The sequence below is a fragment of the Mesorhizobium sp. Root695 genome (genome assembly GCF_001428185.1).
Lineage (GTDB): Bacteria > Pseudomonadota > Alphaproteobacteria > Rhizobiales > Rhizobiaceae > Mesorhizobium.
This window is the reverse complement of sequence record NZ_LMHO01000003.1, coordinates 281,553-338,479: the sequence shown is the minus strand read 5'-3', so window position 1 is coordinate 338,479 and position 56,927 is coordinate 281,553. Positions and strand designations below refer to the sequence as shown.

Sequence of the window (56,927 nt, the reverse complement as noted above, 5' to 3'; positions counted from 1 at the left end):
GGGCTGGCATGGATGTTGGTGAAATTGCACCGGCCGCCGCCGGAGATGCGGATCTTTTCGCCAGGCATTGCCGCATGATCGAGGATCAGCACCGAACGGCCGCGCTTGGCCGTCTCCACGGCGCACATCATTCCGGCGGCACCCGCGCCGATGATTACCACATCAAAGGATTGCATCAGGCTATTCGTTCCCGCTCGACCCGCTCATCCGGGGTCGCGCCATTTGTGCTGCCTGATAGCGCGAACGGGCCAGACAGCCAACAGCTGAACGAAGGGCTCAGATCAGTGTTTCGGCGAACAGCGTCGTCAATCGCTTCCAGTGGCGTTCGGCACCCGCGGCATTGAAAACGCTATGATCGGGTACGCACCAGCCATGTGCCACGCCGACATAGTTCTCGATGACATGGTCGACTTCCGCGACCCTGAGCGCTTCGGCCAGGCGCGCCGACTGTTCCGGCGGGAAACTCCTGTCGACGCCGGATGTGCCGACATACACTCGCGCCTTAATGGAGGCCGCCATGCGATGCGGGCTGTCGGCGGCGTCGCTGGCCAGATTTCCACCATGGAAGCTCGCGGCCGCCTTTATCCTCTCGGGATAGATTGCAGCCGCATTCAATGCCCGGCCGCCACCCATGCAGTAACCAACGGTGCCGACCGGTCCGGTGACACCTTCAGCCGAGAGCGCGTCGAGGAACGCACCGCTGTCGCTGATGGTCATCTCCTGCGGGGTGCCTGTGACCAACGCCATCAGCGCCGCCTTGGTCTTTTCCTCTACGAAGGCGGTCTTGGCGTCGAAGGGCCCGTAAGGCGCATTACGGTAGAACAGATCGGGCACCAGCACCGCATAACCATCATTCGCCAGCCGCTCGGCCATGCTGTCGAGCGCCGGCCGCGGACCGAAAGCGTCCTGATAAAGAATGACACCAGCCTTGGCCGAAGATGCGTTTGCCGAGCGGAAAAGCCCTGCATTGGCGACGCCATCCCTGGTCTTGATCTGGAGGTCCTGCTTCGTCATCGCCCGCTCCGTTCCGTTGTCGTGCGATACATATCCGGCCAAACCAATACGGCAAGGCGTTCCCTGAACGCGGCGGTCAACATTTCGTGCAGGATTGCGTGACGGGTTACAGAACCGCGAATGCTGCCATATGAAAAGCCTGGACCTCCGGTGGGTAGCGATAATCGGTACCATAGGGACAGGCATTTCGATCAAGGCAACCGCCGGTCCGGCAGGGTTCGCCATTCGCTCCCCGCACATGCGCCAGGCAGGACGGGTAGACGAATTCCTGCGGAGAATAAGCGTCTACCGGACAGGATTTCAGGCACGGTTTTTCGACACAGGTATCGCAAAGGTGGGGCGCTGGCTCGGCGGCTTGAACCGGAAGCTCGTACCCGAACAGCAGCGCGCCGCGATAGGCGTGCCAGAGCCCGTATTGCGGGTGCATGAGGATGCCGAGCGGTGAAGGCTTCAGCCCCTCCGCCCGCATCGCCCATTGCTGGAACGGCAGATAAGGTCTGTCAGATGGCGAAACGGCCCTCGCCCCGAATGTGTCCGCCACGGCGCCGATCACTTCGCGCGACCACGTGTCGAGCGGATTGGCGATGCTCCGTGGTTGCTTTTCCCGCCAACGCAGGAAATGCGGCCAGGGTGCAGCGCCCGCCTGCCCCACCAGCAGGACGGCCGCTGCCGGTGCACCTGATGATCCTGTTGGCGGCGCATCGCCTGGGGCAAAATTGAAGCCGCCGCGAAGGACAAGGCCGTTGGCGTGAAGCGCCGCAGCAATGCGGTCAACGCTGCCGGCGGGCACAATCATTCCTTCTTGATCGGATCGGAGAACGCGCTCCGCCAGACTTCCTTGTGGATGATGTTGGCGACTTTAGCCCCGCCTGACTCGGGCTCCTTTCAAGTGAAGGCGTCGGGCATCGACCCCTTCTTCTTGGCGATGAAGTCCTTCAAGGCTTCGTCGATGCTCGGATCGAGATGCGGCGCCTCGTAGCTTTCCAGCCAGCGGCGGGCAAGTTCGTTGGCGCGCTGCGGCGCGGTCTTCTCGCCCTCGGCCAGCCACTGCTCGTAGGAATTGTTGTCGGCGATGTTGGAGCGGTAGAAGGCGGTCTGGAAATTGGCCTGGGTGTGGTCGCAGCCGAGATAGTGGCTGCCTGGCCCGACCTGGCGGATGGCGTCCATCGCCTGGCCGTTTTCCGACAGATCGACGCCCTCGGAGAATTTCTGCGTCATGCCGAGCTGGTCGATGTCCATCATGAATTTTTCGTAACAGGAGGCGAGCCCGCCCTCGAGCCAGCCGGCCGAATGCAGCACGAAATTGGTGCCGGCCAGGATGGTCGAGTTCAGCGTGTTGGCACTTTCATAGGCTGCCTGCGCATCTGGAACCTTGGACGCGCAGAGTGAACCGCCGGTGCGGAACGGCAGGCCGAGGCGGCGGGCCAGCTGTGCGGCGCCGTAGGAAACCAGCGACGGCTCCGGCGTGCCGAAGGTCGGTGCGCCCGACTGCATCGAGATCGACGAGGCGAAGGTGCCGAACAGCACCGGTGCGCCGGGGCGGATCAGCTGCGTGAACGACGCGCCGGCCAGCACTTCGGCCAGAACCTGCGTCAGCGTGCCGGCGACCGTCACCGGGCTCATCGCACCGGCAAGGATGAACGGCGTGACGATGCAGGCCTGGTTGTGGCGCGCGTAGACCTTCAGCGCGCCGAGCATGGTCTCGTCGAACACCATCGGCGAGTTGGCGTTAATCAGGCTGGTCAGCACCGTGTTGTTCTCGACGAAATCGTCGCCGAACACGATCTTGGCCATGGCGACGGTGTCTTCGGCGCGTTCCGGCGCGGTCACCGAGCCCATGAACGGCTTGTCGGAATATTTGATGTGGCTGTAGATCATGTCGAGATGGCGCTTGTTGACCGGCACGTCGACCGGCTCGCACACTGTGCCGCCCGAATGATGGATCGACGGCGCCATATAGGCGAGCTTCACGAAATTCTGGAAATCCTCGATCGTCGCGTAACGCCTGACACCGTCGAGGTCACGCACGAAGGGCGGGCCGTAGACCGGCGCGAAAACGGTGGCATTGCCGCCGATCTGCACCGAACGCTCGGAATTGCGGGCGTGCTGGGTGTAGATGGAGGGCGCGGTCTTCAGCAGTGAGCGGCACAGACCCTTCGGAAAGTGCACGCGCTCGCCCTTGACGTCGGCGCCGGCTTCTTTCCACAATTGCAGCGCCTCCGCATCGTCGCGGAAGATAATTCCGATCTCCTCGAGCACTGTATCGGTGTTCTTCTCGATCAGCGCCAAGCCTTCTTCGTCCAGCACCTCATAAACGTTGATCTTGCGCTTGATGTAGGTGAGCTGGGTACCCGGACCGCCGCCCGAACGTGCTGCCCGCCGGGCAGCAGCCCCGCCGCTGGCGCCGCGCCCACGTCGCGCGTTTGACGCTTCCTGATCGACTGCCGCGTGTTCGCTCATGGTGGTTCTTCCCTGAATCTGTTCTTGTCTGGAATCCATAGCGGCTGCCTCTCGCCGCTTCTTGCCAGATCGTAGCCATGCACCCTATTCGAAACGGCCCGCCAGCGCCAACGCCTGTCGCAAAATCGACAAGAATTCCAAGAGAGTTACGGTCGCTTTCCTTTTGCGGGAAGTCGCAAATCAGCTATGGATACATGCCCCCAGCGGGTTAGGTATGAACGCGAATATTTTGTGCCTTGCGACATGGTCGCGATGCCGGCAGGAGCTCGATACAAATGTCCGACGACGAGATCATTCTTTCCGAACTTTCCGACGACGAGTTGGTGCAGCAGATGCACGATGATCTCTATGACGGGCTGAAGGAAGAGATCGAAGAAGGCACCAACATCCTGCTCGAGCGCGGCTGGGTGCCCTACAAGGTGCTCACCGAGGCGCTGGTCGAGGGCATGCGCATCGTCGGCGAGGATTTTCGCGACGGCATCCTGTTCGTGCCCGAAGTGCTGTTGTCCGCCAATGCGATGAAGGCCGGCATGTTCATCCTGCGCCCGCTGCTCGCCGCCACCGGCGCGCCCAAGCAGGGCAAGATGGTCATCGGCACCGTCAAGGGCGACATCCACGACATCGGCAAGAACCTCGTCGGCATGATGATGGAAGGTGCCGGCTTCGATGTCATCGATCTCGGCATCAACAATGCGGTCGAGAAATATCTCGATGCGATCGAGCAGCACCAGCCCGACATCATCGGCATGTCGGCGCTTTTGACCACGACCATGCCCTACATGAAGGTCGTCATCGATACGATGAAGGAAAAGGGCATTCGCGACGACTATGTCGTGCTGGTCGGCGGCGCGCCGTTGAACGAGGAATTCGGCAAGGCCGTCGGTGCCGATGCCTATTGCCGCGACGCGGCGGTGGCGGTCGAGACCGCCAAGGACTTCATGAAGCGCAAGCACAACGTCCGCGCTTCCGCCTGACCCAAGGCATCAGGATGGACCGACAAGAAAAGCCGCGCCTTGCAGCGCGGCTTTTTTGTTCCCAGATGATGGACGAGGCTGCCAATCAGTTGGCGACAGTGTCCTTGACCGCCCTGGCCGTCGATTTGACGTCCTTGCCGACGCCGCGAACGGTGTTCGCGCAAGCCGTAAGGGCAAGGACACAAGCAAGAATGGCAATCGGTGCGATGCGAAGCAGTTTCATGGACGGTGTCTCCCTCAACAGATAAATTAGCGCGACAGCAACGAAGGCCGGCTCGACGGGTTCCATGGCCAAGACGCAAAAAACGAAACCGAATCAAGACGACAGGCTGCTCGTTATCGCCTGCGGGATGATTGCGCGCGAAGTTCTGGCCGTCAAGGAACAGCTCGGACTGGATCACCTCGACCTGACTTGCCTGCCGGCGGAATTCCATTTCTATCCCGACCGCATCGCTCCGGCCATGGACAAGGCAATCGAAAAGGCCAAGGCCGAAGGCTACATCAACATCTTCGTCGGCTATGCCGATTGCGGCACCGGCGGCCTGCTCGACCGCATCTGCGAAAAGCACGGCGTCGAGCGCATGGCCGGCCCGCACTGTTTCGCCTTCTATCAAGGCATGGAGGCCTACGCGAAAATCGCCGACGACGACATGATGTCGTTCTACATGACCGACTTCCTCTGCCGGCAGTTCGACGCTTTCTTCATGAAGCCGCTCGGCCTCGACAAGCACCCGGAGCTGATCAAGGACTATTTCGGCAACTACGAGAAGCTGATCTACCTTGCCCAGACCAACGATCCGGAACTCGACAAGGTCGCCGAAAAGGCCGCCAAAATGCTCGGTCTCGTCTATGAACGCCGCGCCACGGGCTATGGCGACCTCACGGCCGGAATGGCACACGCCGCTGCTGTCACGGGCTAGGCAACCCCTCTTCCACCCGCAGCGCCGCAAGCACATCGGCAAAGCTCGTCTTGCAGACAAAACCCAGCCTGTCCCTCGCACGCGACGCGTCGTAGACGCGGTCGATGGAAGAAAACATCGTCCAGCCCTTTCGCGCGTAAACCGTCGGAAAGTCCGGGAAATAGCGCGCGACGACCGATGGAGCGTCGGCGATCAGCGCCGCGCTATCATCGGGCCGGAAAGGTGTCAGCGCCGAGACGATGAAAATGTCAAATCCCAGTTGCGGCGCCTTCTCCAAGGCTGCGACATGAGCCTCCGCCGCATCTTCCACCGTCAAGCGCCGAAATAGCAATTCGTTCGCCTTGGTATTGGCATCCGACTGTTCGATCGCATGCGCCATGTCGTCGGCTTCGGGAAAGAAGCGGGCCGTGCGCAGCACCATCACCGGCAACCCGTGCTGGATATGATAGAGGCGGCACAGATGCTCAGCCGAAAGCTTGGTGACGCCATAGATGTTGCGCGGCTCGGGCGACATCGCCTCCGTCAGCCATGCCGCTTTCCGAGCACCACCGCTGAACCCGTCGCGTATCGCTTGCGAAATCATCAGCGAGGTCGTCGAGGTGAAGACGAAGCGCTGCACGCAGGCCGCCACCGCCGCGTCGAGCAGGTTCAGCGTGCCTTGCACGTTGGTGGCAACGAAATCGCTGTTGGCGCGGTTCTCGATGTTGGGCTTGTGCAGCGCGCCGCTATGGATGATCGCCTCGATCCGGTTGTCGCGGACGGTGCGCATGACAAGGTCGCGGTCGGCAATCGAGCCGATCATCTGCGTTTGCGCCGATGGAACGGGATCGATCCCGGTGACATCGTGCCCAAGTGCGCGCAGACGCGGCGCCAGCGCGCTGCCCAGCCAACCCGACGATCCCGTGAGCAAGATTCGCATTCGTCACACCATGATTTTTGACCGTGACGCTGTTAAGCACGGATGACAGGCGCCAGCGACCCGATAAACTATGCACCAGATGGCAGCGGCGCTGCGCCAGACATCAACCGGGAGGCCTCCGATGACACTTCGCCCTCTGCTCGCCCTTGTCGGCCTGCTCTGCTGCACTCTCCCCGCACTCGCCGATGGCGAGGTGCAGACACTGATCACCGCCGCCGACAAGGCGCGGCTCGACAAATATGGCGAGACCCGCAAGGCAGCGCTGGCCGAAGCGAAAGCCGGCGACCCCGCCGAGGTCAGGCAACTCGATGCCTTGCTGACAAAGCCGCTGGTGGCCTTTTCCGACGAGGACCTGACCGGCAACTGGCGGTGCCGCACCATCAAGGCCGGGGGACCTTTGCCGCTCGTCATCTATGGCTGGTTCAAGTGCAAGGTGACCGATGACGGTTCTGGCTGGCGGCTGGAAAAGATCAGCGGCTCGCAGCGCACCAAGGGCCGTTTCTTCGACGATGGCGAGAAACGCTCGATCTATCTCGGCTCCTTCTATGTCAACAGCGATCCGGCAAAGCCCTATGGCAGCGGCCCGCAGACCGACCAGGTCGGCTATGCCTTCCGCAACAGCGCCAAGGAATGGCGCATTGAATTCCCGGCACCCTATTACGAATCGAAGCTCGATATCATCGAATTCAAGCGCTGACCGTGTATCGAAGAGCTGATCACCAAGGATTAACCCGGACGTTCTAGCATCCCGCCCATTGTCGAGCACGGGTCGCTTGGAGGGGGAGAGATCCATGGCAGCGTCGCAATCCAGTCCGCGACCGATCGTGATCGTCACCGGAGGCGGCCCGCATGTCTGGGCTATCGTCAACGCGATCGCCGACCGCGTCGGCCCTGTCAGCGTCGTCCTCGAAACGCCTGAATCCAAAAAGCAATTGCTGCGTGGCCGCGCTCGCCGCCAGGGCTGGATCTCCGCCATCGGCCAGCTCGGCACCATGGTGCTGAGCAGACTGGGCAAGCGGCTCCTCGCCGGCCATGCCGCTCGGCTGATAGCCGAGGAGAAGCTCGAGATCGAGCCGCGGCGAGGCCAGGAGATCATCCATGTTGCTTCCGCCAACGGGCCGGAGTGCCTCGCGGCGATCGAGAAGCTCCAGCCTGGCGTTGTCCTGCTTAACGGCTGCAGGCTGTTGTCGAAGGACATGTTGGCCAGGATGCCTTGCCCGGTGCTCAACTATCACGCCGGCATCACGCCGAAATACCGCGGTATGAATGGCGGCTACTGGGCGCTGACATCAGGCGATCCGCAGAATTTCGGCACCACCGTTCATCTGGTCGATGCCGGCGTCGATACGGGCGCCGTGCTGAAACAGGTACGGGGTCAGCCAAAACGCGGCGACACCATTTCCAGCTATGCACTTCGCCAGGCCGCGTTCTCGCGCGACATTTGCGTCGAGGCGGTCGGCGACGTGCTGGCCGGAAAACTCACTACCGTCGACCCGGGCCTGCCATCGCAACAATGGTACCACCCGACGATCTGGTTCTACCTCTGGACAGGCCTGAAAACCGGCATCTGGTAGCGCGTCCTTCGTCCGGAACAACATGCCGCGCGCCGGCTTTTCGGATGCGTCGACTGGGCCATCGACACACGCCGCAAACGAATAAACCCACCTTTCATTTTACGACATCCAAATGCGTCGCTTTTGAATGCGCGCGCGTCGTCCCATAACAAGCGGCCCACCTGCGCTTCCGGCAATGCTCCGATATCGAGGAGTGAGAATTCATGGCCGATCTGATCGTCGTCTACTGGCGCGACATCCCTGCCCAAATCATCGTCAAGAAGGGCCGGCAGAACGCCAAGCGCGAACTGCCGCTGCGCTTCACCGAGGCGATCGACATGTGCGCCATGCGCACCGGCGCCGGCGGCACCGACGACTATTTGGCCGAATGGCGCAAGGCTGATCCCATACCGGTCGGCGATGACCTCGAAGCCGAAGTCGAGAAGGCATTCAGCGACATCGACACCAAATACGACCGCGAGCGGCTGGTCGCTCTGGTCAAGGCGGGCGGCAAAGAAAATGTCTGAAACCACCCCGGCGGTTACCCAGGCCACTCTGGTCAAGAAGGCAGCGCCGAAATCCGACTACAAGCCGGCCGACGTATCGCCGCAGCGGCGCGTGCAGCGTTCTTTCGCGGTCCGGCTTTGGTCGGTCAGGCATTCGCGCCTGCTCGAATGGTTCTATGCCAAATTCGCCGACATGTTTCTGCTCCTTCATCCCCTGTGGAAGGGCATAGGTTACGGCCGCATCGAAGGGCCGATCAAATTTGTCGAGAAGCGCGTCAAGGGCTTCATGTTCGACTGCCGCATGTGCGGCCAGTGCATATTGTCGTCGACCGGCATGTCGTGCCCGATGAACTGCCCCAAGCAATTGCGCAACGGCCCCTGCGGCGGCGTCCGCGCCAACGGCAATTGCGAGGTCGAACCCGATATGCCCTGCGTCTGGGTCAAGGCCTGGGAAGGCTCGCAGAACATGGTCCACGGCGACAGTATCCTGACGGTGCAGAAGCCGGTCGACCAGTCGCTTCGCGAAACCTCGGCCTGGCTGCGGGTGACCGCGCAGGCGGCCGCCGCGCGCGAAGCCGCCGCTGCCGCCAAGAATGGGGCGGCAAACACCGGGGCACCGGCATGATCGGACGCCAGCGCGACGAGAACCCGGACGGCATCCACCTGCCGCTCGCCCCCCTGCCCGGCCACACCTCGCGCGGCCGGCTGGAGCGCGTCCTTCGGCGCGGCGAGTTCGCGGTGACGACGGAGCTCAATCCACCCGACAGCGCCGATCCGGAAGACGTCTATAACAGGGCGAAAATCTTCGACGGCTGGGTCGACGCCATCAACGCCGTCGATGCGTCGGGCGCCAACTGCCACATGTCGTCGGTCGGCATCTGCGCGCTTTTGACCCGCATGGGCTATGCGCCGATCATGCAGATCGCCTGCCGCGACAAGAACCGCATCGCCATCCAGGGCGACGTGCTTGGCGGGGCTGCGATGGGTGTCGCCAACATGCTGTGCCTCACGGGCGACGGCGTGCAGGCTGGCGACCAGCCAGGCGCCAAGCCGGTGTTCGACCTCGACTGCATGTCGTTGCTGGAGACCTGCCGCATCATGCGCGACAACGGCAAGTTCCTGTCCGGCCGCAAGCTGACGACGCCGCCGCAGCTGTTCCTGGGTGCTGCGATCAATCCGTTCGCGCCGCCGATCGACTTCCGTCCGCATCGGCTGGGCAAGAAGATCGCCTCCGGCGCGCAATTCGTGCAGAGCCAGTATTGCTTCGACGTGCCGATGTTCCGCACCTACATGCAAAAGGTCCGCGACCTCGGCTACACCGAAAAATGCTTCATCCTGGTTGGCGTCGGGCCGCTCGCCTCGGCCAAGACGGCCAAGTGGATCCGCTCGAACGTGCCGGGCATCCATATTCCCGATTCGATCATCAAGCGACTGGAAGGCGCCCAGGACCAGAAGAAGGAAGGCAAGCAGCTCTGCATCGACATCATCAACGAGGTGAAGGAAATATCCGGCGTTTCCGGCGTCCATGTGATGGCCTATCGGCAGGAGGAATATGTCGCGGAGATCGTCGATGAATCGGGCGTGCTGAAGGGCCGCCAGCCATGGAAACGCGAGATCCGTCGCGACGACCAGATGGTCGCCGACCGGCTCGAAAGCATCTTGCACGACGACATTACCGAAACGCAGGTGGACATGGTGAAGACCGCGCACTGACGGCGCGGACGGCCACCCATTCGCTTGAACGAAAACAGACAACGATATAAAGAGATCTTTATATCACGGCGGAGAGACTTCATGACCCGTACCATCGTCGCCTCGGCGACACGAGAAATCATCATCGGCTTCGACCAGCCGTTCTGCGTGATCGGTGAACGCATCAACCCGACCGGCCGCAAGAAGCTGGCCGCCGAGATGATCGCGGGCAATTTCGAGACCGTCATCCGGGACGCGCTCGAGCAGGCAGCCTGTGGCGCCACCATGCTCGACGTCAATGCCGGTGTCACTTCGGTCAACCCGAACGAGACCGAACCTGGCCTTTTGGTGCAGACGCTGGAGATCGTGCAGGGCCTGGTCGACCTGCCGCTGTCGATCGACAGTTCCGTGACCGCCGCGATCGAAGCAGCTCTCAAGGTCGCCAAGGGCCGCCCGCTGGTCAACTCCGTCACCGGCGAGGAAGAAAAGCTCGAGGCCATCCTGCCGCTGGTCAAGAAATACAACGTGCCCGTCGTCGCCATCTCCAACGACGAGACCGGCATTTCGATGGATCCGGACGTGCGCTTCGCCGTCGCCAAGAAGATCGTGCAGCGCTGCGCCGATTTCGGCATTCCCGCGCATGACGTCGTTGTCGATCCCTTGGTGATGCCGATCGGCGCGCTGGGCGACGCCGGCCGCCAAGTGTTCGCGCTGTTGCGCCGCCTGCGTGAAGAGCTCAAGGTCAACACCACCTGCGGCCTGTCCAACATCTCGTTCGGCCTGCCGCATCGCCACGGCATCAACGCCGCCTTCATCCCGATGGTGATCGGCGCCGGCATGACATCAGCCATCATGAACCCGGTGCGCCCGCAGGAGATGGAAGCCGTGCGCGGCGCCAATGTGCTGAACGGCACCGACGAGAACTGCACCAACTGGATCCGCACCTACAAGGACTACAAGCCGGCCGAAGGCGGCCAGGCCGTTGCCGCCCCGACGCAGGTCAATGCGCCGGGCGACGGCGCCAGCAATGGCGGCCGCCGCCGTGGCGGCCGTGAAGCCCGCATGGGCCGAGGATAAGCGCGCAATCGTGAATTCACCTGCCAACATCACCGACCCGCTCGTGCTGTTCATGCCGTCGGGCAAGCGCGGGCGGTTTCCTGTCGGCACCCCGGTGCTCGATGCCGCGCGCCAGCTTGGCGTCTATGTCGAAAGTGTGTGCGGCGGACGCGCCACCTGTGGGCGCTGCCAGATCGAAGTGCAGGAAGGCAATTTCGCCAAGCACAAGATCGTTTCCTCCAACGACCACATCACGCCCAAGGGCGCCAAGGAAGAGCGCTATGAGCGCGTCCGTGGCCTGCCCGAACGGCGCCGTCTCTCCTGCTCGGCGCAGATCCTTGGCGACCTCGTCATCGACGTGCCGCAGGACACCGTCATCAACGCGCAGACCATCCGCAAGGACGCCGACACCAGGGTCATCGCCCGCGATGCGGCGATCCGCATGTGTTATGTCGAGATCGAAGAACCCGACATGCACAAGCCGCTCGGCGATCTCGACCGCCTGAAGATCGCGCTGATGCACGACTGGGGCCTGAAAAGCCTCGATTTCGATTTCTATCTGCTGCCGCAAGTGCAAGGCATCCTGCGCAAGGGCAACTGGACCGCGACCGCCGCCATCTACAAGGATGCCGACAGCGAGACCGCGCGCGTCGTGGCGTTGTGGCCTGGCCTCAAGAACGAAGCCTATGGGCTCGCCTGCGATATCGGCTCGACCACCATCGCCATGCATCTGGTGTCGCTGCTGTCGGGCCGCGTGGCCGCCTCGTCGGGCACGTCGAACCCGCAGATACGCTTTGGCGAGGATCTGATGAGCCGCGTCTCCTATGTGATGATGAATCCGGACGGCCGCGAAGGCATGACAGTCGCCGTGCGTGAGGCGATCTCGGGTCTGGTCGACAAGGTCTGCGCTGAAGGCAATGTGCAGCGCAACGACATCCTGGACTCCGTCTTCGTCGGCAATCCGATCATGCACCATCTGTTCCTCGGCATCGATCCGACCGAGCTTGGCGGCGCCCCCTTCGCGCTCGCCGTTTCGGGCGCGGTGCACATCAAGGCATCCGATATCGGCCTGAAGCTCAACCAGGGCGCACGGCTCTATATGCTGCCTTGCATCGCCGGCCATGTCGGTGCGGACGCGGCGGCGGTGACGCTGTCTGAAGGCCCGCACCGCCAAGACGAGATGATGCTTATCGTCGATGTCGGCACCAATGCCGAGATCGTGCTTGGCCACCGTGCGCGGGTCGTGGCTGCTTCATCTCCGACTGGCCCGGCCTTCGAGGGTGCCGAAATCTCTGGCGGCCAGCGCGCCGCCCCAGGCGCCATCGAGCGCGTGCGCATCGATCCCGACACGCTGGAGCCAAAATACCGCGTCATCGGCTCGGAGCTGTGGTCCGACGAGCCGGGCTTCCTCGACAGCGTCCAGGCGACTGGCGTCACCGGTATCTGCGGCTCCGGCATCATCGAAGTGGTGGCCGAGATGTATCTCGCCGGCATCATCTCCGAGGACGGCGTCATCGACGGCGCACTTTCGGCCCGCTCTCCGCGCGTCACCGCCAACGGCCGCACCTTCTCCTACGTGCTGAAGGAAGGGTCCGCCGCATTGAACGAAGATGGGCCGAAGATCACCATCACCCAGACCGACGTGCGCGCCATTCAGCTCGCCAAGGCGGCGCTCTATGCCGGCACCAAGCTGTTGATGGAAAAGCAGAACACCGACCATGTCGATCGCATCCACTTCGCCGGCGCCTTCGGCTCCTTCATCGATCCGAAATACGCCATGGTGCTCGGCCTGATCCCGGATTGCGACCTCGACAAGGTTTCGGCGGTCGGCAATGCCGCCGGTGCCGGTGCGCGCATGGCGCTGCTCAATCGCGGCTATCGCCGCGAGATCGAGGACACGGTCAGCAAGATCGAGAAGATCGAGACGGCGCTGGAACCGAAATTCCAGGAGCATTTCGTCTACGCCATGGCGTTGCCCAACAAGGTCGATCCGTTCCCGAAACTGTCAGCGGCGGTGAAACTGCCGCCGCGCAAGACGGTCAGCGAGGATGGCGTCGCCGGCGATGCCACCCCGCGCCGGCGTTCGCGCGAAGGCCACGCCGCCCGGCGCGGGCGGGAATAAGCGGCCGCGCTCGGGCCGCCGTCTTCCCAAACTCATTTGCATGCAAATGTTTCCGGATCAACCGATCCGGAAACCAAAACACTGTTTTCGTGAAATCCGCCAGATACATGGACGGCGCATTTAACCGGCATCGAACGGCAGGCAGAATCAGCCGCAGCACGGTCCAAGGGGAGACAAAAAATGTCGATGCTCGAAAGCCTGGGCCGCTATGGTGCGGCCATCAAGAATGCCCATGACCGCAGCAAGGCACGGCGCCTGCTGAACAGCCTGCCGCCTGAGATCCAGAAGGATATCGGCTGGCCGGTGTCGCCGCGGTCCAGCGAAAAGGCGTCCCTCACCAGCGCTATCTGGAGCGCTGCGCGCTGATGACCTTCGCCGACAAATGCGAACTGCTCGGCAGGCGCCGGGGATCTCGCATGTCCCCGGCGACCACCAGCAAGCGGCTGCGTGCCGCACTCTCGCCGCGTCGCTGATTACTGCGGCGCGGATCACACCAGCGTGTAGACACAGCGTAAATCTTGACATTTTCGGCCACGGCACGATCTTCCGGGATAGTGGGGGTTCTCTTAGTCGGCTTTGGCCGAAGTCCGTGTATCCGCATGCCAAGTTTGAAAAGCCATGTCGTGTCCTTCGTCCTGCGGCACAGCCGCAAGCAGGCGTTCGCCAGCCCGGAAAACCTGCAGCGCTGGATCGCGGCCGCGCGCAAGACCGAGAACCACCGGCCCCCTGCCTCACTGCACCAACGTTTCGACATCGGGACACACACCGTGGACGGCTTTCCGGTCTACGAAATCGCCCCCAGAGACGGCGAGCGAAAGCGGATTCTCTACTTGCACGGCGGCGCCTATGTCTTTGAAATCACGCCCTATCATTGGCATCTGATCGCCGACATGGCGGATCGGCTCGGCTACGGCATCACGGTGCCGATCTATCCCATCGCCCCCGAACACGATTTCCACGCCATGTTCGGCATGGTCGGCGGCGTCTACCGCCAGATGCTCGACGAGACGGAGGCCGAAGACATCGTGTTCATGGGCGATTCCGCCGGCGGCAACATGGCCGTCGTGCTGACCATGATGGCTGCGGAACAGGCCTTGCCGCTGCCGTCACGCCATGTGCTGATTTCACCCGGCCTCGATATGTCGCTTTCGAACCCAAAACTCTTCGAGGCCGAACGCAACGACCCGTGGCTCGGCATTCCCGGCGGCCTGGAAGCGATCCGGATGTACAGTGCCGGCATCGACCGCAGCGACTGGCACATCAGCCCGCTCTACGGCGATCTGTCGGTGCTGCCGAAAACGCTGCTGTTGACCGGCTCGCGCGATCTTCTGACCCCCGACAATCTGATCTTCGCCGAAAAGGCGCGTGCCGCCGGCGTCGAGGTCGATGTCGTCCACGAGGAAGGCATGTTCCACGTCTGGCCCTTGATCGACATGCCGGAAGCACGCCGCGCGCGGCAGCACATCGTCGCTTTTCTCAGCGAGAGCCCCTCGCCGATCAGGCAAGACACGAGGACAAGGCTCGAAGCGCCCTCCGCCGAAGCGGCGGAGTAGCGCTCTCTTCTGGATCGGCCCCTACTGGCGGATCAGAACTTGCCGGTTTCCCGGAACACTTCGAAGGTCGCGCGGATGTGGTCGGCGACTGCCTTGACCGGCGCGCTGGCGTCCGGCGCCACCACCATCGCCAGATTGTAGGTGCCGATGTCGGGCATGCCGTCCTTCGGGCAGAGTTCGACCATGTCGTTGCCAAGGAACGACTTCGGCAGCGGCGCCACTGCGAGATCGGACATGATCGCGGCACGCTGGCCGGCCGTGTGCGCGCTCATATAGGCGATGCGGTAATTGCGGCCTTCGCGGCCAAGCGCATCGAGCGCTCCGGCGCGCCAGGCGCAGCCCTCTTCCCACAGCGACACCGGCAAGGGCTCGCGCAGATGCGCGCAACCGCCCTTGGCGCCGGCCCAGACGATCGGCTCGGTCAGCAGCACCTCGGCGCCGAGCGCGCTGGTCTTGTAGGAATTGGTCAAGAGCGTGATGTCGAGCGCCCGGTCGTCCATGCGCCGGCGCAGATTGCTGCTCTGGTCGATGGTGACGTCGACGGCGATCGACGGATGCGACTGCGCAAAACGCTTCAGCACATGCGGCAGCACGCGCTCGCCGTAATCGTCCGGCGAACCAAGCCGCACCACACCGACAATCTCGGGAATGATGAACTTCGACACCACCTCGCGGTTGATCGACAGCAGCCGGCGGGCATAGCCGAGCAGCATTTCGCCGTCCGTGGTCAGCGACACTGAGCGGGCGTCACGCGCGAACACCGAGCGGCCGAGAATGTCCTCCAGCTTCTTGATCTGCATGGAGACGGCCGACGGCGTGCGAAACACGGCGTTCGCGGCGGTGGTGAAGCTGCCGGTCTCGGCAATCGCCACGAAAGTGCGCAAGACGTCGAGATCAAGCAGTGGCAGTGGATGATTGAGCGGGGCGTTCATGGGAATCGACCTTCAATTTTTCTGATACAAAGCATCATTCCATTTCGTTTGATTGAACATTAGATTGGGAGGATAGTCAACTCCATCGAAGCAGGTTGCTGCCACAAGCAGCCATGAAACGACCACGACACAAACCTGCAATCGACACGAAATGAAGCTGAAACAAACCCGAGGTAACCAACACGCTGCCTGGCATCCCTGCCCGGCACCAAAGGAGAATGAAATGTCTATCCTGTCGTCCCTTGGTCGCATCGCGACCGAATTCAGCGCGGCCCGCGCCCGCTACCAGACCGAACGCGCCATCCGCTCCCTGCCGATCGAACTGCAGAAGGATATCGGCTGGCCTGAGGTTTCCGACACCAAGACCAGTTCACGCAATGGCGTCGGATCCTGGGCTGGAGCAAAGTAGATCGTGTGTACCAAGTGCTGAAGGCCTGCCGCGCGAACAAGCCCGGCAGGCCTTCTCTGTTTTATTTGTATTCAAATGATTTTCGGAGCCATGCCGCCAACACATGACGCATATGAGAAAGCCGCATAGCAGCTCCTGCTTCCAATTAATGCCTTGTAAATAATCGCAAATTTCGTGCGCCTTGCCCAAATTTGTCGCAATCGATGTCGCATTTCATATCAAGCGCTTCGCTTTTGCGATTTAGTTTCTGCTTACACAAGCCTATATCAGCTGCAGCAAACGAGCTGCCCCACTCCATCAAGCGAAGGCGACCCGTCTGAGCAACAAATGGAGATGATCATGAAGCTTTTTGCACGCCTCTTCGTCCGCCGCGAAATGAACCTGACCACCGCTCTTGAGCGTCAGCGCCTCGCCAACACCATGCCCGGCCAGACCGGTGCCATGAATGCGGCGCGCCTCGGCTTCGTCGCCTGAAGATTTTCCCGGCAGCGCATCCCTGCCGCTGCTTTAAAACTGTAACGCCGCCTGGCTCCAGCCAAGGCGGCGTTTTTGTTCTGCCCGCAGGCCGTACGCTGCCTCTCGCTTGAACAGTTGGTGCCACTTCCAGGGCTCGCGGCATGCCGTTTGCCCATTTGCGACCCATGTCGCAAATTTAATCTTGTCGTAGCGGCATAGCCGATTGACAAGAATGGTTTTTCCTGATGTCGCTATGCTATTCGCGACATCCTGTTCGCGCCATGGCTGCGTGAGGTTCCCTTGAACGCCGTAAAGCATCCGATCAAGCGATCGTTTGTATTCTTCCTTGTTCCCGATTTCACCATGATCGCTTTTGCGACCGCGCTCGACCCGCTGCGCTCGGCCAATCGCATGCTTGGCTACGAGGCCTATTGCTGGCGCCTTGCCAGTATCGACGGCAAGCCGGTGCGTGCCTCGAACGGGGTCGAATGCGCGGTCAACACCTCGCTTGAGGATGAACGCAAGAAGATGGCAGGCCCCGACCGGCCGAACATGGCCATAGTCTGCAGCGGCATCAATGTCGAGCGTTACCAGAACAAGTCCGCCTTCGCCTGGCTGCGCGAGGAATACAATCGCGGCGTCGCCGTCGGCGGCCTGTGCACCGGCGCGCATATCCTCGCCGCCGCCGGCCTGTTGTCCAACAAGCGCTGCGCCATCCACTGGGAGAACCTGCCGGGCTTTTCCGAGGCGTTCCCGAAGGCCAATGTCTTTGCTGACCTCTTCGAGATCGACCAGAACATCTACACCTGCGCCGGCGGCACCGCCGCGCTCGACATGATGCTGAAGCTGATCGGCGACGACTTCGACGAAAATCTCGTCAACCGCGTCTGCGAGCAGGTGCTGACCGACCGCGTGCGCAGCCCGACCGACCGCCAGCGCCTGCCGCTGCGCGCCCGCCTTGGCGTCCAGAACTCGAAAGTGCTGACCATCATCGAACTGATGGAGGCAAACTTGTCCGAGCCGCTGTCGCTGATCGAGATCGCCGACCATGTCGACCTGTCGCGGCGTCAGATCGAACGGCTGTTCCGCACCGAGATGGGCCGCTCCCCTGCCCGCTACTATCTGGAAATCCGGCTCGACCGCGCCCGGCACCTGCTGATCCAGTCGTCGATGCCGGTGGTCGAGGTGGCGGTCGCCTGCGGCTTCGTCTCGGCCTCGCATTTCTCGAAATGCTACCGCGAGCTCTACGCCCGCTCGCCGCAGCAGGAGCGCGTCGACCGCAAGCAGCTGCTGGCGGCCTGATCCGATAGATTTAGGAAGCTTACGCCGGCTGCGCCTGCACCGTGCGCATTGCTTCGACGCGGATGTCCTCGGTCAGCCGCGCCTTCAGCGCCGAGAATTCCGGGCTGGTCTTCAGCGTGTAGTGGCGTGGATGCGGCAGGTCGATGGCGACATCCGACTTGATGCGGCCGGGCCGCGCCGTCATCACGATCACGCGCGAGGCCATGAAGATGGCTTCCTCGATGTCGTGGGTGACGAACAGCACCGTCTTCTTGCGCCGTTCCCAGATGCCGAGGAGCAGCTCCTGCATCAGACCGCGGGTCTGGTTGTCGAGCGCGCCGAACGGCTCGTCGAGCAAAAGGATCTCCGGATCGTTCGCCAGCGCCCGGGCAATCGCCGTACGCTGCTGCATGCCACCCGAGAGCTGCTTCGGCCAGTGGTTCTCGAACCCCTTCAGCCCGACAAGGTCGACATAGGAAGCGACTATCTCGTCCCGCTCTTTTTCGGGCAAGCCGCGTTCGCGCAGGCCGAAGGCGATGTTTTCGGCGACCGTCAGCCAGGGAAACAGCGTGTAGGACTGGAAGACCATGCCGCGGTCCGGACCTGGCCGGGTCACCGCCTTGCCGTCGAGCAGCACACGGCCTTCGCTTGGCGCTTCCAGGCCGGCGACGATCCTGAGCAATGTCGACTTCCCGCAGCCGGATGGTCCGAGGATGGTGATGAAGTCGTTGGCGGCGACCGCCAGGTCGATCGGCATCAAGGCCTTGACCGGCTCTCCGCCGCGCACGCCGGCGAAAGTGCGCGAGACGCCTTCGATGAGGAGCTTGCTCACGCCAGGCTCCATGGAAAGAGCCAGCGATTGAAGGCCTTGAAGGCAAAATCGGACAACAGCCCGATCAGCCCGATGACGATGATGCCGAAGATGATCTGTCCCGTCGCCAGCCGCGACTGGCTGTTGATGATCATGTAGCCGATGCCGGATGACGAGCCGATCAGCTCGGCGACGATGACATAGGTCCAGGCCCAGCCGAGCACCAGCCGCAACGTCTCGGCGATCTCGGGCGCGTTGGCCGGCATGATCACCCGTCTGACGATGCCGTTGTTGGTGGAGCCCAGCGTATAGGCAGCCTCAACCAGGTCGCGTCTTGTACTGCCGACCTTGACCGCGATGATCAGGATGATCTGGAACACCGAGCCGACGAAGATGACGAGCAGCTTTTCCAGTTCGCCGATGCCCGCCCACAAAATGAGCAGCGGGATGAAGGCCGAGGCCGGCAGGTAGCGGGCGAAGGAGACGAATGGCTCCAGAAACGCTTCCACCGGCTTCCAGGCGCCCATAGCGATGCCGAGCGGCACCGCGACGACCGACGCCAGCAGGAAGCCGCCGAAAACGCGCCAGATGGTGATCAATATATCGAGCCAGAAACGGTCCTCGACCAGCAGCCGCCAGCCATCCCGCAGCATCGACAGCGGATCGGCGAGGAAGATGCGGTTGACGTGGCCACCGAGCGTGATCCACGCCCAGAAGGCGACGAACAGCACGAAGAAGGAAATGCCGAGCACGGTTCGGATGCCCGGCGAGACTGGATGCAAGGGGCGCATTGTCAAATCGTCCCCATCTTCAAATCGTCACTGTGTCCAGGAGAAGGCGACGGCGCGAGGCGCCGCCGCATGATGGTCAAAGGCCGGACTGTCAGTTCGACACCGCGCTGGTATCGGCCAGCGTGGTGACGTCGGGCGCTTCTTTGATCAGCCCCATCTGCAGCAGCAGTTCGCCGGCGGTCTTGGAAAAGTCCTGGAATTCCTTGGTGAAGAACTGCTTGTTCTCCGCCCGGTCGGCCCATTTCAGGTACTTCGCCGAATCCTCGAACTCCTTGGCCGACTGCTTCACGTCGGCACCCATGATCTCATAGGATTTCTGCGGATCGTTCTTAATCAGGTCGAGCGCGTCGAAATAGCTGTCGGCCAGCGCCTTGGCGGCATCCGGATTGGCCTTGAGGAATTCGGGCGTGCAGCCGACCGTGTCGAGCACCATCGGATAGTCGAGCGTCGTCGCCAGGATATGGCCCTGGTCGGACTTGTCGCGCACCGCCGAGATGAACGGCTCATAGGTGACGGCGGCATCATTCTGCCCGGCGAGGAAGGCCTGCGCCGCCGCGTCCGGTTCCAGATTGACGACGGTGACGTCCTTGGTCGACATGCCAGCCTTGTTCAGCACCCAGGCGAGCATGAAATAGGGCGACGTGCCCGGCGCCGAGGACGCGACGCTCTTGCCCTTGAGGTCAGCGACCGTCTTGATGTCGTTGCGCGCGACGATGCCGTCGGCGCCGTAGGATTTGTCGAGCTGGAAGATCTGCTTGGTGGTGACGCCACTGGCGTTCCACACCAGCCAGGTCTCGACCGTGGTGGCCGCGCATTGCAGGTCGCCGCTGGCGATGGCGAGCGGCCGGCTCGCTTGCGGCACCTTCTTCAAGGTCACGTCGAGGCCGTGCTTCTCGAAGATGCCCGCCTGCTTGGCAAGCGTCAGCGGCGCGAAGCCGGTCCAGCCGCTGATGCCGATGGTGACTGAAGTGGCGGCCGTCGCCGGTGCGGACAAGCCGACGGCAAGTGTCAGAGTTGCGGTAAGAACGGCGATCCTGGTCATGTCAGTTCCCCTTTTGTTTTCGCTGAGGAATTGTCTCACAGACGCCAATCGGCTTGTCAATGGACAGCTTGGTGAGGCACCCGGCAGGCCCGGTGACGAAGGCAGCTCGATCGGCGGCCCGTCCCCGAAACGGGTGCGGGCTGCCAGAAACCTAACATGGCCTTCAGTAGTCGTTGCAATAGCACTCCGCCGAGGAGATGCGGTCGTTCCAGTCGCTGCCACCAAAGTCGCGGATCCTGCGCCTGATCTCGATGGAACGGCCGCCCATCCGGGAATCCTCATAGGCAACGAGCGTGCAACCCCGGCGCACGATCACCGACGACACACGGTCGTTCCAGAACTGGCCGCCACGAAAGTTTACGGAATCGTCGGGCCCCATACCGATGGATCGCCCGCGAAAATTCGCGTGCTCGAACATCATGCAGGCGGGCTCGTCATTGTATTGGGCGCTGGCGACGTCGGCAAAAAGCACGGACGCGACAGCAGTCAGGATGGCTAGACGTTTCATCTGATGTTTCCTCGGTTTTGACCGCGAACCCCTCTGGCTGGATAGCGCGGTCCGGCCCTTTTGCCAATGCTTCGGCCGCTTAGCGGCTGTCGAACATCCAGCTGCGGTTGCGCCACATTTTCTCGCCGACCAGGCAGTCGGTGGCAGACCTGTCCTGCGCCAATATCACTGGCGGATGCGCGGCTTCTTCCGCCGCCCATTGCGGCGAGGCCGGACCGGCGAGTTCCAGCACCAGCTTGCGGCGGATGGCTTGGGGAAACTGCGTCCAGTCGTTGACCGGGATCATGAAGGCTCCGGGACCACCGATGACGCAGTCGCTGTAGTAGCGATCGAGATTTTTGACGTCGTAGGCGCCGGAAAAACCGCCTCGCGTCATCAGCGGCAGACCGTTGATGATGATGCCTTGCTTGATCAGTTCGTCGCGGGTGAGGTTGACCGGCGCGCCCTGGTTGTTGGGGCCGTCGCCGGAAATGTCGATGACCCGCTTCGTCCCCTGGTAGCCGCTTTCAGCGAACAGGTCGTTGCCGAACTCGAGTGCGCCGGAGATCGAAGTGCGCCGCGCGCTGTTGGGGGGCTGGGCGGACAATTGCGCAACCACGCGCTCCGCATCCGTGCGGCTGGCGATCACCGTCCACGGCACGATGACGCGCTGCGAGGTGGTGCCGGCCCATTCGACATAGGTGACGGCGATCTTGCCATGGGCACCATCGGCGATGGCCTGCAGCACATTGTCGTGCGTCAAGGCGGCTGCGTAGCCGTGACGCTGGATCTCGAGCTCTTCCGGAGACATCGACAGCGAAACATCGACGGCCAGCACCAGCTCGACATCGACAGGCTCATCCGCGAGGGACACTGGCGCCAGCCAGAGCGTCAGCGCGAACGCGGCGCAGCCTGAAAGGAAATGTCTTGCGCGGGCAAAAGCAGACATGCCGCAAGGGTAAGCGAAAACAGCCTGTTTAAAAAGAGAAAAGCCCGGCCGGCGGCCAGGCTTTTGTCTTCATGCCCTTTGCGCCCTGCCCAGCGCTCAACTGCGCGGCTTGAGGTTCTCCGGATCATAGAGCGGCTTGTAGCCGACAGCCGCCACTTCGACCGGGTATGTCTCGCCGAAATACTCAATATGGAGCTTGCGGCCTTCCTGGGCATACGCCCACGGCAGATAGGCAAGACCGATATTCTTGCCGATAGTCGGGCCGTAGGCCATCGAGGTCGTGAAGGATCGCCGGCCGAGGTCGTCGACCAGCGTCTCGCCGGTCTTCGGGTCCATCACCGGCATCGTGCCGACGGGATAGCGGGCAACGCCTTTCGCATCGATATTGTCGGTCATGACCAGCGTGCACAGCATGGCCGGCTGGTGCTCGCGGGCACGGAACTCGACATGCCTGGCCTTGCCGCAAAAGTCGTTCTCCTTGACCTTCGGACGAGCGAGATCCGCTTCGAGCAGATTGTACTCGGTCAAAAGGTCGGCGTTTTGCAGGCGCAGGCTCTTTTCCATGCGGCGGGTGTTGGCATAGGTCTCGACGCCGAACGGCATGACGCCGGTCGAGCGCAGCGCGTCCCAGACGGCCAGGCCGTCCTCGTAGCGCATATGCAGTTCCCAGCCCTGCTCACCGACATAGGAGATGCGGAAAGCAGTGACGTCCTTGCCCCCGATCCTGACCGGCTTGATCGCCGCGAACGGGAAGTTCTCCAGCGACAACCCATCAGGATTTTCGACCACTTTCTGCAAGGTCGCCCGGGCGTTCGGACCCCAGATGCCGATGGTGACATACTTCTCGGTCACGTCGGTGATGGTGACATCAAAGCCTTTGTCCTGCGCCGTGCGGCGCATGTACTGGAAGTCGCGCGGGCCGGCGTCCGCCCCGTCGATCAAACGACAGCGGTCGGCCATGCGGATGACGGTAAAGTCGGCCCGCACCATGCCTTCCTCGTCGAGGAAGTGGGTGTAGATGCCCTTGCCGATGTTGTTGTCGCCGCCAATCTTGGCCGCGCACAGCCATTCCAGCAGCGCGACATGGTCGGGACCTTCGATGTCGTACATGGCAAAATGCGACAGGTTGACGATGCCGCAATCCTCGCTCATGGCGAGATGTTCGGCGTTGGAGACGCGCCAGAAATGGCGGTTGTCCCACTCGTTCTCACGCACCGGAACCCGGTTGCCGTATTTCTCCAGCAGATGCTCGTTGGCGGCATAGCCGTGAGCGCGCTCCCAGCCGCCCAGCTCCATGAAATAGCCGCCGAGCTCCTTCTCGCGTTCCCAGAACGGCGAGCGCCGGATGTTGCGGCCCTTGGAGAAGGGTTCGCGCGGATGCACCGCCGGATTGTAGACCTTCATCGCCGTCTCGGTGCAGCGATCCCAGATGAACTGCTCCTTCGTCTGGTGCGGATAGAAGCGCGCATAGTCGATGGCGTGATGGTCGATCGCGGTGCGGCCGTCCGTCATCCAGTCCGCGATGAGCTTGCCCATGCCGGGACCATCCTTGACCCAGATGGCGACGGCATACCAAAGGCCCCGCACCTTCTGGCTTTCGCCCATCGACGGGCCGCCATCCGCCGTCACCTGCAGCAGGCCATTGAAGGAATGGCTCTCGTTATAGCCGAGTTCGCCGAGGATCGGCGTCAGTTCCATGGCGCGTTCGAGCGGCGCCAGGATCTGCTCCATGTCGAGGTCGCGCTGCGAAGGCGACAGACGCGCCTGGTCCTTCTCCAACAGGTCGCGCGGATGGCAAAGGCGCGGATTGGTCTCTTCGTAATAACCCCATTCGATCTGCCCGCCCTCGGCGGTCTTGGGATCGCCGGTGTCACGCATGTAGGCGGAGTTGCCCTGGTCGCGCAGCAGCGGCCAGCCGATCTCCTTGCCGGTGCCGGCGAACTCGTTGTACGGGCCGAAGAAGGTCAGCGGATGGTCGATCGGCATGACCGGCAGGTCCTCGCCGACCATTTCCGCGATCAGCCGGCCCCAAATGCCGGCGCAGACCACGACATAATCGGCCTCGATGGTGCCGCGATCGGTCACCACCCCGGTGATGCGGCCGTCCTTGACGACAAGCGACCGGGCCGGCGTGTTGGCGAAGGATTTCAGCTTGCCGGAGACTTCCGCCTGGTCGACCAGCTTGCCGGCGACGGTCTGCGAGCGCGGGATGACGAGACCGGCATCGGGATCCCACAGGCCGCCCTGCACCATCACTTCCTCGATGAGCGGAAATTTTTCCTTGATCTCGGCCGGTTCGATCAGCCGGGCGCGCGTGCCAAACGCCTTTGCCGAGGCGATCTTGCGCTTGATCTCCTCCATGCGGCCGTCATCGCCGACGCGGGCCACCTCGAGACCGCCGATGCGCGCGTAGTGGCCCATCTTCTCGTAGAAGTCGATGGAATAGAGCGTCGTCCAGCACGACAGGAAATCGTGGCTGGTCGTGTAGCAGAAGTCGGAGGCGTGCGCGGTCGAGCCGATGTCGGTCGGGATGCCTGATTTGTCTATGCCGACAATATCGTCCCAGCCGCGTTCGATCAGGTGATGGGCGATCGATGCGCCGACAATACCGCCCAGGCCGACGATGACGACCTTCGCCTTTTTCGGAAACTCTGCCATTGCCCGCGACTCCAAAGTGATAAAGCGGGCGGACTATAGGGCGGAGCGGCAGGGCGATTGAAGCCTGTTTGCGACATTGGCAAAAAGCCGAGCGACCAGACGGCAGAATGCTTCCTATCGAGCGCCTTGGGCGGTTCGCTTTCCGGGGCGGAGGCTAACTCAGGCGAAGGCCCAGATGTCCTCGGCCTGGAAGCCGACCTGATAGCCGGAGGTCTTCAGCTTGACCACGACCTGGCCGATCTCGGCGGCCGGCAGCGCGCCGACCTCGACCTTGATCATGCCGGGGCGGTAGCGCTTGAGGTCGAGCTGTTCGAAGACGATCCAGTCGGCACCCTCGCAATCGACCAGGAAGGCGTCGATATGGGTGATGCCGTTGCGATCGAGCAGCGTCTGCAAGGTCTCGGATGGCACCTCAATGTCTTTCAGGTGCGGCGCGAACTTGTTGAAGTTGGCGTCGGCCTCGCCCCAGGCATTCTTGCCCGACATCAGATTGGTGTCGGTGACCGACGAGCAGCCGATGAACTCGATGGGCAGCGTGCCGGCCTCGAGCGCAGCGGCATCGAACGTATGGACGGTGATCGTGCCCTTGGCCTTTGTCACCGCCACCGGCTCGATGATGAACCGGCTGGTGTCGGGGTAGTTGGCGCGCAGTCGTTTCTGATTGTACGGGATCGGCTCGACCAGCATGGCGCGTGCGCCAGCTATGCGGTGCAGCCACGGCGTGACGTCGTCGAACAGCGCCCCGTCGCAGGCGCCGACATTGACCATCTGGAACGGTCGCCCTGCCCCACCAAAGCGCGCCTTCAGCGCCGCCTTGGCCAGGAACTTCGTGCCGCGCAGCGACGGCCCGCGATCGAGAACGCCCTTGGGAAGACCAAGCGACAGGGCAATGCGCGCCAGGCTGGATAGCGAACTCATGACTTGTCTCCGGGAGTGATTTGCAAGGCGGCGCGATGCTGGCCGCGAGCCACGGCTGCCCGGAGCGCCATGAACGGCGTTGCCAGCAGCAGGAATGGCGGGATCAGATGGGGAAAATAGATCCGCGTATCGTGGATCGGGAAGACGGTGAACTTGGCCAGCGCACCGAGTACCAGTGCCGCAAACAGGATGCCGGCGCGGCGATCGAGGCGGAAGCCGGCGCGGGCGGCCGCGTACCAGCCTGCCAGTGCCAGCACCGACACCCCGACCCAGCTGTTCAGGCTGACGGCGCGCAGCAGTGAGCTGGCAAAAGCCCTGAGATAGGCCGCTATCGAGAATGGCGGCTCGAACCCGTCCATATTGTAGTGCTGCTCGACGCTGGAGAACCACAGATGCGGCCACCAGCCGGGATGATGGGCCCAGTGCGAAATGGCGAAGTAAGCGACGAAGGACGCGGCAAAGCCGGCCAGCGCGCCCCATGCCCTCTGCCGGAACGCGACCAGCAGCACAGCGAAAATCGCCAGGAAAACAATGTTGTCCGGCCGCACCATGAAGGCGAGGAAGAGCAGGATGGCCGTCGCCACCTCGCGGCCGCGGACATAGGCGTAAAGCCCGCCGAGCAACAGCGCCGAACACAACAAATCCGGCGTCGAGGCCCGCGCCGCATCGCCGAAATCGGCCATGATCAGCACCGCGCCGACGATAGGCGCCAACGCCAATGCCCCTGCGGAGCGTAGCCACATCAGGGCGATCGCGCCAAACAGCAGCACGGAGAACACCTGTAACACGCGCATCGCCTCGACCGGCGACATCACCACGCTCATCGTCGACAGGATCTCGGCATACAGAAACTTGATCCGGTACATGCCGAGCAGAGAATGGAAGTCGGCGGCATCCTCCGTCATGTGGCTGCGGAAGCCGCCGCCATCGTCGGTCAGCGCCTTGTAGTCGCCAGCTGAGACGCCTGATTTGACGGTGTTGTAGGCATAGTCGTGCAGTGCCTGGGCATCGGGATAGGTGCCTTCCTCCGACATGGCGAGATAGGGCAGCATGTCCCAGTTGGCGTCTGGCATCACCCAGGCGGTGAACGCTGTAAAAAGGATGTAGAGAGCGAAGGCCGCCGCGCCGATCGGTGCCGCCAACCGCGCATAAGTCCCCTCGCCCCACGCCAGACCGACCTCGGTGAGCCGGTCGAGCAGGTTGTTCGGTGCGGGCGACCTGGTCAGCATTGTCGAACTCAGCGAGCTTCGTTTCTAACGGACTTGGCTTTTGACGAAATCCTTGACGATCGACACGATGCCGCGCGACAGCAGGCTGTCGAAGGCATCGACAAAGCGGTCGACATGCTCACGCTGGCAGATCAGCGGCGGCTCGAGCCGGATGACGTTGCGGTTGTATTCGGTGAAGGCGACGAGCACGTCATAGTCGCGCAACAGCAGCGCCCCGACGAAGCCCGACAGCGAGCCCTTCAGCTTGTCGTCGAGCACGCTGACGATCGGCCGCAGCACCATCGGCAAGGTCTGCGAGAAGTCGTGGAACTCCAGGCCGATCATAAAACCCTTGCCGCGCACATCCTTGATGATCTTCGGGTACTTTTCCCTGAGCGCCTGCAGCCGCTGCAGCAGGTAGTCGCCGGTGACGGCGGCATTGTCGATCAGCCCCTCGTCATAGAGCACGTTGAGCCCCTCGATCGAGGTGACGCAGGCCTCGCCCATGCCGCCGAAGGTGGCCATAGCATGGATCATCGCCGTCTTCGGCGTGCCATAGGCCTTCATGTATACCTCGCGCCGGGCAATCATCGCGCCGACCGCCGCCTTGCCAGCGCCAAGCGACTTGGCCAGCGCCGTCACGTCGGGAATGACGCCGTAATGCTCGAAGGCATAGAAGCGGCCCGAGCGGCCATAGCCGCACTGCACTTCGTCGGCGACCCACAGCACGCCATACTGGTCGCAAAGCGCGCGCAGCTTCTGCCAGTATTCGGGAGGCGCCTGGATGATGCCGCCGCCGCCCTGGATGGTCTCCAGCACGATGACCCCGACCTCCGGATCGGAACGGAACAGGCGCTCGACGGCCTCGATGTCGGCAAAGGGGATGCGCACCGTATTGTCCGCTACCTTGAAGTCAGCGCGGTAGAGTTGGCCGTCGGTGATGCCGAGCACACCCTTGGTCTTGCCGTGGAAGGAATTCTCGGCATAGGCGATCTTCGGCCGCTTCGGGCCGGCGGCGCGCTCGGCGAGCTTCACCGCCGCTTCCATCGCCTCCGAGCCGGATGAGCCCAGGAACACCATGTCGAGATCGCCGGGCGAGCACTTGGCGAGGTTGTGCGCCAGTGCTGCCGCATATTGCGACATGAAGGCGATGGCGATTTCCTGGCGCTTCTCCTCCTGGAATTTTTTCCGTGCTTCGAGGATGCGCGGATGGTTATGGCCGAAGGCCAGCGAACCGAAACCGCCGAAGAAATCGAGGATCTTGCGGCCTTTCTGGTCGATATAGAACATGCCTTCGGCGCGCTCGATCTTGATCTTGTGAAAGCCGAGCAGCTTCATGAAATGCAGCTGGCCGGGGTTGAGATGCGCCTTGAACAGGTCGGTCATGCGGGCGACATCCATCGCCTTGGCCTGCTCGACGCTGATCAGGTCGGGCTTGGCGATGGTGGCGGGCGACAGCGAAGGCGCGCTGACCATGGTGCGCACGTTCGTCTGTTCGGGCTTGGCCATGACGGTCATTTCAATCTCCTGTCTGCACGCACGACCAGGATCGGGCGCAACGAAAGCTGATTTGCGAGCCGCTATTCGGCGGGCACATGTTTGGTGGCGACTGAGTGACCGGCCTTCTTGGCGAGGTACTCGCTATACGCGGCGATCAGCATCTCCTCGTCGCGATATTGCGGCACCCAGCCGAGCTGACGCCCGGCTTTGGACACGTCGAGCACGCACTCCTCGTCGGCGATCAGATATTGTTCCGGGTCCATGATCGGCATGTTCATCAGGTCGAGCAGGTCGAGCGTGCGCTTGACCGCCCAGCCCGGTGTCGGGATCAGGATCGATTTCGAGCCGGCATGCCTGATCAGATCGCCGAGCAGCTTCTTCACCGGCGGCGGATTGAGAGAACCGAGATTATAGGCCTCGTTTGGCACGCCGGCCTTCCAGGCGGCGCGCGCGGCCTCGGCGCAGTCGAACACCGAGATGAACTGATAGGGGTTCCTGCCCGAACCGATCATCGGCACGGGAAGATTCCAGTCGATCAGCTTGAACAGTTTTTCCAGGATGCCGAGACGGCCGGGGCCGATGATCAGGCGCGGGCGAAACAGCGAGATCGACATGCCGCGCTTGCGCCATTCGGCCGCCAGCTCCTCGGTCTTCTGCTTCGACCAGCCATATTCGCCGAGCGGCGCGACCGGGTGCTCCTCGGTCATCGGCTGGGTGACCGTGTGGCCGTAGATCATGTCGGTCGTGTAGTGGACGAGCTTGGGTGCGCCGGCTCTGTCCATGGCCTGCATGATGTGCTCGGTGCCATGAAAATTGACCGGGAAGAAGAAATCGTGCCGCTTGGCGCGCACCTGGATCGGCGACAGCATCTTGGCCGACAGATTGTAGACCATGTCGTCGGCCTTGAGCCCAACCGCGGCGACCGACGCCGGATCGGTGACGTCGCATTGGATGAAGCGGACATTGCGGTAATGCGGCAGGTCGCTTTTGACGATGTCGGCGACGACAACCTCTTCACCATCGGTCACAAGCTTCGGGGCAAGATGGCGGCCGACGAAACCGTCGCCGCCGAAAATCACATGTCTCATCGAAGGCTCTCGTTTGCCTGGATCTTGTCGGGCGTGATGGAAGCAGTCTGGTCTTCATGCCCTCGCCCGCCCAAATCCCGGCCACTTTGGGCGATCAGCACGGTTCCGACGCAGATGAACGCGATGCCGGCGATGCGCCAGCCATTGAGGTCCTCGCGGAAGACGAAATAGGCGAAGATGGCGACGGCCACATAGGCGAGGCTGAGGAACGGATAGGCGAAGGAGAGCTCGACCTTGGACAGCACAAAGAGGTGCGAGGCCATCGATATGACGAAGGTGCAAAGGCCCAAGAACACCCAGGGGCTGAAGACGATCTGCAACAGCTTGACGAGCGGATTGACGCCCTCGAACGAGATCGGCCCGAGCGACATCATGCCTTGCTTCAGCATCAGCTGTGCAGCAGCATTGGTCATGACCGTAAAGAGAATGAAGACGATGTATTTCATGTGTTCCAAGCCACCCCTTCACGCCTCCTATTACAAACCCGCAAATATTTCGTGAAGCCACAAGAATGTTTTGAGTGAATCGTGGGTTTAACGATTCGGAAACCAAGAATTATTCGAATTTTAGCTATTCCGCCGCCTCGACCGCACCTCGCCGCGTGTCCAGCTTCCTTGCCGTCCGCGCCCAGAAGTCGGACATGAAGGCAGGATCGCGAAGCGCCTCCAGCCGCGGCCATTTGGGAAAAGACGAAGCGAAGATGTCGGCGCCCATGCGGGCGTCCTTGTAGGGGTTGACCGCGCCTTCCGCCTCGACCGTGATCCGATCGAGGTCCCGCAACAAGGCGAGCGTCGCAGCCCCCCTGTTGGGGAAATCCAGCGTCAGCGTGTAGCCGGGGCGCGGGAATGAGAGCAGCGCCGGCGAGCGGATGGAGCCGAAGCGTTTCAGCACAGTGAGGAAGGAGCCCTGCCCTGCTTGCCTTGCAGCCGCCAGCAGTGCCGGCACCGCCTCGCGCGCCGTCTCTTCCGGCACCACGCTCTGGTGCTGGAAAAGCCCTTTCGGCCCATAAAGCCGGTTCCAGTCACGCACGCCGTCGAGCGGGAAGAAGAAGCCTTGATATCCGACTTGGCGCGGCACTGTTGCCCGGCCCTTCTTCCACCTGTAGGCGGCGTTGAAGGCAGTCAGGAACGGCCGATTGAGCACATTGAACGGCGGCTGGACCGGCACCGAGAGATTGCCGCCGGCGCGCGAGGCGGCATGCGAGCCGTGCTCGGCGTGATTGCCTGACAACAGCAACCCGCGACCGCTGTTGCGGCCGCCGGCAAGCTGGTCGATCCAGGCGACCGCATATTCATTGGCCCGATCGGCCGCCTCGGCGAGGTCGAAGAATTCGCCAAGGTCGCGAAACGGCATCGCCTTCTCCATGATGTCGAGGGAAGGAACACGCATCAACCGGATCGAAGCCGACAGGATGAGACCGGTCAGCCCCATGCCGCCGATCGTCGCCGCAAATAGCCGCGCATTGTCTGTCGCTGAGCAGCGGTGGGTCTTTCCGTCGGACGTGAGCAGCGTGAAGGTCTCGACATGGCAGCCGAAGGTGCCGCGCCGGTGATGGTTCTTGCCATGCACGTCATTGGCGATGGCGCCGCCGAGTGTGACGAATTGGGTGCCTGGCACAACCGCCGGGAAGAAGCCGTAAGGGACAGCATAGGCGATGATGTCGGACAACAGCACGCCGGCATCCGCCTCGAGAACGCCGGTTTCGGCGTTGAAGGCGCGAATCCGGTTTAGCGATCGCATGTCGACGACCGCGCCGGCCTGGTTCTGGCAGGAGTCACCGTAGGAGCGGCCATTACCATAGGCAAGCAAAGACGCTGGCTTGGCCTGACCGCCCTTCAGCAGCGCGATCGCCTCATCGGCACCGACGGCGCGCGGCGCCGGCGGCGTGGCAAGGCCGAAACTCTGGAAGCGCTCGGTGGCCATACCTACCAGCCTCCGAGGACCAGCATCACCGCACCGATCAGCACCACGATCTGGCTGCGCCAGTCGCGGATAATGAAGACGACCGGATCGTCATGCATCTCGTCGCGGCGCGCCAGGATCCAGACGCGCATGGTGAGATAAAGCACGATCGGCGCCAGCGGCCAGATCAGCCACGGATGCGGATAAAGCTCGCGCACCGCGACACTGTCCATATAGAGCGCCAGCACCAGCGCCGAGGAGAAGGCCGAGGCCATGCCGGCCTGGGCGACGATCTCCTGGTCTTCGGTGCGATAGCCACGCCCGGCAATGCGCTCGCCAGGCGGGATGGCGGTGGTGCGCAGTTCGACGAAGCGCTTCACCAGCGCCAGCGACAAAAAGAAGAAGATCGAGAAGGCCAGCAGCCAGAACGAGACTTCGACGCCGGTCGCCGCCGCCCCGGCCAGGACACGGATCGTATAGAGGCCGGCGAGCGTCAGCACGTCGACCAAGAGCATGCGCTTGAACGACAGCGAATAGGCAGTGGTGACGACCATGTAGCCACCGAGCACAGCTAGGAATTCGGGCGACAAGAACAACCCGGTGCCGATGCCGATCGCCAAAAGTACGGCGATCGCGCCAAGGCCGAACGGGATCGACAGCGCACCGCTGGCGAACGGCCTGTTGCGCTTGGTGAGGTGTTTGCGGTCGAGCGCGAGGTCGAAGAAATCATTGAGGATGTAGATGGCCGAGGCCACCGCGCTGAACGAGACGAATGCCAGCAGGCATTGCCAGATCATGTCGGTGTTGAAGTATTCGTGCGAGAGCACCATCGGCACGGCGATCAGCGAGTTCTTCAGCCACTGATGCACGCGCAGCATCTTGACGATAGTCCGCAAATTCGGCTTCGGCGCAGGCATCGTCTCGGCGCCATGGGCCGCTTGCCAGCGCGCGGCATGGCGATCGGGTGCGATGACAATCGCGTTGCGCGCGGCGTCGAAGACCTGAAGGTCATGGCGGCTGTTGCCCGCGTAGTCGAAGCCGCCATCGCCATAGGCCGCGATCAGCGAGGCGCGCTTCCTGCCCGAGGTAAGATTGGCGAGGCCATCGGTAGCCAGCACCCGGTCGAAAATGCCGAGATGGGCAGCGATGGCGTCTGCGAATTTGCGTGGCGTACCGGTCGCCAGCACGATCTTGCGGCCCTCGGCGTGCTCGGTGCGGAGGCGGCAAAGCAGCACCTCGCGATAGGGCAGCAATGCCGGATCGATGTCGATCCGCTGTGCGATCGCCTGCTTCAGCCGCGCCGGCCCGCCGGCGGCCCAGAACGGCACGAGGAAGATATAGAGCGGGTTCTTCTTGAGAAGGATGAACAGCCCTTCCCACAACAGGTCGGTCGCGATCAGCGTGCCATCGAGATCGACCGCAAGCGGTATTGCGTTCCTGTCCGACCGCGCATCCATGTCCGTCCTGCCTGCCAGCGTATGATCCGCAGAACGGATCTCGTTTCGCGCCGCGTTTCGGCGTCTTGAAGCTGGTATAGCCGGGAACGGCATATCGAACGTTAAAACGCCCGGTTGTAGACGGCTGCCGTGGCGGTATTTCCGGCGTCATTGTTAAAAAAACGCTACCGGAAACGATAAAAGGCCGAGCAAATTGCCCGGCCTTTCCTGTCATGCCGTCGGAATTACTTGATGCGGGCGACGCCACCCGAGATTTCGACCGTTTCCGAACCGGTCAGGGCTTCGAGGTCACCGTTCGGCAAGGTGACGAAACAGCCGTTCGGGCAGAACTCAACCGTTTCGCCTCCGGCCAGCGCGAGGTCGGTCTTGCTGCCGCCCTCCGTCACGACCAGCGTGCGGGTCTCGGCGTCCTTGTTGACCGCGCTCGCGGCATGGGCCGAGCCTATGGCGGCGACCAGGGCGACGGCAGCGACGAGAGACTTCCACATGGTGCAATATCGGTGTTCCCACCGCCTCTGTTGCATTTCGCAAGGCATTTTCGCCTTTGCATGGGAGCTTATATGAGATGGAAGCTGAACCGCAACTGAATGCCGCATTCATGCCGCAATTGGCTTTCGGCGGTATCGGGACCTACGGACCCTGAGCCTAGTCCGGATCGGGCTTCTTGGTTTTGCGGGACTTGGCCAGTCGCCTCTTCTCCGCCTCGGCTTCGGCCTTCACCTGTTCCTGTTCGGCGAAGTCGGCCTCGATCTTGTCGTCATCGGTCGGCCAGGCCTTGGGCTTGTGGACCTCGACGACGGCGCGCGGTGTCGAGGGGATCTCGATATGCTCACCGCTGAATTTTTCGAGGACGGCAAAACGGATGTCGTTCTGCGCGATGTTGCCATTCATCACGTCGGCCAGGAACACGCGAATTTCGAATTCGAGTGCTGCCGTGCCGAAATTGGAAAACAGCACGAAGGGTTCCGGGTTCTTCAGCACCAGAGGATGGCCGCGTGCGATCTCCAGCAGGATTGCGTGGACCTGCTTGACGTCACTGCCATAGGCGACGCCGATCTTGATGTCGACGCGGCCGAGCTTGTTGCGGTGCGTCCAGTTGCCGACGGCGTTGTTGATCAGGTTCGAATTGGGCAGGATCACCGACTGCCGCTGGAAGGTCTCGATCTCGGTGGCGCGCACGCTGATCTTCTTGACGGTTCCGCTGACATCGCCGGCGACGATCCAGTCGCCGACCTTGAACGGCCGCTCGGCCAAAAGGATCAGTCCGGAGACGAAATTGGACACCACATTCTGCAGGCCAAAACCGATACCGAGGGAGAGAGCGCCGGCGACCAGCGCTAGACTGGACAGGTCGATGCCTGCTGCCGATATGCCAACGAGCGCCGCAAGGGCGACGCCGGCATAGCCGACCGCCAGCCGGATCGAGTTGCGCACTCCGGCATCGACCTTGCCGCGCGCCATCACCGAACCGTCGAGCCAGCCCTGGAACCAGCGCGTCAGGAAATAGCCTATGACGAAGACGACGATGCCGGAGAGGATGCCGGTGACCGAAATCGTCACCGAGCCGATATTGATCCCGGTTGCCAGCTTGTAGGCCCAGGCCTGGATATCGCCGGGCTGGAAGCCCCACATCAGCAGGATCAGCGGCAGGAACACCAGCACGATCATCAGGTTGATGGCGACGCTGACGACAAGGCCAAGCTGGTCGAGCGCCGTGTCCTCGTAGCTCGAATTGGCCGACAGCCAGCGCCCGACGGAGGTGTTGGCGAAAGCGCCCTCTTCGCCGATCGCCCGCGCCGACAGGAAGCCGATATAGGCGGTGATCAGCGCGGTGCCGGTAACGACGACCTGCAGCGAGACGAACAGGGCAAGGCCGATATAGCCGAGCAGCGCGGCGACGATGGTGAAAACACCGAGCGCTAGCGCTGTATAGCGTAGCCATGCCGGCCACGGCCGCCAGCTTCCGTCACGCGCCTTGAACGGCCTCAGCATCGCCATCAGGATCAGGATGACGCCGACGATGATGGTGGCGCCGAAACTGCGGGCGATGGTCAATGACAACGGCGAGCCCATCTTGTCGTTGATCACCGACAGGAAATAATTGACGCCGATGACCACGGCCATGGCGGTGGTCAGCCGCACCAGCCAGCGTGCCGGACCTGTCTCGACCGGGACAAGGCGCCAGTTCGGCAGCCTCGGCTCGAGCGCCGCATTGGTCAGCCGGTTCACGCAGAACACTCCCCCGATGACGGCCGCCAGTGCATTGAGGAAAAGGCCGATGTCGCCGCGCAACACATTGTAATAATTGAAAAAGAACACCGTGGAGGCCAGGAACACGCCGACCGCGAGCGTCGGCAGCAAGGTCGACCAGAAGGCAACCGACAACCGACTGAGATAGGACGGGTCTTCATTGGAAGGGTCTGCTTCGAACACACGCCCGAACAGGCGCCTGCCGCCGACCAGCAACACCAGCGCCAGCCCGAGCGCCACGAAGGTTGCGGCCAGGATAGCCTGGAACTTGAACCTAAAGGCGAAGCTCAGCCAGGACGACACAGCCTTGTAGAAATTACCGAATTCGTCCCTGGCGTCCGAAAAGACCAGCGGGCTAAGTGCGTCGGATAGCACATAGCGCTTGGTGAGCACATTGCGGAACAGCTCGCTGCGCATGTTGCCGATCTTGTCGATCAGCCCGCTGATGCGGATCGACAAGGACTGAGCCAGCGAAATCACCGCGTTGATTTCCGCCTTCTCCGACACCAGCGCCTGGCGTTCGCCGCTGACGATGTCGGGCTCCGGCGGCTGGCCGGCGGCGGGCGCTGGCCCGATCTGCTCAAGGCGGCTGTTGATCTCGCCAAGGCGTGTGCGGAAGGCCAACGCGCTGTTCAGCGATTGCCGCGACAGTTCCTCGAGCTGCAGGCGAATATCGACGAGGCTGCCATCGTCCTCTGCGTCCTGCTGGATCTGCTTCTCGAAATTATCGGCCTTGGTCGTCAAATCCTGCAGGATCTTCTGCTGGTCGGCGATCAGCCCGGCAGGTGCCTGGCCGAGGCCTTGCGCTGCCGCGTCGAATGACGGCGGTGCCGAAACGACAAGCGCGAGGAGCAAAATGAGACGAAGCAATCGGAAAAGCATGATTTGTTGGCGACTCATGGACGGCAAAGGCAATTTGAAAGCGTGTCCTTGATAAAGACGGCCATATCATGGGGCAAGCCGTCGCATCGATCACTCACTCCTGCCTGATCGGCGGCTCATCCGATCATTGTCCCCGTCGATCCCTGAGCAATGCGTCGGCCAGTCGAAAGGCAATGGCGCAATATTGGCTTTGCGGATGCGGCCTGCTCTATAGTCTGCCGCATCGCCCGAACCGGATGACAATGATGGCAGAGTATTCGGCCTTTTCGCTGCTCGCGAACGCGCTCAAGGGAAACAGGGACTGGAAACCGGCCTGGCGCAAGCCGGACCCGAAGGCGTCCTATGATGTCATCATCATCGGCGGCGGCGGCCATGGGCTGGCCACCGCCTATTATCTTGCCAAGGAACACGGCATCACCAATGTCGCCGTGCTGGAAAAGGGCTGGCTAGGCTCCGGCAATGTCGGCCGCAACACCACGGCTGTGCGTTCGAACTATCTGCTGCCGGCCAACACCCGCTTCTACGAACATTCGATGAAGCTGTGGGAGAACCTGTCGCACGAACTTAACTACAACGTCATGTTCTCGCAGCGCGGCTGCCTGAATCTGGCGCACACGCCGGCCCAGTTCGACGACTATGCCAGGCGTGGCAACGCCATGCGCCATCTCGGCGTCGACGCCGAGCTGATGACGCCGGCGCAAATCAAACGTCTGATCCCGGCGCTTGATATCTCCGACAGCGCACGCTTTCCGGTGGTCGGCGGCCTGATGCAGCGGCGCGCCGGCACTGCCCGCCACGATGCGGTGGCCTGGGGCTATGCGCGTGGCGCCGACCGTCGCGGCGTTGACATCATCGAGAATTGCGAGGTCACCGGCTTCCTGCGTGACGGCGACCGCATCACCGGCGTGTCCACCTCGCGCGGCGACATCCGCGCCAAGAAGGTGGCCGTTGCGGTCGCCGGCAGCACCGGACGCGTCATGCAGCTGGCCGGCATCGAGACGATGCCGATCGAAAGCCATGTGCTGCAGGCCTTCGTCACGGAATCGCTGAAACCCTTCATCGACACCGTCGTCACCTTCGGCATGGGCCATTTCTACATGTCGCAGTCGGACAAGGGCGGCCTTATCTATGGCGGCGACATAGACGGCTACAACAGCTACGCCCAGCGCGGCAATTTGCCTGTCGTCGACGAGGTGATGAGCGAAATGCTGGCGCTGTTCCCAGGTCTTGCCCGCGTGCGCATGCTGCGCTCCTGGGGCGGCGTCTGCGACATGTCGATGGACGGCTCACCGATCATCACAGCCGGGCCCCTGCCCGGCATGTATCTCAACTGCGGCTGGTGCTATGGCGGTTTCAAGGCGACGCCGGCTTCCGGCTGGTGCTTTGCCTGGACCATCGCCAAGGACCAGCCGCACGACCTCAACGCCCCCTTCACCCTCGACCGCTTCCATCGCGGCCTGGTGATCGACGACAAGGGCCAGGGTGCAAACCCCAGGCTGCATTAGGCATTAGGTAGAATCCAATGTTGATCACTTGCCCCTATTGCGGCCCGCGCGACGTCATCGAATTCACCTATCAGGGTGACGGCAACCGTGAGCGCCCCGACCCAGCTTCGCAGAATTTCGAAGCGTGGAACGCCTATGTCTACGACCGGCTGAACCCGGCCGGCGATCACAACGAGATTTGGCAGCATTCCGGCGGTTGCCGCGCTCATCTCAAGGTCGTGCGCAACACGCTGACGCACGAGATTTCCAGCGTTGCCTTCACACGGGGTGATCATGGGCGCGGCGATCATGGCTCGGCCGCGCGCGGCAAGGCGGAGGACAAGTCATGAGCCCGCGCCGCACCGACACGGGCGGCCGCATTGATCGGCTGAAAACCATCCGCTTCACCTTCGACGGCGCGCCCTACACCGGCCATGCCGGCGATACGCTGGCGTCAGCCCTGCTGGCCAAGGGCGTCACGCTTTACGGGCGCTCGTTCAAGTACCACCGCCCGCGCGGCCTGCTCACCGCGGGCGTCGAGGAGCCCAACGCACTGGTGACGGTGCTGAAGGGTGAGGTCCGCGAGCCTAACATTCCGGCGACCATGGTCGAGATCCATGACGGGCTGGTTGCCATCAGCCAGAACCGCTTTCCCTCGCTTGCCTGGGACATCAATGCCGTCAATCAGCTTGGCGGCAAGGTCCTGTCGGCCGGCTTCTACTACAAGACCTTCATGGGACCGGTGTTCGGTCCGCTCAAAGGCACGCGCTTCTGGATGTTCTGCGAGCATTTCATCCGCCGCGCCGCCGGCCTCGGCAGCGCCGGATCGGCAAAGGATCCGGCCCGCTACGAACGCATGAACGCCTTTTGCGACGTGCTGGTGGTCGGCTCGGGCCCGGCCGGCCTGATGGCCGCGAAGGCCGCCGCAGATCAGGGCGCGCGCGTCATGCTGGCCGATCTCGAGCCGCGTTTCGGCGGCTCGGCCAACTGGTCCGATGAGACGATCGATGGCGCGCCGGCCGCCGATTGGGCCCGCCGCATCGTCGCCCAGCTCGAAGGCCGCGACAATGTCCGGCTTTTGCCGCGCACCACGGTGTGGGGCTACTACGACAACAACACGCTCGCCGCGCTCGAACGGGTCAGCGACCACAAGGAACAGCCCGGCAAGGGCGAGCCGCGCCATCGCTACTGGGCAATCCGCGCCAAATCCGTGGTCCTGGCCACCGGCGCCTTTGAGCGCCCGTTGGTCTTCCCCGGCAATGATCGGCCGGGCGTGATGCTGGCGCATGCCGCCGAGCGCTATGCCAACGAATTCGGCGTGCTGCCGGGCGAGCGGATCGCGCTGTTTACCAACAATGACAGTGCCTATCGGGCCGCCGTCGCCTTGAAGAAGGCCGGTGCCGCGGTCGTCGCCATCGCCGATGTCAGGCCGGAACTTTCGCCAGAGATGCGCAAGCTGGCCGCGGAAGCCGAGGCGGAGATATTCGCTGGCCATGCCGTCGTCGCCACCGAGGGCGGCAAAGCGCTGTCCGGCCTCAAGCTGCAACGCTTCGACATGACCAATGGCGCACTGATCGGCGATGCACGCAGCATCCATGCCGATTGCCTGCTGATGTCCGGCGGCTGGTCGCCGACCATCCATCTGGCCAGCCAGGCCGGCGCCAAGGCGGAATGGAACGCCGCGCGGCAGGCTTTCCTGCCGCCGAAGCCGACACAACAATGGATCGGCGCCGGCGCTTTCACCGGCAGTTTTTCTACCACCGAAGCCATCGCCGAAGGCCGCGCCGCCGGCCTGGCCGCGGCCGGCGGACAGAGCACACCGGCTGTATTGCCGGTGGTAGAAGCCGTGCCCGGCGATCCCGATCCCGCCCCGGTGTTCGAGATCAGGGCCAAAGGCAAGAGCTTTGTCGATTTCCAGCACGACGTGACAGCCGAGGACGTGCGGCTGGCGCATCGCGAAGGCTTCGTCTCAGTCGAGCATCTGAAGCGCTACACCACGCTCGGCATGGCGACCGACCAGGGCAAGAGCTCCAACGTCCCTGGCCTTGCCATCATGGCCGAAGCGCTGGGCAAGCCGATACCCGAGGTTGGCACGACGCGCTTCCGGCCGCCCTTTGCGCCGGTATCGATCGGCTCGCTGGCGGCGGAACGCTTCGGCGACCTGAAGCCCGAGCGGCTGACCCCGATGCATGACTGGCACCTCGCCAATGGCGCGACGATGTACTCCGCCGGCCTCTGGTACCGCCCGATGATCTACGGCCATGCCGGCGAGACGGTCGAGCAAGCCTATGTGCGCGAAGCCAAGGCGACGCGCGAAAGCGCCGGCATCGTCGATGTCTCGACGCTGGGCAAGATCGCCGTGCAAGGCCCCGATGCCGCCGCATTCCTCGACCGCGTTTATACCAACATGTTTTCGACGCTGGCCGTCGGCAAGGCACGCTACGGTCTGATGCTGCGCGAAGACGGCCTCGCCTTCGACGACGGCACCACATGGCGGCTTGGCGAGCAGGATTTCCTGATGACCACCACCACGGCCAATGCCGGCAAGGTGATGCAGCATCTGGAATATTTCCTCGACGTGATCTGGCCGGAGCTCAAGGTGCACGTCACCTCGGTGACCGACGAATGGGCGGGTGCCGCGATCGGCGGGCCGAAGGCCAGGCAGATCCTCGCCGCCTGTGTCACCGGCACAGCCGTCGACAATGCGACCCTGCCCTTCATGGGCATCGTGCGCGGCGAGATAGCAGGCGTGCCGGTGATGATCTGCCGGCTTTCCTTCTCCGGTGAAATGGCCTTCGAGGTCTATTCCGGCGCCGGCCACGGCACCCATGTCTGGGAAGCGCTTGTCGAGGCCGGCGAGCCGTTTGGGCTGGTCACCTACGGGCTTGAGGCGCTGGGCACGATGCGCATCGAAAAGGGCCATGTCACCGGCGCCGAGATCGACGGCCGCACCACGGCGCGCGATTTGCATCTCGACTGGATGCTATCGAAGAAGAAGCCGTTCATCGGCTCGGCGATGATGGATCGCGAAGGCCTGATCGCGTCCGACCGTCTGGAACTGGTCGGCCTGATTTCGCTCGACAACAAGCCGCTCAACGGCGGCGCTCACATCGTCGAAGAGGTTGACGAAGCTAATCCGCACGGCTCGATCGGCCACATCACCGCCTGCTGCTACTCGCCGGCGCTCGGCAAGCATATCGCGCTGGCGCTGGTCAAGGGCGGCAAGGCACGGCAGGGCACGCGCGCCCATGTCTCCGATCCCTTGCGCAACCGGTTCGGACCGATCGAGATCGTCTCCAACCACTTCTTCGACCCGGACGGGAGCCGCATGCATGGTTGAGCGCCAATCACCGCTTGAGCCGGAGTTTCACGTCGGCTCGCACGGCAATTTCGAGCATGGCGTCGAGATCCTGCTGACCGAAACGAGGCCGGGCTCGATCGTGCAGGTCGCCGCCTGGCCGGGCGAGGAGAAGAAGCTGATATCAGCCATCCGCACCGTTGCCGGACTTGCTCTGCCCGATGGCGCCGGCGGCGGCGTGAGCGACGGTGTGAAGTCGGTGTTCGGCTTCGCGCCAGGAAAGTTCACCGTTGCCGACGAGGCCGAAGGGCTGGCCGCGGCCTTTGCCAGGGTGGTAACGCCGGCCATCGGAACGGTGACCGACCTTTCACACGGCCGCACCGCCATCCGCATCGCCGGTCCGAAGGCCGAATGGGTGCTGGCGAAATTCTTCGCCATCGACTTCGCGCTGCCGGCCTTTCCCATCGGCGCCGGCCGTTCGACCACCCATCACGACATCTTCGTTCAGATCCAGCGCACCGGCGCCGACCAGTTCGACATCTATGTCTTCCGCTCCTTCGCACGCTCGTTCTGGAAGGCGCTCTGTCACGCCAGCGAGGAAGTCGGCTACGAGGTGCAATAGAGCAGTTCCAGGAAAAGTGTGAAACGGTTTTCCGTCCGGAATTGCGTCAAAACAAAGAGTTAGAGCAACTCACCGTTTCAGTGAAACGGATATTGCTCTAACTGGTGCAGCCAGCTGGCCCCATCGCTTCCGTTTCTGGCATCAACGCCAGCCGGTTCTGCCGCTAGAGAATCGCGCCGCTCGCGCCCATGATGGAAAAATGGCCGCCCAACCGGCCCCAAGGGATATGAAAATCCCTTCTTCAAGAGTCGGCACATTCGTTTGGTTCGAACATCTCCATGACCGCTGAACTATCCGCCGGCGCCACGGATCGCGCCGATGTGCCGGCCAAAGCCCTGCTCCTGCTGCCGCTGACGGTCGCCTGCGGTGTCTTCATGACCAGCCTCGACCAGAATGTCGTGGTCACGGCGCTGCCCGGCATCAGCGAAAGTCTCGGCCGTCCACCGAGCCAACTCGGCCTGCTCATCACCGTCTATGTCGCCAGCCTGATCATCTCGATGCCGCTTGGCGGCTGGGCCGCCGACCGCTTCGGCTTGCGCAATGTCTACTGCTTTGCCTTGCTGGTGTTCGCCGCCTCGTCGGCCCTGTGCGGACTGTCTGATAATATCTGGATGCTGGTTGGTGCCCGTGCGCTGCAAGGCTTCGGCGGCGCCTTGATGGGTACGCTCGGCCAGGTCGTCATCCTGTCGACCTTTCCGCGCAGCCGCACACTCAAGATCAACATGTATATCTCGCTGGCCGGCCAGTCCGGACCGTTGGTCGGCCCGCTCGTTGGCGGCGCGCTGACCACCTACATTTCCTGGCGCTGGATCTTCTTCATCAATGTGCCGTTCGCACTGGCTGCGGCAATTCTTGCCGCCTCGCTGTTTCCTACGATGACCAAGCCCGTGCGCACGCCATTCGATTTTCCGGGCTTCCTGCTGGTCGGCAGCGGCATGGTCCTGCTGGTCTTTGGCATGGATTCGCTTGCCGCCAAGGACGCTGCCGGCGGTATCATCGCCGGCGAACTGGCGCTGGCGCTCGTCATCCTGACCGTCGGCTCGTTCTACTGCCTGCGCGTGCGCAATCCGCTGCTCGATCTCAAGCTCTTGCGTATCCGCACCTTCCGCATTTCGTTCCTCACCGGTGGCGGGCTGGATACGATCGGCCTCAGCTCGGTCGTCTTCCTGCTGCCGTTGATGTTCCAGCTCGGCTTCGGCATGAGCGCGGTGCAGGCAGGATCGCTAACCTTCGTCGCCGCGGTCGGCTCGGTGGCAATGCGCTTCTTCATGCCGCGCGTCCTCAACCGTTTCGGCTTCCGCCGCGTGCTGGTCTACAACACGCCGATCGTCGCCGCCATGGTAGCGGGCTTTGCCTTGATGCAAGCGACCACACCGGTCTGGATCGTGCTTGCCTACATCTTCGTCTTCGGCGTCTTCCGCTCCGCGCAATGGGCCTCGACCGGCAACCTCGCCTATTCCGACATCGCGCCCGAACAGCTCGCCCGCTTCAGCGCGCTCTATTACATATTGTGGCAGCTGGCGGTGGCGATCAGCGTCGGCTTGGCCGCCGCGGCATTGTCGTTTCTGGCCGGGGACGGGCCAGCCATCGCCGACGACTTCCGCATCCTGTTCGTGATCGAGGGCGTCATCACGCTCTGCGCGCTGCTCGCCTACCTCAAGCTGACGCCGCAGGACGGCGCCCATGTCAGCGGCCACGGCGCCCAGATGAACACGGAATAGTGCATGCCGCCCATTTCGGCCGACTGGCCAGGGCAGCCGCTATTCGCTGAACGTCACCCACTCTGCCAGCGGTACGCGGTCGGTGCGGAAGGTGTTTTCGGGCTTGGAAATGTCTTCACGGCCAAGCGCCATACCGCAGACGACGATCTCTTCGTCCGGAATGTTGAGCACCGGCCTGATCTGCCGGTGATAGGGCGCGAACGCCGCTTGCGGACAGGTGTGCAGACCCCTGCCCCGCGCCGCGACCATGATGTTCTGCAGGAACATGCCGTAGTCGATCCATGAGCCCTGGTTGAGCCGGCGATCGATGGTGAAGATCATGCCGACCGGTGCGTCGAAAAAGACGAAGTTGCGGTCGTGCTGGGCGCGCATTTTGTCGACCTCGCGGCGACCAATGCCGAGCGCGCCATAGAGGCCGAAGCCGTTGGCGCGGCGGCGGGTCAGATAAGGCTCGAAGAACTGCGTGGGATAGTAGCGGTACTCGTCCCAATCGGCCTTTTCGGCGCGAATGCCGGAATTGAGAATGGCGTCTGATATCCGCTGCTTGGTCTCGCCCTTGGTGACGTAGACCTTCCATGGCTGCATGTTGGTGCCTGACGGAGCCCGCGCCGCAACCGCCAGAATGGCGCGGATGGTGTCGTCGTCGACCATGTCGGGCAGAAATGCGCGCACCGAACGGCGCGACAGGATCGCCTCGTCGACAATCTCGGCATCGCCCGCAATTCGGGTGTTGTTTTTCAGCATGGGCCGTCCCTTAACCCTCGTCTCGACCGGACGTCCCCACTCGCCGTTCGTGCCCGAGCCTTTGCATGAACCGCCAAAATCGTGCAAGCAAATCTTGTGCATCCGTGAAAATCCGCTTGATTTTTTCACGAGCTTGATCTCTCATGAAATTTGACGGCTTTATTTCATGAAGTGAGCGTTTTGCCTTCGCCTACAGCAAGAACATTGCAGGGACCTGACGAACGCGTGCTGGCCGGCGATATCAGGGCCTTGCGCCGGGCGCGCGGGCTGACGCTCGCCGAAATTGGCCTGGAGCTTGGCCGTTCGGTCGGCTGGGTCAGCCAGGTCGAGCGTGGCCTGTCGACGCCGTCGCTGGGCGACCTCAAGGCCTTCGCAGAACTGTTCGGCGTGCCGATCAGCCTGTTCTTCAGCCATGACGTGCCTGTCGAAAGCGAACGCGGCGTGGTTGTGCGCGCCGGCAGGCGCCGCACGCTTGGTACAAGCGAAACCGGCCTGGTGGAGGAGCTTCTGTCGCCTGATCTCGGCGGTAGCTTCGAGATGGTGCGTTCGGTCTTCGCGCCGGGCGCGGAATTGAAGGCCGAGGCGCAACGGCCGACCGAGGAAGCCGGTTACGTTGCGTCCGGACTGTTCGACATCGAGATAGCAGGCGTCTGGCATCGGCTTGGCGAAGGCGATTCCTTTCGCTTCGAAGGCAAGCCTTACCGCTGGCGCAATCCGGGGACCGAGCCGGCAATTGTCATCTGGGTGGTTTCGCCGCCAGTTTATTGAATGCATGTCGCCCAAAAGTGTGCAGCGGTTTTGGGACAACGACATGCATCAAAACAAAAAAGCGCGACGCGCTGAATGTGTGGGAGAAGAACATGGCGGGTTTGCCGAGCACGGCGCGCGTGGTGATCATTGGAGGCGGCGCCGTCGGCACCTCCTCGCTCTATCATCTGGCCAAGGCCGGCTGGACCGACTGCGTGCTGCTCGAAAAGAACGAGCTGACCTCCGGCTCGACCTGGCATGCCGCCGGCAATGTGCCGACCTTCTCCTCGTCCTGGTCGCTGATGAACATGCAGCGCTATTCGACCGAGCTTTACCGCGGGCTGGCCGACGCGGTCGACTATCCCATGAACTATCACGTCACCGGCTCGCTGCGCCTTGCTCATACGAAAGAGCGCATGCAGGAATTTCAGCGCGCCAAGGGCATGGGCCGCTACCAGGGCATGGACATCGACATTGTTGGCGTCGACGAGATCAAGCGCCGCTATCCCTTCATCGAGACGCATGATCTGAAAGGCGCGCTCTACGATCCGAGCGATGGCGACATCGACCCGGCGCAGCTCACCCAGGCGCTGGCCAAGGGCGCGCGCGACATGGGCGCGAAGATCATCCGCTTCTGCCCGGTCACAGGCGTGCGCCGTGAGAACGATGAATGGGTGGTCGAGACGGCACAAGGCGAGATCCGTTGCGAGATCGTCGTCAATGCCGCCGGCTACCGCGCCGCCGAAGTGGGCCGGATGTTCGGCCGCGATGTGCCGATGATGGTGATGAGCCATCAGTACATCCTGTTCGAGGAGATCCCCGAGCTGGCGGCATGGTCGAAAGAACAGGGCAAGAAACTGCCGCTGCTGCGCGACGTCGACACTTCCTATTATCTGCGCCAGGAGAAGAACGGCATGAACCTCGGCCCCTATGAGCGCAATTGCCGCGCGCATTGGGCCACCCACAACGACCCGATGCCTGAGGACTTTTCCTTCCAGCTGTTCCCCGACGATCTCGACCGGCTGGAACATTATCTGGCCGACGCCGTCGCCCGCGTGCCGATCCTGGGCACCGCCGGCCTGTCCAAGGTCATCAATGGGCCGATCCCCTACACGCCGGACGGCAATCCGCTGATCGGCCCGATGCCTGGCGTTCCCAATGCCTTCGAGGCCTGCGTCTTCACCTTCGGCATCGCCCAGGGCGGCGGCGCCGGCAAGGTGCTGGCCGAATGGGTGACCGAGGGCCAGACCGGATGGGACATGTGGTCGTGCGATCCGCGCCGTTTCACCTCCTTTGCCTCGGCGCCGGACTATTGCGTCGCCAAGGGCATGGAAATCTACGGCAACGAATACGCCATCCAGTTTCCGCGCCATGCCTGGCCTGAGGGCCGCGACCGCAAGCTGTCGCCGATCCACGATCGCATCAAGGCGCTCGGCGGCCGCTTCGATGCCTACAACGGCTGGGAACGCGCCACCTGGTATGCGAAAGATGGCGATGATGTTTCGGAGGAAGCGACGCTGACCTTCCGCCGCGAAGGACCGTGGCACCATCGTGTGCGCGAAGAATGCCTGGCCGTGCGTGACGCCGCCGGCATTTTGGACCTGCCGGGCTTCTCCCGCTTCAACCTGGAAGGCCCGGGAGTCGCCGAATGGCTGAGCCTGCAGGTCACCGGGCTGGTGCCGAAGCCCGGCCGCATCGGCCTCGTCTATTTCGCCGACGACAAGGGCCGCATCGTCACCGAAATGTCGGTCGTGCGCCACGACGAGAATCTGATGACGCTGATTACCGCCGCTGTGGCGCAGTGGCATGATTTCGAGTGGCTGAAATCGCGCCTGCCCAAGGACGCGCCGTTCAGGCTGATCGACAGGACAGAGGAATTCTCGACCCAGATCCTGGCGGGCCCCAACTCGCGAACAATCCTCGCCGATGTGTGCGACGCCGACCTCACTCTGCCATGGCTGACGCATCAGGAGACAAAAATCGCCGGCCGCTGGGCGAAACTCGTGCGCGTCTCCTTCGCCGGCGAACTCGGCTGGGAAATCCACACCAGGGTGGACGACACCGCCGCCATCTTCGATGCCGTCTGCGCGGCAGGCCAGCAGCACGAACTGAGGCCGTTCGGCATGTATGCGCTGGATTCGCTCAGGCTCGAAAAAGGCTACCGCACCTGGAAGGGCGACCTGTCGACCGACTATTCGATCCTGCAGGGCGGGCTGGAGCGCTTTGTCAAATGGGACAAGCCCGACTTTCGCGGCAAGGCGGCACTCCAGAATGAAAGGCAGCAAGGCGTGAAAAAGCGCTTCGTCACGCTGGTCGTCGAGAACCCCGGCGATTGTGACGCCCCTTCGGTGTCGACGCTGTGGCATGACGGCAAGATCGTCGGCGAGACGACGTCAGGTGGCTGGGGTCATCGCGTCGACAAATCGATCGCGCTCGGCATGCTGCGCGCCGACCTGGCTGAACCCGGCACCGCCATCGAGGTCGAAATCTTCGGCGAGCGTTTTCAGGCGATCGTGCAGCAAGATGAACCCCTGTGGGATCCGAAGAACGAGAGGCTGCGCGCATGAAGAAGGTCATCCTGACCGATGGCGGCATGGGCCAGGAACTGGTTCGTCGCAGCCAATCCGAGCCGACGCCGCTATGGTCGGCACGGGTGCTGATCGACGAACCGGATCTGGTGCGCGACCTGCACGCGGAATTCATCCGTGCCGGCGCCCGCGTCATCACCATCAACACCTATTCTGCGACACCAGAACGCTTGGCGCGCGAGGGCGCGGAAGACCTCTTCAAGCCGCTGCAGAAGCGCGGCATCGAATTGGCCAGGCAAGCTTGCGAGCAGGCCGGCGAGGCAGCCATCGCCGGCTGCCTGTCGCCGCTTTTTGGCAGCTACGCGCCGGCGCTGACCATTTCATATCAGGATACGCTCGACATCTATCGCCGCATCGTTGCCGAGCAGGCGGATGGCGTCGACCTGTTCCTGTGCGAAACCATGGCGTCGGCTGATGAGGCGCGCGCGGCAGTCACCGCGGCATCCGAGAGCGGCAAGCCGGTATGGGTGTCGTGGACGCTGGCCGATCATGGCAAGCCGCGGCTGCGCAGCGGCGAGACAATAGCCACCGCGGCAGGCGCGCTCGACGGCTTGGTCGTCGCCGCGCGGCTGCTCAACTGCTGCCGGCCCGAAGCGATCGCCGCTGCCTTGCCTGAACTGATCGACCTCGGCGGCCCGGTCGGTGCATATGCAAATGGCTTCACCTCCACCGAAGCGCTCAAGCATGGCGGCACCGTCGATGTGCTGCATGCCCGTCACGACCTTGATCCGGAAGCCTATGCCAACCAGGCGATCGGCTGGGTCGAAGCCGGCGCCGACATTGTCGGCGGTTGCTGCGAAGTCGGACCACCGCATATCGCCGCTCTGCGCGACCGGGTCGAACAGGCCGGCTACGAAATTTCGGGAGTTTTGCATGCCTAGACCATCATCGCGCATTTCCGGCATCGTTCCTTCGGGCAAGGACGGCTGGGAAGTCCATTCAGCCGCCTGGGCCCGCAAGGCGGCCGGCGAAGACATCATCATGCTTTCGGTCGGCGATCACGACTTCGACACGCCGTCGGAAACGATCGAAGCCTGCGTTGCCGCGGTTCGCGGCAGCAACCACCACTACACCCCGCTTTCCGGCCTGCCGCGCCTGCGCAAGGCAATGGCGGCGGCCTCGAGCGCCTGCACCGGCGTCGAGACGACGCCGGATCAAGTCATCGCCACGCCGGGCGGCCAGGCCGCACTCTACGCGGCCGTACAAGCCGTGCTCGACCAGGGCGACCACGCTATCGTGGTGGCGCCCTATTACGCTACCTATCCCAACACGTTCAGCGCCGCAGGCGCCAGTTTCACCGTGGTCGAGACACCCGCCGACGATGGCTTCCAACCGCACGCAGAGATGATCCGTGCCGCACTCCGGCCCAACACGCGCGCCATTCTCATCAACACACCGAACAACCCCACCGGTGCGGTCTATTCGCGAGAGCGGCTGGAGCAACTCGCCGAGATCTGCCTGGAGCATGACCTCTGGCTGCTGTCGGACGAAGTCTACTGGACGCTGGGTGGTGGTGAGCACGTCTCGCCGCGCTCGCTGCCAGGGATGGCCCAGCGAACGCTGGTCATCAATTCGATGTCCAAGAGCCACGGCATGACCGGCTGGCGCATGGGCTGGCTGACCGGTCCTGAAGCGATGATCACGCTGCTCATCAATCTCAATCTGGTGACAACTTACGGCCTGCCGGCCTTCATCTCGATCGCCTGCGCCGAGGCGCTCGAGAACCGTTACGGCGTCAAGGAGATCGCCGAACGCTACGCCGCACGCCGCACCGTTTTGCTCGACGCCGTGCGTGGCATGAACGATGTCACCGTGCGCGGTTCCGAAGGCGGCATGTATGTCATGCTCGACATTTCGGCCGTCGAACCCGACGACGAGAAATTCGCCTTCGCTTTCCTCGACAAGGAGAATGTCGGCGTGATGCCGGGCTCCAGCTTCGGCGAGGCAGCCGCCGGCCATATTCGCATCAGCCTCTGCCAGCCCGAACCCATGCTGCAGGAAGCAGCGCTCCGGCTGCGCCGTTTCGCTTCCAGCTATCGCCGCGAGGCCGCATGAATACCCAGAAAACCATCCCCGCCAAGGCAAGGGCCGTCATCATCGGCGGCGGCGTCTCCGGCTGTTCGGTCGCTTATCACCTCGCGAAGCTCGGCTGGACCGATATCGTGCTCCTGGAGCGCAAGCAGCTGACGTCAGGCACGACATGGCATGCCGCCGGCCTGATCGGCCAGTTGCGCGGTTCGCAGAACATGACCCGGTTGGCGAAATATTCGGCCGACCTCTACGTCAACCTGGAAGCCGAGACCGAAGTCGGCACCGGAATGCGCCAGGTCGGCTCGATCACCGTGGCGCTGACAGAAGAACGCAAGCACGAGATCTACCGGCAAGCATCGCTCGCTCGCGCCTTCGATGTCGATGTCCGCGAGATTTCTCCCAATGAGGTCAAGCAGATGTACCCGCATCTGAATGTCTCGGACGTCGTCGGCGCCGTGCACCTGCCGCTCGATGGCCAGTGCGACCCCGCCAACATCGCCATGGCGCTGGCCAAGGGCGCGCGCCAGCGCGGCGCCACCATCGTCGAGAATGTGAAGGTCACCAAGGTCCACACCAAGGCCGGCCGCGTCACCGGCGTGTCCTGGGCACAGGGCGAAGACCAAGGCACCATCGAGGCCGACATCGTCGTCAATTGCGCCGGCATGTGGGCGCGCGAACTGGGCGCACAGAACGGCGTCACCATCCCGCTGCACGCATGCGAGCATTTTTATCTCGTCACCGAGCCGATCCCCGGCCTCACCCGCCTGCCGGTGCTGCGCGTGCCCGACGAATGCGCCTACTACAAGGAGGACGCCGGCAAAATGATGCTGGGCGCCTTCGAGCCGGTGGCAAAGCCATGGGGCATGGACGGTATCCGCGAGGATTTCTGCTTCGACCAACTGCCGGAGGACATGGACCATTTCGAGCCGATCCTCGAAATGGGCGTCAACCGCATGCCGATGCTGGCAACCGCCGGCATCCACACCTTCTTCAACGGTCCCGAGAGTTTTACGCCCGACGACCGCTACTATCTCGGCGAGGCGCCGGAACTGTCCGGCTACTGGATGGCGACCGGCTACAATTCGATCGGCATCGTCTCCTCCGGCGGCGCCGGCATGGCGCTGGCACAGTGGATCAATGACGGCGAGGCCCCCTTCGACCTGTGGGAAGTCGACATCCGCCGCGCCCAGCCGTTCCAGAAGAACCGCCGCTACTTGAAGGAGCGCGTCTCCGAAACGCTCGGCCTGCTCTATGCCGACCATTTCCCCTATCGCCAGATGGCGACTTCGAGGAATGTCAGGCGCTCGCCGTTGCACGAGCATCTGAAGGCGCGCGGCGCGGTGTTCGGCGAAGTCGCCGGCTGGGAGCGCGCCAACTGGTTTGCCCGTGAGGGCCAGGAGCGCGAATACCGCTATTCCTGGAAGCGCCAGAACTGGTTCGACAACCAGCGCGAAGAACACCTCGCGGTCCGGAACGGCGTCGGCCTGTTCGACATGACCTCATTTGGCAAGATCCGCGTCGAGGGCCGCGACGCCTGCGCCTTCCTGCAAAAGCTGTGCGCCAACGACATGGACGTGGCCCCGGGCAAGATCGTCTACACCCAGATGCTCAACCAGCGCGGCGGCATCGAGAGCGACCTGACGGTCTCGCGGTTGTCGGAAACGGCGTTCTTTCTCGTCGTCCCCGGCGCCACGCTGCAGCGCGACCTGGCCTGGCTGCGCAGGCACATCACCGATGAATTCGTCGTCATCACCGATGTGACGGCGGCCGAAAGCGTGCTCTGCCTGATGGGGCCGGATGCGCGAAAACTGATCCAGAAGGTCAGCCCGAACGATTTCTCGAACGAAACCAATCCGTTCGGCACGTTCCAGGAGATCGAGATCGGCATGGGCCTGGCCCGCGCGCATCGTGTCACCTATGTCGGCGAACTCGGCTGGGAACTCTATGTCTCGACCGACCAGGCGGCCCATGTTTTTGAAGCGATCGACGAGGCCGGCGCCGAAGTCGGCCTGAAACTCTGCGGCCTGCACACGCTGGATTCCTGCCGCATCGAAAAGGCGTTCCGGCACTTCGGCCACGACATCACCGACGAGGACAATGTGCTGGAAGCCGGCCTTGGCTTCGCAGTCAAAACGGCCAAGGGCGACTTCATTGGCCGTGATGCGGTTTTGAAGAAGAAGGAAGCTGGTCTGTCACGCCGACTGGTCCAGTTCCGGCTGAAAGACCCGCAACCCCTGCTGTTCCACAACGAGGCGATCTTGCGCGACGGCAAGATCGTTGGCCCGATCACGTCTGGCAATTACGGCCATCACCTCGGCGGCGCCATCGGGCTGGGCTATATCGAGTGCCAGGGCGAGAGCGAGGCTGATGTGCTGGCTTCATCCTACGAGATCGAGATTGCCGGCGAGCGCTTTGCGGCGCAAGCGTCGCTGAAGCCGATGTACGATCCGAAGTCGGAGCGGACGAGGATGTAGCACCCCTTCCTTCGCCCCGTTTACGGGGAGAAGGTGGCCCGAAGGGCCAGATGAGGCGTCGCCAGGTTTTGCGAAGCTAGCGCTGCCCCTCATCTGGATGCCGCCATCTTCTCCCCGTAAACGGGGAGAAGGACGCTAATCCTCAAAACCGCTCCAGCTTTCTTCGCACCTTGCCTAAAAACGCCGCCCGCGTCTGCGGCGTCGAGGAATCCATCAAATAGTGTGCCAGGAAAAAGGTCCGGCAGCGCGTCGCGCACAACGCGCGCATGCCGCGCAGCAAGGTCTTGCGTCCCGGCTGACCGACGACGACGCTCCACCAGGTCGGCGCCCCGCAGGTGGTGATGACACCGACCTTGGTCACATGCGTCATCAGCGACTTGATCCGCCCCTTGCCGGCCGGCAGCTTGAAGGCGACATCCGTCGCCCACACCCGGTCGAGCCAGCCTTTCAGCATGGCCGGCAGCCCGTACCACCAGGTCGGATAGACGAACAGGATCGCTTCCGCCCAGTTGAGCAGTTCGAAATGCGGCTTCAGCGCCGGATCCTGCGGCGCCTGGTCGTTATAGGAGCGCCGCTCGTCGCAGCCCATCACCGGGTCGAATTTCTCGGCATAGAGGTCGAGCAGCCGCACCTCCCAGCCTCTTCGCGTCAGCACTTCGACGGCAGAGTCGCGAATTGCCGCACAGAAGCTGTCGGGGACCGGGTGGCAGTAGACCACCAGGGCGCGCATCAGAACGCCTCCATGCGTGCCGCGACCTTGGCCATGAAAGCCTTGCGCGTGCCATCGGTAGACACGTTCATCGCGTAGTGCGCGAGGTAGGCCACCGGCGCGCCGGGTTTGACGGTGGCGCGCAGCATCCGCTTGATCAGCCTGCGCGGCGGATCGCCCATCAGCATGGCGCGGAACCGGCTGCCGCCATAAGTGGTCACCGCCGCAACTTTCTTTATGTTGTGCAGCGATGGCTGCACCTTGCCGTCGACCAGCCTGAACGACACGCCGGGCAGGAAGACGCGATCGAAAAAGCCTTTCAGGATCGCTGGAAAGCCGTAGTTCCAGACCGGATAGGAGAGCACCAGCGCATCCGCCCGCAGCAGGCGTTCGACATAGGGTGCCACCGCATCGGCGGGACCACGCTGGTTGTGATAGTCCAGCCGCTCCTGGCGCGTCAGCCGCGGATCGAAACCCTCGGCATAGAGATCGCAGTCGTCGACCGTATGGCCCGCCGCCGTCAACCGCACGACGGTCATCCTGTGCAGGCCGGCATTGAAGCTGGTCTCGACCGGATGGGCGTAGAGGACAAGAATGTGCATCAGCCGGCCTTCTGCAGCCCCTTGAACAGGAATGTCCGGCCCGAACGGTAGTCGTAGTCCGGATTTTCCCAGGCGATCATCTTGCCTGGGTTGAGCAGGCCTTGCGGATCGGTCTCGCGCTTGAAGGCAAGCTGCACCGCGTCGGTCTGCTTCATGCCGCCCTCTTCCAGCGTGTAGCGATGCGGGTTGAAGATCGGGCAGCCATTCTCCTCATGCAGCCGCACGATCTCGTCGAGCCGCGCCTCGCTGGTGAACTTGACCAACGGCAGGCCAAAGCAGGTTATGTTGCCGTCCAGCCGCACAAATTCCAGATGCGAGAAAACCTCGCCCGGAAACATCGCATCCATCTTCTCGACCAGTGCCAGCTGATTGGGAAAGGGATAGAGCGACTGCAGATAGGTGATCGAAGGGTCGACGCGCAGCGCCCGGAGCGTGGTGTGGTTCCAGGCCAGCTCATAGGCCGGCGGCAGGCCCTTTTTCTCGTCCGGCGTCGCTGTGGCTGCATTGAAGATCACCTCGCCACCGGCACGACGGGTGAAGGCCAGGAAGGCATCGAGCCCATGCTGCGCCACCATGACGACGCAGATGCTTTGCCCCTCCTTCAGGAATTTCTGGTGCCGCTTGAGATAGAGCTGCGGCACGGGTGCCGCTATCGGCGTGATCAGCTTGGTCAGGATGCCGTCCTGGCATGCCAGCGCATTGCCGAAGCGGGCCGCATCCATGAAAGCGTCGAAGCCGACGATGACATCGACCCAGTCATAGGCTGCCGTCAGCGGCATCTCGACTTCCGATATGATGCCGTTGGTGCCGTAGGCATGGGTCACCTTGTGCAGATCCTCACCGGTGAGCTCGAGCGCTTTCGGCTCCGCCTCCATCGTCACCACGCGCAGGCGAAGCACATTGCCGAAATCGCGCAGGCCGCCGAAATTGATCGAGCCGACGCCGCCCGAGCCGCCGGCGATGAAGCCGCCGATCGAGGCCGTGTTGTAGGTGGACGGCGACAGCCGAAGTTCCTGCCCTGAATGCGCCCGCGTTGCCTTGTCGATATCTGCCAGGATGGCCCCCGGTCCGGTCACAACGCGACCCGGGGCGATCGACTTGATCTCGTTCATCTCGGCAAGGCTGAGCACGACGCCGCCCGAAAGCGGCATCGCCTGGCCGTAATTGCCGGTGCCGCTGCCGCGCGGTGTCACCGGCACGCCATGCCGATGACACGCGGCGAGTACGCGGATCAGCTCGGCCTCGTTCTTCGGCGTCACGATCAAATCGCCGGTGACATGGTCGAGCTGTTGCTTCAGCACCGGGCTGTACCAGTAGAAGTCGCGGCTCTTCTGCTGGACGATGGCTGGATTGTCGTCGACCTTCAGGCCTTCGAGATCGCGTTTGAGCGCCGAAACGTCCATCATTCCACCATCAGTTCGTCGAGTTCGGCATAATCGGGCAATTGCCGGTCGATGGCGCGTCCGCCGCGCACGACGATGCGATCCGATTCGGGGCGCGACAGCAATTCCGTCCAGCTTCGACCTTTGAACACGATGAAATCGGCATCGCCTCCGGCCGCAAGCGTGCCGAAACCGTCGAGCCGCATCACCTTGGCGGGCGTCGCGGTGACCGTTTGCGGCCAGTCGGCGACCGGATGGTCTAAATGCAGGATACGCGTCGCCATGCGGTAGACCTCCAGCATGTCGAGATCGCCATAGGCATAGAACGGGTCGCGGGTGTTATCGGAAGCGACCGCCACCGGAATGCCCCTCGCCTTCATCTCGTGCAGCAGCGTCACGCCACGCCAGCGCGGCGTGGTGTCATCGCCGCGCCGGTCCTGCAGATAGAGATTGCACATCGGCAGCGAGACGACGGCCAGCCCGGCCTTCGCCACCTTGTCCAGCGTGTCGAGCACGTCAAGGTCCGGCTGGCGCGCCAGCGAACAGCAATGGCCGACGAGGATCTTTCCTTCGAAGCCATTCCAGAGTGCGGCCTCCGCGATCTTCTTCAACGATATGGCGGCGACATCGTCGGTCTCGTCGGCATGGAAATCGAGATCGAGACCATGCTTGATGGCTTGCGCGAAGACATGGTCGAGCAGTTCTTCGAGGTCCGGCACCATATAGGTGACGACACCGAGCACGCCTTTGGCCGCAGCAACCCTTTTGGCCAGCCTGTCGAACCATTTCCTGTCGCGGACGCCCTCGATGCCGAGCAGGCAGGCGCCCTGCAATTCGATACGGCCGCGCCATGTCTCGCGCATTGCCACGAACACCGGCCAGGAGATTTCCTCCTGCGGCGCGACGCTGTCGAGGTGCGTGCGCAGCGCCCTGGTGCCATGCGCGTAGGCTGAGCGCAGCGAAAAATCCATGCGCCGCGCCACGTCCTCGGCGCTCCAGCGTGCCACACGATCGGCACCGGCGGCATTCAGCGCGCCCATGAAGGTGCCGTCGGGATTGGGCTTTCGCGGCCAGATATGACCCTTGTCGATATGCGTGTGGCAGTCGACGAAACACGGCAGCACGATGCGGCCGCCAAGATCGACGGCGTCCACCGGCACAGCGACACGCCCATGCGCGGCGATGGCGGAAAATTTGCCATCGGCGACGGCGATGTCGGCAAGCGCGAAACCGTCGCGGTCGAAAGCAGCGCCAAGGCCCGGTGTCAGCGACGCGTGAAGCCTGACATTGGCGAGCCGGTATGAACCTGTGTTCGGAATCAAGGGCCTAGCGCTCCTGCTTCAGTGCGCTTTCGTGCCAGCGCCGCAAAATGAGATGCGAAATCAGCGACAGCACGAGGAAGATCAAAATGCCGGTGAGCGAGATCAGGAACAACGCTGCGAACAGCCGCGGCGCGTTGAGCCGGTAGCCGGCCTCGATGATGCGCGAGGCAAGGCCAGACGACTGGCCGGTGGTGCCGGCGACGAACTCGGCGACCACGGCACCGATCAGCGACAGGCCGCCGGCGATCTTCAGCCCGCCGAGGAAATAGGGCATCGCCGCCGGGAGCCTGAGATAGCGCAACTGCTGCCAGCGCGTCGCACCATTGAGTTTGAACATGTCGCGCAGATTGCGGTCGACGGAGTTGAGGCCAAGCGTCGTGTTGGACAGGATCGGAAAGAAGGCGACGATCCAGGCGCACAGCAGAAGCTTGGTCGTCTGGTCGTTTACATAGATGTTGATCAGCGGAAAGATCGCCACGATCGGCGTCACCTGCAGCACGATGGCGAAGGGAAAGAACGACATCTCGACCCATTTCGATTGCGCAAACAGCACCGCCAGCCCGACCCCGCCGATGACAGCCAAAGCCAGGCTGAGGAAGGTGATGCGCAAGGTGACCAGCAGCGAGGAAAACAGCAGGCCGGCATCGTTGTAGAGCGTCCACAGCACCACGCCGGGACGCGGCAGGATGTATTGCGGGATCGCGTTCCATACGCAGATGCGGTCCCACAGCCAGATGGCCAGGATCATGATCGCCAGCGGCAGCATCCAACGACCGATCCGTTCGAACCGCTCCTGGCGCACGCGGCGTGCTTCTTCGGGGTCGAGTTCGAGCACGCGCTCGTCAATGGCCGTCATGATGCGCGCCTGCTGTTGAATTGATGGCCTGGACCAGCACATCGGAGGCCTGACGGCAGAGTGCCGCATAGTCTGGCGAGGTGCGAAACGCCCCGTCGCGCGGATAGGAGGCCTTGATGGCGAGTTCGTCGAACACCCTGCCCGGCCGCGCCGCCATGACGACGACGCGGTTGGACAGGAATACACTTTCAAAGACGCTGTGGGTGACAAAGACGACGGTGAAGCGTTCGTCCTGCCACAGCTCCAAGAGATCGTTGTTGAGCTTGAAGCGGGTGATCTCGTCGAGTGCCGCGAACGGCTCGTCCATCAGCAGCACGCGCGGCTTGGTCACCATGGCCCGCGCGATCGAGACGCGCATCTTCATGCCGCCGGACAGCTCGCGCGGCACCGCGTCTTCGAAGCCGGTCAGGTGAACCCGCGCCAGCATTTCCGTTACCGCCGGTGCCGCCTTGGCGCGGCTGATGCCTTTCAGCCGAAGCGGCAGCCAGACATTGTCGAAGACGCTGGCCCAGGGCAGCAGCGTCGGCTCCTGGAAGACAAAGCCGATGTTCGAGCGG

Annotated in this window: 53 protein-coding genes (2 of these 53 cut by a window edge); 24 read left to right on the top strand and 29 right to left on the bottom strand. The window is 62.9% G+C overall.

Annotation, left to right across the window (positions count from 1 at the left end):
* The 4 genes from ASD99_RS05760 to ASD99_RS05745 form a co-directional block, all read right to left on the bottom strand.
* Positions 1-176 carry the start of an NAD(P)/FAD-dependent oxidoreductase gene (locus tag ASD99_RS05760; protein ID WP_056596299.1) on the bottom strand. Its footprint begins 1,003 nt before the window's first position, so the window shows 176 of its 1,179 coding nt (coding positions 1-176); the start codon lies at positions 174-176; its stop codon lies off the left edge, out of view.
* Positions 177-276: 100 nt separating this feature from the next.
* On the bottom strand, positions 277-1,014 hold the full coding sequence (locus ASD99_RS05755; RefSeq protein WP_057142972.1) for a dienelactone hydrolase family protein: 738 nt from the start codon (positions 1,012-1,014) through the stop codon (positions 277-279).
* A gap of 106 nt (positions 1,015-1,120) precedes the next feature.
* Positions 1,121-1,810 carry a 4Fe-4S dicluster domain-containing protein gene (locus ASD99_RS05750; protein ID WP_057142971.1) on the bottom strand — a complete coding sequence of 230 codons (690 nt, stop codon included), beginning with the start codon at positions 1,808-1,810 and terminating at the stop codon, positions 1,121-1,123.
* Positions 1,811-1,899: 89 nt separating this feature from the next.
* The gene (locus ASD99_RS05745) at positions 1,900-3,474 is read right to left on the bottom strand and encodes a trimethylamine methyltransferase family protein (RefSeq protein WP_056596308.1); all 1,575 of its coding nucleotides are present in this window, start codon (positions 3,472-3,474) and stop codon (positions 1,900-1,902) included.
* A gap of 275 nt (positions 3,475-3,749) precedes the next feature.
* Here ASD99_RS05745 and ASD99_RS05740 point away from each other — a divergent pair, with 275 nt between their 5' ends.
* Positions 3,750-4,448 carry a corrinoid protein gene (locus tag ASD99_RS05740; RefSeq protein ID WP_027029468.1) on the top strand — a complete coding sequence of 233 codons (699 nt, stop codon included), beginning with the start codon at positions 3,750-3,752 and terminating at the stop codon, positions 4,446-4,448.
* A gap of 85 nt (positions 4,449-4,533) precedes the next feature.
* Here the strand turns inward: ASD99_RS05740 and ASD99_RS05735 are convergent, their stop codons facing one another.
* Positions 4,534-4,671 carry an entericidin A/B family lipoprotein gene (locus ASD99_RS05735; RefSeq protein ID WP_057142997.1) on the bottom strand — a complete coding sequence of 46 codons (138 nt, stop codon included), beginning with the start codon at positions 4,669-4,671 and terminating at the stop codon, positions 4,534-4,536.
* A 64-nt stretch (positions 4,672-4,735) separates the two neighbouring features.
* Between ASD99_RS05735 and ASD99_RS05730 the strand changes: the two genes are divergently transcribed.
* Positions 4,736-5,368: a DUF1638 domain-containing protein gene (locus ASD99_RS05730; protein WP_057142970.1), complete on the top strand. Its 633-nt coding sequence runs from the start codon at positions 4,736-4,738 to the stop codon at positions 5,366-5,368.
* Here the strand turns inward: ASD99_RS05730 and ASD99_RS05725 are convergent.
* Positions 5,358-6,287: an NAD-dependent epimerase/dehydratase family protein gene (locus ASD99_RS05725; RefSeq protein WP_057142969.1), complete on the bottom strand. Its 930-nt coding sequence runs from the start codon at positions 6,285-6,287 to the stop codon at positions 5,358-5,360. The two genes, ASD99_RS05730 and ASD99_RS05725, sit on opposite strands and share 11 nt — an antisense overlap.
* Before the next feature lie 121 nt (positions 6,288-6,408).
* On the opposite strand from ASD99_RS05725, the gene ASD99_RS05720 reads away from it, so the two are divergent.
* From ASD99_RS05720 to ASD99_RS05680, 9 genes are all read left to right on the top strand, one after another.
* The gene (locus tag ASD99_RS05720; RefSeq protein WP_057142968.1) at positions 6,409-6,984 is read left to right on the top strand and encodes a DUF4893 domain-containing protein; all 576 of its coding nucleotides are present in this window, start codon (positions 6,409-6,411) and stop codon (positions 6,982-6,984) included.
* 94 nt (positions 6,985-7,078) lie between these two features.
* Complete coding sequence (locus ASD99_RS05715) at positions 7,079-7,861, top strand: formyl transferase (protein ID WP_056596321.1); 783 nt, start codon at positions 7,079-7,081, stop codon at positions 7,859-7,861.
* Positions 7,862-8,064: 203 nt separating this feature from the next.
* A complete protein-coding gene (locus ASD99_RS05710; RefSeq protein WP_056596324.1) occupies positions 8,065-8,367 on the top strand; it encodes a virulence factor in 303 nt (100 codons plus the stop codon).
* Entirely contained in the window at positions 8,360-8,971 is a 612-nt protein-coding gene (locus ASD99_RS05705) for a methylenetetrahydrofolate reductase C-terminal domain-containing protein (protein WP_057142967.1), read from the top strand. The genes ASD99_RS05710 and ASD99_RS05705 overlap by 8 nt, the downstream gene beginning before the upstream one ends.
* Positions 8,968-10,059, top strand: a complete 1,092-nt coding sequence (locus ASD99_RS05700; protein ID WP_056596329.1) for a methylenetetrahydrofolate reductase — start codon at positions 8,968-8,970, stop codon at positions 10,057-10,059. Before ASD99_RS05705 ends, ASD99_RS05700 begins: the two co-directional genes overlap by 4 nt.
* 81 nt (positions 10,060-10,140) lie before the next feature.
* Entirely contained in the window at positions 10,141-11,115 is a 975-nt protein-coding gene (locus tag ASD99_RS05695) for a methyltetrahydrofolate cobalamin methyltransferase (protein WP_057142966.1), read from the top strand.
* A complete protein-coding gene (locus ASD99_RS05690) occupies positions 11,066-13,216 on the top strand; it encodes an ASKHA domain-containing protein (RefSeq protein ID WP_057142965.1) in 2,151 nt (716 codons plus the stop codon). The genes ASD99_RS05695 and ASD99_RS05690 overlap by 50 nt, the downstream gene beginning before the upstream one ends.
* Before the next feature lie 180 nt (positions 13,217-13,396).
* The gene (locus ASD99_RS05685) at positions 13,397-13,582 is read left to right on the top strand and encodes a hypothetical protein (protein ID WP_056596339.1); all 186 of its coding nucleotides are present in this window, start codon (positions 13,397-13,399) and stop codon (positions 13,580-13,582) included.
* A 233-nt stretch (positions 13,583-13,815) separates the two neighbouring features.
* Positions 13,816-14,769, top strand: a complete 954-nt coding sequence (locus ASD99_RS05680; protein WP_056596342.1) for an alpha/beta hydrolase — start codon at positions 13,816-13,818, stop codon at positions 14,767-14,769.
* Positions 14,770-14,801: 32 nt separating this feature from the next.
* Here the strand turns inward: ASD99_RS05680 and ASD99_RS05675 are convergent, their stop codons facing one another.
* Positions 14,802-15,701: a LysR substrate-binding domain-containing protein gene (locus tag ASD99_RS05675; protein WP_013531163.1), complete on the bottom strand. Its 900-nt coding sequence runs from the start codon at positions 15,699-15,701 to the stop codon at positions 14,802-14,804.
* Between the two features lie 223 nt (positions 15,702-15,924).
* On the opposite strand from ASD99_RS05675, the gene ASD99_RS05670 reads away from it, so the two are divergent.
* From ASD99_RS05670 to ASD99_RS05665, 3 genes are all read left to right on the top strand, one after another.
* A complete protein-coding gene (locus ASD99_RS05670; protein WP_056596345.1) occupies positions 15,925-16,110 on the top strand; it encodes a hypothetical protein in 186 nt (61 codons plus the stop codon).
* Between the two features lie 339 nt (positions 16,111-16,449).
* Complete coding sequence (locus tag ASD99_RS35095; protein ID WP_082525794.1) at positions 16,450-16,584, top strand: hypothetical protein; 135 nt, start codon at positions 16,450-16,452, stop codon at positions 16,582-16,584.
* 345 nt (positions 16,585-16,929) lie between these two features.
* Positions 16,930-17,868 (top strand): GlxA family transcriptional regulator, encoded by a 939-nt coding sequence (locus tag ASD99_RS05665; RefSeq protein WP_348271741.1) that lies wholly within the window; start codon positions 16,930-16,932, stop codon positions 17,866-17,868.
* Between the two features lie 19 nt (positions 17,869-17,887).
* On the opposite strand, the gene ASD99_RS05660 is transcribed toward ASD99_RS05665, so the two are convergent.
* The 15 genes from ASD99_RS05660 to ASD99_RS05590 all read right to left on the bottom strand — a co-directional run bounded on the left by ASD99_RS05660 (position 17,888) and on the right by ASD99_RS05590 (position 35,790).
* Positions 17,888-18,679, bottom strand: coding sequence for an ABC transporter ATP-binding protein (locus ASD99_RS05660; RefSeq protein ID WP_056596354.1), 792 nt, complete (start codon positions 18,677-18,679; stop codon positions 17,888-17,890).
* Complete coding sequence (locus ASD99_RS05655; RefSeq protein WP_056596357.1) at positions 18,676-19,449, bottom strand: ABC transporter permease; 774 nt, start codon at positions 19,447-19,449, stop codon at positions 18,676-18,678. The genes ASD99_RS05660 and ASD99_RS05655 overlap by 4 nt, the downstream gene beginning before the upstream one ends.
* Positions 19,450-19,540: 91 nt before the next feature.
* Positions 19,541-20,491 carry an ABC transporter substrate-binding protein gene (locus ASD99_RS05650; protein ID WP_056596360.1) on the bottom strand — a complete coding sequence of 317 codons (951 nt, stop codon included), beginning with the start codon at positions 20,489-20,491 and terminating at the stop codon, positions 19,541-19,543.
* A 163-nt stretch (positions 20,492-20,654) separates the two neighbouring features.
* A complete protein-coding gene (locus ASD99_RS05645; RefSeq protein WP_056596364.1) occupies positions 20,655-20,999 on the bottom strand; it encodes a peptidase inhibitor family I36 protein in 345 nt (114 codons plus the stop codon).
* 79 nt (positions 21,000-21,078) lie between these two features.
* Complete coding sequence (locus ASD99_RS05640; protein WP_056596369.1) at positions 21,079-21,927, bottom strand: DUF1194 domain-containing protein; 849 nt, start codon at positions 21,925-21,927, stop codon at positions 21,079-21,081.
* A 96-nt stretch (positions 21,928-22,023) separates the two neighbouring features.
* Positions 22,024-24,585, bottom strand: a complete 2,562-nt coding sequence (locus tag ASD99_RS05635; protein ID WP_056596372.1) for a GcvT family protein — start codon at positions 24,583-24,585, stop codon at positions 22,024-22,026.
* A gap of 159 nt (positions 24,586-24,744) precedes the next feature.
* Positions 24,745-25,503, bottom strand: coding sequence for an FkbM family methyltransferase (locus tag ASD99_RS05630; protein ID WP_056596375.1), 759 nt, complete (start codon positions 25,501-25,503; stop codon positions 24,745-24,747).
* Positions 25,500-26,732, bottom strand: a complete 1,233-nt coding sequence (locus tag ASD99_RS05625; protein WP_056596378.1) for a DUF2029 domain-containing protein — start codon at positions 26,730-26,732, stop codon at positions 25,500-25,502. The genes ASD99_RS05630 and ASD99_RS05625 overlap by 4 nt, the downstream gene beginning before the upstream one ends.
* Before the next feature lie 24 nt (positions 26,733-26,756).
* Entirely contained in the window at positions 26,757-28,187 is a 1,431-nt protein-coding gene (locus tag ASD99_RS05620) for an aspartate aminotransferase family protein (protein ID WP_244497625.1), read from the bottom strand.
* Between the two features lie 104 nt (positions 28,188-28,291).
* Positions 28,292-29,299, bottom strand: a complete 1,008-nt coding sequence (locus tag ASD99_RS05615) for an NAD-dependent epimerase/dehydratase family protein (protein WP_057142963.1) — start codon at positions 29,297-29,299, stop codon at positions 28,292-28,294.
* A complete protein-coding gene (locus ASD99_RS05610; protein ID WP_056596387.1) occupies positions 29,296-29,745 on the bottom strand; it encodes an EamA family transporter in 450 nt (149 codons plus the stop codon). Before ASD99_RS05610 ends, ASD99_RS05615 begins: the two co-directional genes overlap by 4 nt.
* Before the next feature lie 124 nt (positions 29,746-29,869).
* Positions 29,870-31,222, bottom strand: a complete 1,353-nt coding sequence (locus tag ASD99_RS05605; RefSeq protein ID WP_057142962.1) for an FAD-binding oxidoreductase — start codon at positions 31,220-31,222, stop codon at positions 29,870-29,872.
* A gap of 2 nt (positions 31,223-31,224) precedes the next feature.
* Positions 31,225-32,658, bottom strand: coding sequence for a UbiA family prenyltransferase (locus ASD99_RS05600; protein ID WP_057142961.1), 1,434 nt, complete (start codon positions 32,656-32,658; stop codon positions 31,225-31,227).
* A gap of 224 nt (positions 32,659-32,882) precedes the next feature.
* A complete protein-coding gene (locus ASD99_RS05595) occupies positions 32,883-33,146 on the bottom strand; it encodes a hypothetical protein (protein WP_056596396.1) in 264 nt (87 codons plus the stop codon).
* Between the two features lie 157 nt (positions 33,147-33,303).
* On the bottom strand, positions 33,304-35,790 hold the full coding sequence (locus tag ASD99_RS05590) for a mechanosensitive ion channel family protein (protein WP_057142960.1): 2,487 nt from the start codon (positions 35,788-35,790) through the stop codon (positions 33,304-33,306).
* Between the two features lie 245 nt (positions 35,791-36,035).
* Between ASD99_RS05590 and ASD99_RS05585 the strand changes: the two genes are divergently transcribed.
* From ASD99_RS05585 to ASD99_RS05565, 5 genes are all read left to right on the top strand, one after another.
* Positions 36,036-37,295, top strand: coding sequence for a sarcosine oxidase subunit beta (locus ASD99_RS05585; RefSeq protein WP_057142996.1), 1,260 nt, complete (start codon positions 36,036-36,038; stop codon positions 37,293-37,295).
* Between the two features lie 17 nt (positions 37,296-37,312).
* On the top strand, positions 37,313-37,624 hold the full coding sequence (locus ASD99_RS05580) for a sarcosine oxidase subunit delta (RefSeq protein WP_057142959.1): 312 nt from the start codon (positions 37,313-37,315) through the stop codon (positions 37,622-37,624).
* Positions 37,621-40,614, top strand: coding sequence for a sarcosine oxidase subunit alpha (locus ASD99_RS05575; protein ID WP_057142958.1), 2,994 nt, complete (start codon positions 37,621-37,623; stop codon positions 40,612-40,614). Before ASD99_RS05580 ends, ASD99_RS05575 begins: the two co-directional genes overlap by 4 nt.
* Positions 40,607-41,194 carry a sarcosine oxidase subunit gamma family protein gene (soxG, locus tag ASD99_RS05570; protein WP_056596409.1) on the top strand — a complete coding sequence of 196 codons (588 nt, stop codon included), beginning with the start codon at positions 40,607-40,609 and terminating at the stop codon, positions 41,192-41,194. Before ASD99_RS05575 ends, soxG begins: the two co-directional genes overlap by 8 nt.
* Positions 41,195-41,472: 278 nt before the next feature.
* Entirely contained in the window at positions 41,473-42,915 is a 1,443-nt protein-coding gene (locus ASD99_RS05565; RefSeq protein ID WP_057142957.1) for an MFS transporter, read from the top strand.
* A 39-nt stretch (positions 42,916-42,954) separates the two neighbouring features.
* Here ASD99_RS05565 and ASD99_RS05560 read toward each other — a convergent pair whose 3' ends face one another.
* On the bottom strand, positions 42,955-43,659 hold the full coding sequence (locus tag ASD99_RS05560) for a nitroreductase (protein WP_056596415.1): 705 nt from the start codon (positions 43,657-43,659) through the stop codon (positions 42,955-42,957).
* Between the two features lie 204 nt (positions 43,660-43,863).
* Between ASD99_RS05560 and ASD99_RS05555 the strand changes: the two genes are divergently transcribed.
* From ASD99_RS05555 to ASD99_RS05535, 5 genes are all read left to right on the top strand, one after another.
* Positions 43,864-44,427: a helix-turn-helix domain-containing protein gene (locus ASD99_RS05555; RefSeq protein WP_082583157.1), complete on the top strand. Its 564-nt coding sequence runs from the start codon at positions 43,864-43,866 to the stop codon at positions 44,425-44,427.
* A gap of 92 nt (positions 44,428-44,519) precedes the next feature.
* The gene (locus tag ASD99_RS05550) at positions 44,520-46,973 is read left to right on the top strand and encodes a GcvT family protein (protein WP_057142994.1); all 2,454 of its coding nucleotides are present in this window, start codon (positions 44,520-44,522) and stop codon (positions 46,971-46,973) included.
* On the top strand, positions 46,970-47,875 hold the full coding sequence (locus ASD99_RS05545; RefSeq protein ID WP_056596425.1) for a homocysteine S-methyltransferase family protein: 906 nt from the start codon (positions 46,970-46,972) through the stop codon (positions 47,873-47,875). The genes ASD99_RS05550 and ASD99_RS05545 overlap by 4 nt, the downstream gene beginning before the upstream one ends.
* Positions 47,868-49,049 carry a pyridoxal phosphate-dependent aminotransferase gene (locus ASD99_RS05540; protein WP_057142956.1) on the top strand — a complete coding sequence of 394 codons (1,182 nt, stop codon included), beginning with the start codon at positions 47,868-47,870 and terminating at the stop codon, positions 49,047-49,049. Before ASD99_RS05545 ends, ASD99_RS05540 begins: the two co-directional genes overlap by 8 nt.
* Positions 49,046-51,499 carry a GcvT family protein gene (locus ASD99_RS05535; protein ID WP_057142955.1) on the top strand — a complete coding sequence of 818 codons (2,454 nt, stop codon included), beginning with the start codon at positions 49,046-49,048 and terminating at the stop codon, positions 51,497-51,499. Before ASD99_RS05540 ends, ASD99_RS05535 begins: the two co-directional genes overlap by 4 nt.
* A 142-nt stretch (positions 51,500-51,641) precedes the next feature.
* Here the strand turns inward: ASD99_RS05535 and ASD99_RS05530 are convergent, their stop codons facing one another.
* The 6 genes in view from ASD99_RS05530 to ASD99_RS05505 are tightly spaced (at most 4 nt apart) and all read right to left on the bottom strand, a layout consistent with a single transcriptional unit that may run on beyond the window.
* Positions 51,642-52,229, bottom strand: coding sequence for an NAD(P)H-dependent oxidoreductase (locus ASD99_RS05530; RefSeq protein ID WP_056596432.1), 588 nt, complete (start codon positions 52,227-52,229; stop codon positions 51,642-51,644).
* On the bottom strand, positions 52,229-52,810 hold the full coding sequence (locus ASD99_RS05525) for an NAD(P)H-dependent oxidoreductase (protein ID WP_057142954.1): 582 nt from the start codon (positions 52,808-52,810) through the stop codon (positions 52,229-52,231). The genes ASD99_RS05530 and ASD99_RS05525 overlap by 1 nt, the downstream gene beginning before the upstream one ends.
* The gene (locus ASD99_RS05520; protein ID WP_057142953.1) at positions 52,810-54,213 is read right to left on the bottom strand and encodes an FAD-binding oxidoreductase; all 1,404 of its coding nucleotides are present in this window, start codon (positions 54,211-54,213) and stop codon (positions 52,810-52,812) included. Before ASD99_RS05520 ends, ASD99_RS05525 begins: the two co-directional genes overlap by 1 nt.
* The gene (locus ASD99_RS05515) at positions 54,213-55,514 is read right to left on the bottom strand and encodes a cytosine deaminase (RefSeq protein WP_057142952.1); all 1,302 of its coding nucleotides are present in this window, start codon (positions 55,512-55,514) and stop codon (positions 54,213-54,215) included. The genes ASD99_RS05520 and ASD99_RS05515 overlap by 1 nt, the downstream gene beginning before the upstream one ends.
* Positions 55,515-55,518: 4 nt before the next feature.
* Positions 55,519-56,370 carry an ABC transporter permease gene (locus tag ASD99_RS05510; RefSeq protein WP_056596443.1) on the bottom strand — a complete coding sequence of 284 codons (852 nt, stop codon included), beginning with the start codon at positions 56,368-56,370 and terminating at the stop codon, positions 55,519-55,521.
* On the bottom strand, positions 56,357-56,927 hold the 3' portion of the coding sequence (locus tag ASD99_RS05505) for an ABC transporter ATP-binding protein (RefSeq protein ID WP_057142951.1). Its footprint extends 254 nt past the window's final position; only the last 571 of its 825 coding nucleotides appear in the window; its start codon lies off the right edge, out of view; its stop codon occupies positions 56,357-56,359. The genes ASD99_RS05510 and ASD99_RS05505 overlap by 14 nt, the downstream gene beginning before the upstream one ends.

Bases quoted from the DNA above. Each gene is read 5' to 3' on its own strand.
- ASD99_RS05755 (WP_057142972.1), bottom strand. From the start codon at position 1,014: ATGACGAAGCAGGACCTCCAGATCAAGACCAGGGATGGCGTCGCCAAT.
- ASD99_RS05750 (WP_057142971.1), bottom strand. From the start codon at position 1,810: ATGATTGTGCCCGCCGGCAGCGTTGACCGCATTGCTGCGGCGCTTCAC.
- ASD99_RS05745 (WP_056596308.1), bottom strand. From the start codon at position 3,474: ATGAGCGAACACGCGGCAGTCGATCAGGAAGCGTCAAACGCGCGACGT.
- ASD99_RS05740 (WP_027029468.1), top strand. From the start codon at position 3,750: ATGTCCGACGACGAGATCATTCTTTCCGAACTTTCCGACGACGAGTTG.
- ASD99_RS05735 (WP_057142997.1), bottom strand. From the start codon at position 4,671: ATGAAACTGCTTCGCATCGCACCGATTGCCATTCTTGCTTGTGTCCTT.
- ASD99_RS05730 (WP_057142970.1), top strand. From the start codon at position 4,736: ATGGCCAAGACGCAAAAAACGAAACCGAATCAAGACGACAGGCTGCTC.
- ASD99_RS05725 (WP_057142969.1), bottom strand. From the start codon at position 6,287: ATGCGAATCTTGCTCACGGGATCGTCGGGTTGGCTGGGCAGCGCGCTG.
- ASD99_RS05720 (WP_057142968.1), top strand. From the start codon at position 6,409: ATGACACTTCGCCCTCTGCTCGCCCTTGTCGGCCTGCTCTGCTGCACT.
- ASD99_RS05715 (WP_056596321.1), top strand. From the start codon at position 7,079: ATGGCAGCGTCGCAATCCAGTCCGCGACCGATCGTGATCGTCACCGGA.
- ASD99_RS05710 (WP_056596324.1), top strand. From the start codon at position 8,065: ATGGCCGATCTGATCGTCGTCTACTGGCGCGACATCCCTGCCCAAATC.
- ASD99_RS05705 (WP_057142967.1), top strand. From the start codon at position 8,360: ATGTCTGAAACCACCCCGGCGGTTACCCAGGCCACTCTGGTCAAGAAG.
- ASD99_RS05700 (WP_056596329.1), top strand. From the start codon at position 8,968: ATGATCGGACGCCAGCGCGACGAGAACCCGGACGGCATCCACCTGCCG.
- ASD99_RS05695 (WP_057142966.1), top strand. From the start codon at position 10,141: ATGACCCGTACCATCGTCGCCTCGGCGACACGAGAAATCATCATCGGC.
- ASD99_RS05690 (WP_057142965.1), top strand. From the start codon at position 11,066: ATGGCGGCCGCCGCCGTGGCGGCCGTGAAGCCCGCATGGGCCGAGGAT.
- ASD99_RS05685 (WP_056596339.1), top strand. From the start codon at position 13,397: ATGTCGATGCTCGAAAGCCTGGGCCGCTATGGTGCGGCCATCAAGAAT.
- ASD99_RS05680 (WP_056596342.1), top strand. From the start codon at position 13,816: ATGCCAAGTTTGAAAAGCCATGTCGTGTCCTTCGTCCTGCGGCACAGC.
- ASD99_RS05675 (WP_013531163.1), bottom strand. From the start codon at position 15,701: ATGAACGCCCCGCTCAATCATCCACTGCCACTGCTTGATCTCGACGTC.
- ASD99_RS05670 (WP_056596345.1), top strand. From the start codon at position 15,925: ATGTCTATCCTGTCGTCCCTTGGTCGCATCGCGACCGAATTCAGCGCG.
- ASD99_RS35095 (WP_082525794.1), top strand. From the start codon at position 16,450: ATGAAGCTTTTTGCACGCCTCTTCGTCCGCCGCGAAATGAACCTGACC.
- ASD99_RS05665 (WP_348271741.1), top strand. From the start codon at position 16,930: ATGATCGCTTTTGCGACCGCGCTCGACCCGCTGCGCTCGGCCAATCGC.
- ASD99_RS05655 (WP_056596357.1), bottom strand. From the start codon at position 19,449: ATGCGCCCCTTGCATCCAGTCTCGCCGGGCATCCGAACCGTGCTCGGC.
- ASD99_RS05650 (WP_056596360.1), bottom strand. From the start codon at position 20,491: ATGACCAGGATCGCCGTTCTTACCGCAACTCTGACACTTGCCGTCGGC.
- ASD99_RS05645 (WP_056596364.1), bottom strand. From the start codon at position 20,999: ATGAAACGTCTAGCCATCCTGACTGCTGTCGCGTCCGTGCTTTTTGCC.
- ASD99_RS05640 (WP_056596369.1), bottom strand. From the start codon at position 21,927: ATGTCTGCTTTTGCCCGCGCAAGACATTTCCTTTCAGGCTGCGCCGCG.
- ASD99_RS05635 (WP_056596372.1), bottom strand. From the start codon at position 24,585: ATGGCAGAGTTTCCGAAAAAGGCGAAGGTCGTCATCGTCGGCCTGGGC.
- ASD99_RS05630 (WP_056596375.1), bottom strand. From the start codon at position 25,503: ATGAGTTCGCTATCCAGCCTGGCGCGCATTGCCCTGTCGCTTGGTCTT.
- ASD99_RS05625 (WP_056596378.1), bottom strand. From the start codon at position 26,732: ATGCTGACCAGGTCGCCCGCACCGAACAACCTGCTCGACCGGCTCACC.
- ASD99_RS05620 (WP_244497625.1), bottom strand. From the start codon at position 28,187: ATGGTCAGCGCGCCTTCGCTGTCGCCCGCCACCATCGCCAAGCCCGAC.
- ASD99_RS05615 (WP_057142963.1), bottom strand. From the start codon at position 29,299: ATGAGACATGTGATTTTCGGCGGCGACGGTTTCGTCGGCCGCCATCTT.
- ASD99_RS05610 (WP_056596387.1), bottom strand. From the start codon at position 29,745: ATGAAATACATCGTCTTCATTCTCTTTACGGTCATGACCAATGCTGCT.
- ASD99_RS05605 (WP_057142962.1), bottom strand. From the start codon at position 31,222: ATGGCCACCGAGCGCTTCCAGAGTTTCGGCCTTGCCACGCCGCCGGCG.
- ASD99_RS05600 (WP_057142961.1), bottom strand. From the start codon at position 32,658: ATGGATGCGCGGTCGGACAGGAACGCAATACCGCTTGCGGTCGATCTC.
- ASD99_RS05595 (WP_056596396.1), bottom strand. From the start codon at position 33,146: ATGTGGAAGTCTCTCGTCGCTGCCGTCGCCCTGGTCGCCGCCATAGGC.
- ASD99_RS05590 (WP_057142960.1), bottom strand. From the start codon at position 35,790: ATGCTTTTCCGATTGCTTCGTCTCATTTTGCTCCTCGCGCTTGTCGTT.
- ASD99_RS05585 (WP_057142996.1), top strand. From the start codon at position 36,036: ATGGCAGAGTATTCGGCCTTTTCGCTGCTCGCGAACGCGCTCAAGGGA.
- ASD99_RS05580 (WP_057142959.1), top strand. From the start codon at position 37,313: ATGTTGATCACTTGCCCCTATTGCGGCCCGCGCGACGTCATCGAATTC.
- ASD99_RS05575 (WP_057142958.1), top strand. From the start codon at position 37,621: ATGAGCCCGCGCCGCACCGACACGGGCGGCCGCATTGATCGGCTGAAA.
- soxG (WP_056596409.1), top strand. From the start codon at position 40,607: ATGGTTGAGCGCCAATCACCGCTTGAGCCGGAGTTTCACGTCGGCTCG.
- ASD99_RS05565 (WP_057142957.1), top strand. From the start codon at position 41,473: ATGACCGCTGAACTATCCGCCGGCGCCACGGATCGCGCCGATGTGCCG.
- ASD99_RS05560 (WP_056596415.1), bottom strand. From the start codon at position 43,659: ATGCTGAAAAACAACACCCGAATTGCGGGCGATGCCGAGATTGTCGAC.
- ASD99_RS05550 (WP_057142994.1), top strand. From the start codon at position 44,520: ATGGCGGGTTTGCCGAGCACGGCGCGCGTGGTGATCATTGGAGGCGGC.
- ASD99_RS05545 (WP_056596425.1), top strand. From the start codon at position 46,970: ATGAAGAAGGTCATCCTGACCGATGGCGGCATGGGCCAGGAACTGGTT.
- ASD99_RS05540 (WP_057142956.1), top strand. From the start codon at position 47,868: ATGCCTAGACCATCATCGCGCATTTCCGGCATCGTTCCTTCGGGCAAG.
- ASD99_RS05535 (WP_057142955.1), top strand. From the start codon at position 49,046: ATGAATACCCAGAAAACCATCCCCGCCAAGGCAAGGGCCGTCATCATC.
- ASD99_RS05530 (WP_056596432.1), bottom strand. From the start codon at position 52,229: ATGCGCGCCCTGGTGGTCTACTGCCACCCGGTCCCCGACAGCTTCTGT.
- ASD99_RS05525 (WP_057142954.1), bottom strand. From the start codon at position 52,810: ATGCACATTCTTGTCCTCTACGCCCATCCGGTCGAGACCAGCTTCAAT.
- ASD99_RS05520 (WP_057142953.1), bottom strand. From the start codon at position 54,213: ATGGACGTTTCGGCGCTCAAACGCGATCTCGAAGGCCTGAAGGTCGAC.
- ASD99_RS05510 (WP_056596443.1), bottom strand. From the start codon at position 56,370: ATGACGGCCATTGACGAGCGCGTGCTCGAACTCGACCCCGAAGAAGCA.